Origin of the sequence: Serratia sp. CY55921 (assembly GCF_052167655.1) — a bacterium.
GTDB classification, from domain to species: Bacteria; Pseudomonadota; Gammaproteobacteria; order Enterobacterales; family Enterobacteriaceae; genus Serratia; species Serratia ureilytica.
Map to the genome: position 1 here is coordinate 2,535,426 of NZ_JBJNMU010000001.1, position 56,579 is coordinate 2,592,004.

The 56,579-nt window shown below is 60.4% G+C and carries 48 protein-coding genes, 1 tRNA gene and 3 pseudogenes (1 of these 52 only partly in view); 31 read left to right on the plus strand and 21 right to left on the minus strand.

The genetic code is table 11. The features are described 5' to 3' along the window. The 6 genes from ACJ8M3_RS12340 to ACJ8M3_RS12365 form a co-directional block, all read left to right on the plus strand. Positions 1–1,074: the 3' portion of a M20 peptidase aminoacylase family protein gene (locus ACJ8M3_RS12340; RefSeq protein ID WP_069100251.1), read on the plus strand. It extends 90 nt beyond the left edge of the window; only the last 1,074 of its 1,164 coding nucleotides appear in the window; its start codon lies off the left edge, out of view; its stop codon occupies positions 1,072–1,074. Positions 1,075–1,262: 188 nt separating this feature from the next. Further along, complete coding sequence (locus ACJ8M3_RS12345) at positions 1,263–2,588, plus strand: LLM class flavin-dependent oxidoreductase (protein ID WP_089196713.1); 1,326 nt, start codon at positions 1,263–1,265, stop codon at positions 2,586–2,588. A 26-nt stretch (positions 2,589–2,614) separates the two neighbouring features. Next, on the plus strand, positions 2,615–3,535 hold the full coding sequence (locus tag ACJ8M3_RS12350; protein ID WP_089196712.1) for an ABC transporter substrate-binding protein: 921 nt from the start codon (positions 2,615–2,617) through the stop codon (positions 3,533–3,535). 9 nt (positions 3,536–3,544) lie between these two features. Continuing rightward, positions 3,545–4,072 (plus strand): GNAT family N-acetyltransferase, encoded by a 528-nt coding sequence (locus tag ACJ8M3_RS12355; protein ID WP_033651141.1) that lies wholly within the window; start codon positions 3,545–3,547, stop codon positions 4,070–4,072. A gap of 30 nt (positions 4,073–4,102) precedes the next feature. After that, complete coding sequence (locus ACJ8M3_RS12360) at positions 4,103–4,990, plus strand: amino acid ABC transporter permease (RefSeq protein WP_004940038.1); 888 nt, start codon at positions 4,103–4,105, stop codon at positions 4,988–4,990. Positions 4,991–4,999: 9 nt separating this feature from the next. Then, positions 5,000–5,827, plus strand: coding sequence for an amino acid ABC transporter ATP-binding protein (locus ACJ8M3_RS12365; protein ID WP_015376924.1), 828 nt, complete (start codon positions 5,000–5,002; stop codon positions 5,825–5,827). A gap of 38 nt (positions 5,828–5,865) precedes the next feature. Here the strand turns inward: ACJ8M3_RS12365 and ACJ8M3_RS12370 are convergent, their stop codons facing one another. Continuing rightward, entirely contained in the window at positions 5,866–6,375 is a 510-nt protein-coding gene (locus ACJ8M3_RS12370; RefSeq protein ID WP_089196711.1) for a VOC family protein, read from the minus strand. A 167-nt stretch (positions 6,376–6,542) separates the two neighbouring features. On the opposite strand from ACJ8M3_RS12370, the gene ACJ8M3_RS12375 reads away from it, so the two are divergent. Together ACJ8M3_RS12375 and ACJ8M3_RS12380 are read left to right on the plus strand one after the other, a co-directional pair. Then, positions 6,543–7,022, plus strand: coding sequence for a cold-shock protein (locus ACJ8M3_RS12375; RefSeq protein ID WP_004940042.1), 480 nt, complete (start codon positions 6,543–6,545; stop codon positions 7,020–7,022). 81 nt (positions 7,023–7,103) lie between these two features. Continuing rightward, positions 7,104–7,265: a YnfU family zinc-binding protein gene (locus ACJ8M3_RS12380; RefSeq protein ID WP_015376921.1), complete on the plus strand. Its 162-nt coding sequence runs from the start codon at positions 7,104–7,106 to the stop codon at positions 7,263–7,265. 6 nt (positions 7,266–7,271) lie between these two features. Here ACJ8M3_RS12380 and ACJ8M3_RS12385 read toward each other — a convergent pair whose 3' ends face one another. From ACJ8M3_RS12385 to ACJ8M3_RS12415, 7 genes and pseudogenes are all read right to left on the minus strand, one after another. Then, positions 7,272–8,720: a GGDEF domain-containing protein gene (locus ACJ8M3_RS12385; protein ID WP_033644213.1), complete on the minus strand. Its 1,449-nt coding sequence runs from the start codon at positions 8,718–8,720 to the stop codon at positions 7,272–7,274. A gap of 603 nt (positions 8,721–9,323) precedes the next feature. Beyond that, a complete protein-coding gene (locus tag ACJ8M3_RS12390) occupies positions 9,324–9,875 on the minus strand; it encodes a flavodoxin family protein (protein WP_033642149.1) in 552 nt (183 codons plus the stop codon). Between the two features lie 326 nt (positions 9,876–10,201). Further along, on the minus strand, positions 10,202–11,734 hold the full coding sequence (locus tag ACJ8M3_RS12395; RefSeq protein WP_033642148.1) for a glycosyltransferase family 39 protein: 1,533 nt from the start codon (positions 11,732–11,734) through the stop codon (positions 10,202–10,204). Between the two features lie 125 nt (positions 11,735–11,859). After that, a complete protein-coding gene (locus tag ACJ8M3_RS12400; RefSeq protein ID WP_162837200.1) occupies positions 11,860–12,003 on the minus strand; it encodes a hypothetical protein in 144 nt (47 codons plus the stop codon). Between the two features lie 193 nt (positions 12,004–12,196). Continuing rightward, positions 12,197–13,051, minus strand: a pseudogene (puuE, locus tag ACJ8M3_RS12405) (allantoinase PuuE); the annotation flags it as partial. Next, a pseudogene (locus ACJ8M3_RS12410) lies at positions 13,020–13,887 on the minus strand (aspartate/glutamate racemase family protein); the annotation flags it as partial. The pseudogenes ACJ8M3_RS12410 and puuE, both read right to left, overlap by 32 nt. Further along, on the minus strand, positions 13,887–14,603 hold the full coding sequence (locus ACJ8M3_RS12415) for a GntR family transcriptional regulator (protein ID WP_033651130.1): 717 nt from the start codon (positions 14,601–14,603) through the stop codon (positions 13,887–13,889). The gene ACJ8M3_RS12415 and the pseudogene ACJ8M3_RS12410, both read right to left, overlap by 1 nt. A 133-nt stretch (positions 14,604–14,736) precedes the next feature. Between ACJ8M3_RS12415 and ACJ8M3_RS12420 the strand changes: the two genes are divergently transcribed. Beyond that, the gene (locus tag ACJ8M3_RS12420; RefSeq protein ID WP_033642144.1) at positions 14,737–16,233 is read left to right on the plus strand and encodes an NCS1 family nucleobase:cation symporter-1; all 1,497 of its coding nucleotides are present in this window, start codon (positions 14,737–14,739) and stop codon (positions 16,231–16,233) included. 177 nt (positions 16,234–16,410) lie between these two features. Here the strand turns inward: ACJ8M3_RS12420 and ACJ8M3_RS12425 are convergent, their stop codons facing one another. Beyond that, positions 16,411–17,658: an O-antigen ligase family protein gene (locus ACJ8M3_RS12425; RefSeq protein ID WP_442514687.1), complete on the minus strand. Its 1,248-nt coding sequence runs from the start codon at positions 17,656–17,658 to the stop codon at positions 16,411–16,413. A gap of 51 nt (positions 17,659–17,709) precedes the next feature. Then, positions 17,710–18,870 (minus strand): putative lipopolysaccharide heptosyltransferase III, encoded by a 1,161-nt coding sequence (gene rfaQ / locus ACJ8M3_RS12430; RefSeq protein WP_033651128.1) that lies wholly within the window; start codon positions 18,868–18,870, stop codon positions 17,710–17,712. A gap of 636 nt (positions 18,871–19,506) precedes the next feature. Between rfaQ and ACJ8M3_RS12435 the strand changes: the two are divergent. Next, positions 19,507–19,647: pseudogene (locus tag ACJ8M3_RS12435) on the plus strand (integrase); the annotation flags it as partial. A 24-nt stretch (positions 19,648–19,671) separates the two neighbouring features. Here ACJ8M3_RS12435 and ACJ8M3_RS12440 read toward each other — a convergent pair. Together ACJ8M3_RS12440 and ACJ8M3_RS12445 are read right to left on the minus strand one after the other, a co-directional pair. Further along, a tRNA-Arg gene (locus ACJ8M3_RS12440) sits at positions 19,672–19,748 on the minus strand. 401 nt (positions 19,749–20,149) lie between these two features. After that, positions 20,150–20,359, minus strand: coding sequence for a hypothetical protein (locus ACJ8M3_RS12445; RefSeq protein WP_033642142.1), 210 nt, complete (start codon positions 20,357–20,359; stop codon positions 20,150–20,152). 205 nt (positions 20,360–20,564) lie between these two features. Between ACJ8M3_RS12445 and folD the strand changes: the two genes are divergently transcribed. Both folD and ybcJ read left to right on the plus strand, forming a co-directional pair. Next, entirely contained in the window at positions 20,565–21,431 is an 867-nt protein-coding gene (folD, locus tag ACJ8M3_RS12450; protein ID WP_004940177.1) for a bifunctional methylenetetrahydrofolate dehydrogenase/methenyltetrahydrofolate cyclohydrolase FolD, read from the plus strand. A 10-nt stretch (positions 21,432–21,441) separates the two neighbouring features. After that, positions 21,442–21,654: a ribosome-associated protein YbcJ gene (ybcJ, locus tag ACJ8M3_RS12455; protein WP_033642141.1), complete on the plus strand. Its 213-nt coding sequence runs from the start codon at positions 21,442–21,444 to the stop codon at positions 21,652–21,654. Positions 21,655–21,712: 58 nt separating this feature from the next. Here ybcJ and cysS read toward each other — a convergent pair whose 3' ends face one another. Then, entirely contained in the window at positions 21,713–23,098 is a 1,386-nt protein-coding gene (gene cysS, locus ACJ8M3_RS12460; RefSeq protein ID WP_033642140.1) for a cysteine--tRNA ligase, read from the minus strand. A 309-nt stretch (positions 23,099–23,407) separates the two neighbouring features. On the opposite strand from cysS, the gene ppiB reads away from it, so the two are divergent. The 4 genes from ppiB to purK all read left to right on the plus strand — a co-directional run bounded on the left by ppiB (position 23,408) and on the right by purK (position 26,373). Continuing rightward, entirely contained in the window at positions 23,408–23,902 is a 495-nt protein-coding gene (gene ppiB / locus ACJ8M3_RS12465; protein WP_016928800.1) for a peptidylprolyl isomerase B, read from the plus strand. 10 nt (positions 23,903–23,912) lie between these two features. Continuing rightward, positions 23,913–24,635, plus strand: coding sequence for a UDP-2,3-diacylglucosamine diphosphatase (locus tag ACJ8M3_RS12470; RefSeq protein WP_033642139.1), 723 nt, complete (start codon positions 23,913–23,915; stop codon positions 24,633–24,635). A gap of 149 nt (positions 24,636–24,784) precedes the next feature. Next, positions 24,785–25,309: a 5-(carboxyamino)imidazole ribonucleotide mutase gene (gene purE / locus ACJ8M3_RS12475; protein WP_004940188.1), complete on the plus strand. Its 525-nt coding sequence runs from the start codon at positions 24,785–24,787 to the stop codon at positions 25,307–25,309. Further along, a complete protein-coding gene (gene purK, locus ACJ8M3_RS12480; RefSeq protein WP_069100256.1) occupies positions 25,306–26,373 on the plus strand; it encodes a 5-(carboxyamino)imidazole ribonucleotide synthase in 1,068 nt (355 codons plus the stop codon). The genes purE and purK overlap by 4 nt, the downstream gene beginning before the upstream one ends. Before the next feature lie 64 nt (positions 26,374–26,437). On the opposite strand, the gene ACJ8M3_RS12485 is transcribed toward purK, so the two are convergent. The 3 genes from ACJ8M3_RS12485 to ybbA form a co-directional block, all read right to left on the minus strand. After that, complete coding sequence (locus ACJ8M3_RS12485; RefSeq protein ID WP_033642138.1) at positions 26,438–27,844, minus strand: sugar porter family MFS transporter; 1,407 nt, start codon at positions 27,842–27,844, stop codon at positions 26,438–26,440. Between the two features lie 357 nt (positions 27,845–28,201). Continuing rightward, positions 28,202–30,634, minus strand: coding sequence for a putative ABC transporter permease subunit YbbP (gene ybbP, locus ACJ8M3_RS12490; protein WP_033642137.1), 2,433 nt, complete (start codon positions 30,632–30,634; stop codon positions 28,202–28,204). Beyond that, on the minus strand, positions 30,631–31,317 hold the full coding sequence (gene ybbA / locus ACJ8M3_RS12495; protein WP_004940192.1) for a putative ABC transporter ATP-binding protein YbbA: 687 nt from the start codon (positions 31,315–31,317) through the stop codon (positions 30,631–30,633). The genes ybbP and ybbA overlap by 4 nt, the downstream gene beginning before the upstream one ends. Here ybbA and tesA point away from each other — a divergent pair. The 3 genes from tesA (at position 31,288) to ACJ8M3_RS12510 (ending at position 33,661) form a co-directional block, all read left to right on the plus strand. Continuing rightward, positions 31,288–31,926: a multifunctional acyl-CoA thioesterase I/protease I/lysophospholipase L1 gene (gene tesA / locus ACJ8M3_RS12500; RefSeq protein ID WP_162472522.1), complete on the plus strand. Its 639-nt coding sequence runs from the start codon at positions 31,288–31,290 to the stop codon at positions 31,924–31,926. The genes ybbA and tesA overlap by 30 nt on opposite strands. A gap of 26 nt (positions 31,927–31,952) precedes the next feature. Next, positions 31,953–32,729 (plus strand): SDR family oxidoreductase, encoded by a 777-nt coding sequence (locus tag ACJ8M3_RS12505; RefSeq protein WP_004940195.1) that lies wholly within the window; start codon positions 31,953–31,955, stop codon positions 32,727–32,729. Positions 32,730–32,806: 77 nt separating this feature from the next. Further along, positions 32,807–33,661 (plus strand): co-chaperone YbbN, encoded by an 855-nt coding sequence (locus ACJ8M3_RS12510; protein ID WP_089196666.1) that lies wholly within the window; start codon positions 32,807–32,809, stop codon positions 33,659–33,661. Positions 33,662–33,786: 125 nt separating this feature from the next. Here the strand turns inward: ACJ8M3_RS12510 and cfa are convergent, their stop codons facing one another. After that, positions 33,787–34,938: a cyclopropane fatty acyl phospholipid synthase gene (cfa, locus tag ACJ8M3_RS12515; protein WP_033642134.1), complete on the minus strand. Its 1,152-nt coding sequence runs from the start codon at positions 34,936–34,938 to the stop codon at positions 33,787–33,789. Positions 34,939–35,257: 319 nt separating this feature from the next. On the opposite strand from cfa, the gene ACJ8M3_RS12520 reads away from it, so the two are divergent. Both ACJ8M3_RS12520 and ACJ8M3_RS12525 read left to right on the plus strand, forming a co-directional pair. Continuing rightward, entirely contained in the window at positions 35,258–36,163 is a 906-nt protein-coding gene (locus tag ACJ8M3_RS12520) for an SPFH domain-containing protein (RefSeq protein ID WP_004940203.1), read from the plus strand. A 2-nt stretch (positions 36,164–36,165) separates the two neighbouring features. Further along, on the plus strand, positions 36,166–36,627 hold the full coding sequence (locus tag ACJ8M3_RS12525; protein ID WP_033642133.1) for an NfeD family protein: 462 nt from the start codon (positions 36,166–36,168) through the stop codon (positions 36,625–36,627). Here ACJ8M3_RS12525 and cueR read toward each other — a convergent pair. After that, on the minus strand, positions 36,624–37,025 hold the full coding sequence (gene cueR / locus ACJ8M3_RS12530; protein WP_025301807.1) for a Cu(I)-responsive transcriptional regulator: 402 nt from the start codon (positions 37,023–37,025) through the stop codon (positions 36,624–36,626). The two genes, ACJ8M3_RS12525 and cueR, sit on opposite strands and share 4 nt — an antisense overlap. Positions 37,026–37,132: 107 nt before the next feature. Here cueR and copA point away from each other — a divergent pair, with 107 nt between their 5' ends. The 3 genes from copA (at position 37,133) to ybaK (ending at position 41,492) form a co-directional block, all read left to right on the plus strand. Beyond that, positions 37,133–39,844: a copper-exporting P-type ATPase CopA gene (gene copA / locus ACJ8M3_RS12535; RefSeq protein ID WP_089196665.1), complete on the plus strand. Its 2,712-nt coding sequence runs from the start codon at positions 37,133–37,135 to the stop codon at positions 39,842–39,844. Positions 39,845–39,977: 133 nt separating this feature from the next. Next, entirely contained in the window at positions 39,978–40,784 is an 807-nt protein-coding gene (locus ACJ8M3_RS12540) for a TraB/GumN family protein (RefSeq protein WP_442514688.1), read from the plus strand. Between the two features lie 228 nt (positions 40,785–41,012). Then, entirely contained in the window at positions 41,013–41,492 is a 480-nt protein-coding gene (gene ybaK / locus ACJ8M3_RS12545) for a Cys-tRNA(Pro)/Cys-tRNA(Cys) deacylase YbaK (RefSeq protein ID WP_004940240.1), read from the plus strand. 10 nt (positions 41,493–41,502) lie between these two features. Here the strand turns inward: ybaK and dacB are convergent, their stop codons facing one another. Beyond that, complete coding sequence (gene dacB, locus ACJ8M3_RS12550; RefSeq protein ID WP_089196664.1) at positions 41,503–42,969, minus strand: D-alanyl-D-alanine carboxypeptidase/D-alanyl-D-alanine endopeptidase; 1,467 nt, start codon at positions 42,967–42,969, stop codon at positions 41,503–41,505. A 354-nt stretch (positions 42,970–43,323) separates the two neighbouring features. On the opposite strand from dacB, the gene ACJ8M3_RS12555 reads away from it, so the two are divergent. The 6 genes from ACJ8M3_RS12555 to ACJ8M3_RS12580 all read left to right on the plus strand — a co-directional run bounded on the left by ACJ8M3_RS12555 (position 43,324) and on the right by ACJ8M3_RS12580 (position 52,698). After that, a complete protein-coding gene (locus ACJ8M3_RS12555; protein WP_071845084.1) occupies positions 43,324–43,608 on the plus strand; it encodes a 2Fe-2S iron-sulfur cluster-binding protein in 285 nt (94 codons plus the stop codon). 13 nt (positions 43,609–43,621) lie between these two features. Beyond that, on the plus strand, positions 43,622–44,557 hold the full coding sequence (locus ACJ8M3_RS12560) for a diiron oxygenase (protein WP_033651120.1): 936 nt from the start codon (positions 43,622–43,624) through the stop codon (positions 44,555–44,557). Positions 44,558–44,625: 68 nt separating this feature from the next. Next, positions 44,626–50,334 (plus strand): non-ribosomal peptide synthetase, encoded by a 5,709-nt coding sequence (locus tag ACJ8M3_RS12565; protein WP_089196663.1) that lies wholly within the window; start codon positions 44,626–44,628, stop codon positions 50,332–50,334. Beyond that, entirely contained in the window at positions 50,321–51,133 is an 813-nt protein-coding gene (locus tag ACJ8M3_RS12570) for a cyclase family protein (RefSeq protein ID WP_050594404.1), read from the plus strand. Before ACJ8M3_RS12565 ends, ACJ8M3_RS12570 begins: the two co-directional genes overlap by 14 nt. Next, entirely contained in the window at positions 51,130–51,867 is a 738-nt protein-coding gene (locus tag ACJ8M3_RS12575) for a tryptophan 2,3-dioxygenase family protein (protein ID WP_033642125.1), read from the plus strand. The genes ACJ8M3_RS12570 and ACJ8M3_RS12575 overlap by 4 nt, the downstream gene beginning before the upstream one ends. 63 nt (positions 51,868–51,930) lie before the next feature. Further along, positions 51,931–52,698 carry a thioesterase II family protein gene (locus tag ACJ8M3_RS12580; protein ID WP_033651117.1) on the plus strand — a complete coding sequence of 256 codons (768 nt, stop codon included), beginning with the start codon at positions 51,931–51,933 and terminating at the stop codon, positions 52,696–52,698. 3 nt (positions 52,699–52,701) lie between these two features. Here the strand turns inward: ACJ8M3_RS12580 and ACJ8M3_RS12585 are convergent, their stop codons facing one another. Further along, positions 52,702–53,865 carry a multidrug effflux MFS transporter gene (locus ACJ8M3_RS12585; RefSeq protein ID WP_089196662.1) on the minus strand — a complete coding sequence of 388 codons (1,164 nt, stop codon included), beginning with the start codon at positions 53,863–53,865 and terminating at the stop codon, positions 52,702–52,704. 99 nt (positions 53,866–53,964) lie between these two features. Here ACJ8M3_RS12585 and ACJ8M3_RS12590 point away from each other — a divergent pair, with 99 nt between their 5' ends. Then, positions 53,965–54,732 (plus strand): AraC family transcriptional regulator, encoded by a 768-nt coding sequence (locus ACJ8M3_RS12590; protein ID WP_047572418.1) that lies wholly within the window; start codon positions 53,965–53,967, stop codon positions 54,730–54,732. Positions 54,733–54,840: 108 nt separating this feature from the next. Here ACJ8M3_RS12590 and ushA read toward each other — a convergent pair whose 3' ends face one another. After that, positions 54,841–56,493, minus strand: coding sequence for a bifunctional UDP-sugar hydrolase/5'-nucleotidase UshA (gene ushA, locus ACJ8M3_RS12595; protein WP_033642120.1), 1,653 nt, complete (start codon positions 56,491–56,493; stop codon positions 54,841–54,843). Positions 56,494–56,579 lie beyond the last annotated feature (86 nt).

The following is a 56,579-nucleotide window of genomic DNA, read 5'->3' on the forward strand; positions in this document are numbered from 1 at the left end:
GCCCGCCTGACCCGCTGGCTGCAAGAGGCGGGCATTCGCCTTCTGCCGTTGGCGCTGAAAACCGGCGTCGTGGCGGAGATCGGCAGCGGCCAGGGGCCGATTATCGCGCTGCGCGGCGACATCGACGCCCTGCCGATCGACGAAATCGCCGACGTGCCCTTCAGTTCGCAAAACAGCGGCGTGATGCACGCCTGCGGGCACGACTTTCACACCTCGGTAATGCTCGGCGCCGCACACCTGCTCAAAGCGCGTGAAGCCGAACTGGCGGGTACGGTGCGCATCTTCTTCCAGCCGGCGGAAGAGACCTTCAACGGCGCCCGACACCTGATCGACGCCGGCGCGCTGGATAACGTCGCGGCGATATTTGGCCTGCACAATGCGCCGGAGCTGCCCACCGGCACCTTCGCCACCCGCGCCGGGCCGTTCTACGCCAACGTCGATCGCTTCCAGATCCGCATCACCGGCAAAGGCGCCCACGCCGCCAAACCGGAACAGGGTGTCGATACCATCGTCACCGCCAGCCAGATCGTCGGCGCGCTGCAAACGCTGCCCAGCCGCAGCTTCAGCTCGCTGGAATCGCTGGTGGTGAGCGTGACGCGCATCGAAGGCGGCAATACCTGGAACGTGCTGCCGCAAACCGTCGAGCTGGAAGGCACGGTGCGCACCCACAGCGATGCGGTGCGCCGCCAGGTGCCGGATAAAATTCGCCAGGTGATCGACGGCGTTGCCGCCGCGCTCGGCGCGCAGGCCGAACTCCACTGGCAGTCGGGGCCGCCGGCGGTGATCAACGACGCCCATTGGGCGGCGTTCAGCAAAACCGTCGCCGCCGAGGCCGGCTACCGGGTCGAAGAGGCGGAGCTGCAAATGGGCGGCGAGGATTTCGCGCTGTATCTGCATCACGTGCCGGGCGCGTTCGTCAGCATCGGCTCCGCCAGCGAATTCGGCCTGCACCATCCGCGTTTCAATCCCGATGAGCGCGCCCTCTTTCCTGCCGCCCACTATTTTTCGCTGCTGGCGGAGCGCACGCTGCAACAATTAACCCCCGCAGCGAAAAAAGCCCTCAGCAACGCCTGAATAACGTGAAATAGTATTTCCCCGACGCCGCTGATGCCGCGCCGGGGATTATTATTTTCGCTCGCCGTGATATTTGCAGTTTTCAACATTTGAATATGCTGTTTTGTTGTTTTACATCCCGCCAGCGCTCATCAATAGTGGACGCATCAGACACCGCGCGCCTTTCGGCGCATGACAGGATAATCACGATGAGCGACAACGCGAATAATCAACGGCAATTACGGCTGGGCGCCATTCTGCACGGCGCATCGGGAAATATGTCCGCCTGGCGCCACCCGGACGCCACCGCCGACGCCAGCATCAACCTCGAATTTAATATCGCCTCGGCGAAAAAAGCCGAACAAGGGAAATTCGATTTCGTCTTCGTCGCCGATGGCTTATATATCAACGAAAAGTCCATTCCGCATTTTCTTAACCGTTTCGAGCCGTTGACCTTATTGGCCGCGCTGTCCGCCGCCACCGACAAAATTGGCCTGGTGGGCACGCTCTCCACATCCTACAGCGATCCGTTCACCGTCGCCCGCCAGTTCGCCAGCCTCGATCACCTGAGCAACGGCCGCGCGGGCTGGAACGTGGTGACGTCGCCGCTGGAAGGTTCGGCCAAAAACTTCTCGCGCGCCGAACACCCGGAGCACAGCCTGCGTTACCGCATCGCCGGCGAGTTTCTCGACGTCGCCAAAGGACTGTGGGACTCCTGGGAGGACGATGCCTTCGTGCGCAATAAGGCCAGCGGCGAATTTTTCCGCGCCGGGAAACTGCACACCCTCAATCATCAGGGGGAGTTCTTCTCGGTGCAGGGGCCGTTGAACATCGGCCGCACGCCGCAGGGCCGCCCGATCCTGTTCCAGGCCGGCGCCTCCGAAGACGGCAAACGGCTGGCGGCCAAGCACGCCGATGCGATCTTCACCCATCACGACACGCTGGAGCAGGCGCAGGATTTCTACCAGGACGTGAAGCGGCAGCTGGTGGAACAGGGGCGCGAACCGGACGACCTGCGCATCTTCCAGGGCGTGAGCGTGATCGTCGGCGACGACGATGCGGACGTCGAGCGCCAGTACCAGGAGACCGCCCGTCTGGTCAGCATCGAGAACGCCCTCAACTACCTGGGCCGCTACTTCGAACATTACGACTTTTCCCGCCATCCGTTGGACGCGCCCTTCCCGAACATCGGCGATCTGGGGCAAAACAGCTTCCGCAGCACCACCGACGCCATCAAGCGCAACGCCCGCGAGCGTAACCTCACGCTGCGCCAGGTGGCGCTGGAGGCCGCCTCGCCGCGCCCGGTGTTCAGCGGCACGCCGGAAGCGGTGGCGGACGGCCTGCAACGCTGGTTCGACGGCGAAGCCGCCGACGGCTTCATCATCAGCGGCGGTACGCCCAACGCCTTCGGGCACTTCGTCGATCGGGTGGTGCCCGTCCTGCAACGGCGCGGCCTGTTCCGCCAGGCGTACCACGGCGATACGCTGCGCGAGCACCTGGGCCTGAAGCGTCCGTTGAACAGATTCACCCAATAATAAGATCGTTTTCAGGGATACCCGCTATGCAGAAAACCGTTACCGCCGCTCTCGTGGCGGCCTTGCTGAGCCTGACCGGCGCCGCGCAGGCGGGCACCGGCATCGATTTGCAGGCCAATGAAACCCCTATCCATGCGCCGAAAAACCCGCAGGCGATCGCCAAGCTGCCGGCCGATTTCCGCTTCGTGAAGCCGGGCCGGTTCACCGTCGCGATCGCCGCGCTCAACACGCCGCCGCTGGCGCTGTTCGCCGCCGACAACCGGCGGCTTATCGGCAGCGAAGTGGATATCGCGCAGTTGGTGGCCGACAGCCTGGGGCTGGAACTGAACGTAGTGCAAACCTCGTGGGAAGACTGGCCGCTGGGGGTGGTTTCCGGCAAGTATGACGCGGCCATCACCAACGTCACCGTCACCAAAGAGCGCAAAACCCGCTTCGACTTCGCTACCTATCGCATCGACTCGCTCGGCTTTTATGTCAAAACCGGCGGCAAGATAGCGACGATCAAACAGCCTGCCGATATCGCCGGATTAAAGATCATCGTCGGCTCCGGCACCAACCAGGAAGCCATCTTGCTGGCATGGGACAAGCAGAATCGGCAGCAGGGGCTCAAACCCTTCCAGCCGATCTACGTGACCGACGATGCGGCCGCCACGCTGGCGATCCAATCCGGCCGGGCCGACGCCTATTTCGGGCCCAACGTGCTGGGCGCCTATAAAGCGGCGCTGAATGGCCGTACCCGGCTGGCGGGCACGGTGCAAGGCGGGTGGCCCAAGGCGGCGCACATCGCCGTCACCACCCGTAAAGGCAACGGGCTGGTGCAGGCGGTGAATGAAGCGCTGAACGGCGCGATCCGCGGCGGGCAGTACGATCAGGTGCTCAACCGCTGGGGCGAGAGCGTCGAACGCCTTGCGCAGTCGGAAATCAACCCGCCCGGTCTGGGCGATTAGGAGCGCGCGATGACGCAAGACACTTTCATTCAAACGCTGCCGACCGATCCGCTGATCGCCCCGGTGATCGAGGGGCTGTTCGGCGAATATCGTCAGCGCTACGGCGACTATTTTGGTGACCAGGAACCGGAACCGCTGGACCTGTACGCGCCGCCGCAGGGCGCCTTCATCGTGCTGCTGCGCGCCGATACGCCGATCGCCATGGGCGCCTTCAAGCGCTATGACGGGCAAACCGCCGAGCTGAAGCGTATCTGGACGCGGGGCGATCTGCGCCGCCAGGGCCTGGCGCAACGGGTGTTGCAGCAGTTGGAAACGCTGGCGCTGGCGCAGGGTTATCGCCGGCTCTATCTGACCACCGGCTTTCGCCAGCCCGAAGCGGTGGGCCTGTACCTGAGCAACGGTTATCAGCCGCAGTTCGATCCCACCGTCGACAGCGAGGTTTACAGCCGCCCGCCCTACGATGGCCGCCTGCCGTTCCGCAAAAGCCTGATTGCAGAGGACGCCTGTTGTTGCGCGTCGGAAAGGAAAATCGCCTAAGGCCCCTTTATCTGTATCAGGAGACATGACATGTCCAAACAAGAAGTCTTGAAAGTAGTGCCCGCCCGCTATCCGCTGCGGCTGATCGGCGCGCTGTTTTCGCTGTTTATTCTGGCCGCCATCGTGCAATCGGTGGCGGGCAACGCGCGCTGGGAATGGGGCGTGTTCGCCGAGTGGTTCTTCGCCCCGGCGGTGCTGGCAGGGCTGGGACAGACCCTGCTGCTGACGCTGCTCGGTACGCTGTTCAGCATCCTGTTCGGCACCCTGCTGGCGCTGGCGCGGCTGTCGCGCTCTTACCTGCTGGCGTCGCTGGCCTGGGGATATATCTGGCTGTTTCGCTCGCTGCCGCTGATCCTGGTGCTGATCATCCTGTATAACTTTTCCTATCTGTACGACGCCATCTCGCTGGGCATTCCCTTTACCTCGGTGGTGTTCGCCAGCTACCCGACCATCGATATCCTCGGCCAGTTCGCCGTGGCGGTGCTGGGCCTGACGCTGGTGCAGTCCGCCTATACCGCCGAGATCATCCGCGGCGGCATCCTGGGCGTGGATTACGGCCAGCACGAAGCTGCGGCGGCGCTGGGCCTGCCGGGCTATCGCCGCACCTTCCGCATCATTCTGCCGCAGGCGCTGCGATCCATTATTCCGACCGGATTCAACGAGATCATCAGTCTGGCGAAAGGCACCTCAATCGTTTATGTGCTGGCGCTGCCGGAGCTGTTTTACACCATCCAGGTGATCTATAACCGCACCCAGCAGGTGATACCGCTGCTGATGGTGGCCACCGTCTGGTATCTGTTCATCACCACCGCCCTGTCGGTGATCCAATACTACATCGAACGCTATTTCGCCCGGGGCGCGGTGCGCGAACTGCCGCCGACGCCCTGGCAGAAACTGGCCGGCTGGCTAAAACGTTAGGAGACCCGCATGTCTGAAGCCATTGATTATTACGCCTTGCCCGAACAGCCGGCACGCAATCTCACCCCGGTGCCGGCGCGCGGCCTGATCGAAATCAGCAACGTCAGCAAGTTCTTCGGCAAACACAAGGCGTTGGACGACGTCAGCCTGACGCTGCAGCCGGGCACCGTGACCGTGATCCTCGGGCCTTCCGGCTCCGGAAAATCGACGCTGCTGCGGGCGATCAACCATCTGGAGCGCGTCGACGAGGGCTTTATCCGCATTGACGGCGACTACGTCGGCTACCGCCGCAAGGGCAACCGGCTGTACGAGCTGAAGGAAAAGGCCATCCTCCGGCAGCGCATCAACGTCGGCTACGTGTTCCAAAACTTCAACCTGTTCCCGCATCTGACGGTGCTGGAAAACATCATCGAAGCGCCGGTGGTGCACAAGATCCACTCCCGCGAACGGGCGAAAGCGGTAGCCTATGAGCTGCTGGATACGGTCGGGCTGCGCCACAAGGCGGACGCCTACCCGCGCCACCTCTCCGGCGGCCAACAGCAGCGCATCGCCATCGCGCGCGCGCTGGCGCTGAACCCAAAGGTGATCCTGTTCGATGAGCCGACCTCCGCGCTCGATCCCGAGCTGGTCGGCGAAGTGCTGGACGTGATTAAAGGGTTGGCGGATCTGGGCGTCACGCTGGTAGTGGTGACGCATGAAATCGGCTTTGCGCGCGAAGCGGCGGATCGGGTGGTGTTTATGGTCGACGGGCAGATCGTCGAGCAGGGCGATGCCAGACAGGTGCTGGCTCAGCCGCAGCACCCGCGCACCGTCAACTTCCTCAACAAAGTGCTGTGAGCGTCGCGGGGCGCCGATGCGCCCCGCGCAGGAGCAGGTTAGAGGCCGGCGAAACGCCGCTTTTCGGCGGCGAAATCCAGCGGGCGGATCCCCTGCTGGTTTTTGTCCTCTTCGGTCAGCAACGCCGGGGGAATAAACCAGGTCACCTCGAACAGCAGCCCGTCCGGATCGTGACCATAAATGCTTTTGTGCACGCCGTGATCCTCTTCCAACCCGAGAATGCCGCGTTCGACCAGCTGATGGCGAATGCGCTCCAGCTCTTCCAGGCTGTCCACTTCCCAGGCCAGATGGTACAGCCCGGCCGGCGGCTCATGCTCCGCCGACGGCTCGCCGTTGGCGCGAAACACCCCGGCGCGCTGCTGGCCCAGGTTCTTGCTGAACAACGCCAAATCGTGATCGTTGTCCGAGTCGGCGGCCTGGGTAAATACCGCCCGATCGGGGCTGTCGGACGGCTTCAGCTTGAAGCCCAATACCTGATGATAAAAGTCGGCGCTCTGCCGCACGTCGCTGACGTACAGCACGGCGTGATTGAGACGTTTGATGCCCATCGCTATTCCTTTTTGCGCATTGAATAAAGTCAGCATGAACATAGCATGTCGCCGGGAAGCCGCTAAATGCCGTTATCGCATGACTAAATGCCGCCCGCGCAATCTGTCGCTGCAAGGCATTCCGCGCTATCATAAGCGCTGTATTGAACCTTTTTGTGAGAATAGCGATGAACGGCAAGATAACGACTTTTTTTGAAGACAAAGGCTTCGGCTTTATTACCGACGAGAACGGAGAAAATCGTTATTTTCACGTGATTAAAGTGCAAAACCCGGAGCTGATTAAGAAAAACGCGGCGGTGACCTTCGAACCGACCAACAACACCAAAGGCCCGTCGGCTTATGCGGTCAAAGTGTTGGCGCCCAGCAAATACATCATCATCGCCAATGAAAGAATCAAGATCACCAGCATCAAGTCTTTCAATACCTTCACCAAGGAAGTGCCGGTCAAAGCCGACGTGGATAAAGAGAACACCGTGCTGTCGGTCGGCCTGCTGATGAACCGCATTCGCCCGCAGTCTGAAGACCAGGCGCAGGCCATGCAAACGCTGCGCATGCTGACCATCACCACCTTCCAGAACACCACCCATACCTTCTCCGAGCACGAGATCGACATGGATGAGACCATCAAGGCGCTGAAAAGCCTGTAAGCCTCTGCGTACAGAAAATAACCAACGAAATTTGTCGTCGCCTGTGTTAGCGTGAGTTTTCACCTGACACAGGCTATTGATATGTCCGATTCCAGCAGCGTCAAAGGTTTTATCAACCGCTCCACCCAAATCGTCTGCCCTAAATGCGGCTATGTTACCCGGCAAAAATGCGCGGCAATGCTGCAAGACGTGATATTGATTTGCCCTAATTGCGAAACCCGTTTCGAGCCCAGGCAAGGCTGAAAACGGTTAGCGGAACAGGATATGCTCGACGCTGTTGCCGTTCACCACGTTGAACGACTCCACCCGATTACGCCCCTGCGATTTGGCACGATACAGCGCGATATCCGCCATGTTCATCAACTGCTCCAGCGATTTCACCTCGTTCATCGCCAAACTGGCGACGCCGACGCTGATGGTGATTTTCAACGTCTGCTTGCCTTCCGCCTGCAGCTCCGTCTGCTCCACCAACCGGCGCAGATGCTCCCCCAGCGCCACGCCCTGCGCCGCCAACGCGCGCGGCAGCATGATGGCGAACTCTTCCCCGCCCAAGCGGCCGAACAGCTGATCGTGCCGCAGCTCGCGCCGCACGATGTGCGCGAACGACGCCAGCACCTGATCGCCGGCGCTGTGGCCGTGCGTATCGTTGATCTGCTTGAAATGATCGATATCGATCAGCAGTAACGACACCGCTTCTTTGGAACGGTGCTTGTGCTCCAACAGCTCGCCCGCTTTGCGCGTCATCGCGCTGCGCGCCAGCACGCCGGTCAGGAAATCGTGGTTGGCGCTGTGCTCCAGACGCCGCATAAGCTTACGGTTGGCCGCGATGGAACTGGCGAGGATCAGCGGCCCCATCACCAGCATGGCGATACCCAATCGGGCGGACATCAGCGTGTCGAGGAAGGCATTATGGTTGTTCGGCGTTTCATACAGCACCAGGTTGGCGGAGATGCTGCTGATCTCAGACATACCGGTCAACAGCGTCAGCAACGTCACCGGGAACAGCTGGTAGCGCACCGCGCACCACAGCAGCGCCGGGATCGGGAAGGCGATCGCGCCCGGCCCGCCGATATAGACGCTGAACGCCAGTGACAGCAGCAGCGCCAGCAGCGGCAGGCAGCCTTTCAAGCGCCAACGCACCTGCATGCGCAACAGCTGTTTCAACCGCGGCGCCGCCATCAGCACCGGCAACAGCAGCAGGGTCGTCGAAAACTGTTCGCTGAACCAGGCCAGCCAGGCGACCACCACCGTGTTGTTGTACAGGCTATCGTTACGCAGCACGGACAGCGTCGACGCCACCGCCGCACCGGCCAGGCTGGCGCTGAACATATAGAGTATCGCCTGGGGTTTACCCATGCGCCGTTGAGATTGCGGCAGCATCAGCATGATGCCGTAACCGACGACGATCAGCGACATGTTGCAGGCGTTCAGCCACAGCGCCAAAGACCAGCCCTCGCCGGTGCTGAGATCGGCAGCAACCATGCCCAGATAGGTCGTGAGCCAGCCGAGCGGCGTGGCGTAAGCGGGTTTGCGCAGCAGCAGGCCGAGCAGAATCGCATTCACCGGCCAAAATAAAGAAAGCGAGCCAATCGGCCGGCTAAGAATGCCCACCAGGGAAAGTAAAAAGGCCAGCATGAAAAGATTGATGAGCTGAACCGTAAGCGGCAGGCCATGCCTGGCGTTTATTCTGGCGTTCATCGCCTCGCCCATATTTTGCTAATAACCAGAATAATAATGTGCATACTCTCTCGCCCGGCCAGTGAGGGATAATCAACCCGGATTTCAACCAAAAAAGCCAGACAAATCAATAATAAAAAGCATTAACAATTAATTAACAGACTTTTCTTAACCTAATGTGGCGGCGGCGGACTCCCCCGCATACCGTCGGAAAATAATGCTCAGCTCTGCTGACAGCATAGCGCAAAGCGTAATAGGCCGCCGACCGACGTTAATTACATTAATAAGATTGTGGTTATTGCTCGTTGAATGATATTTGAATAACTACGCGATTATTTTCCTGCAACTGGGCCGCCCGTGCAATAACAACCCAAAAAAAGCCCGCCTAAAGCGGGCTTGCTTGAACAACAGCAAATCGACAGTTACGACACAGCCATTCATTGCATGCCTGTGCTGCCATGCAGTGTAGCGGCGAAAGCTTAAGCAGACCTTAGCAACAAAAAACCCGGCCTAGGAACCGGGAATATTTGTACGAAATGCAGCGTTAGCCCAAGCAGGCTAATAACATTTCGCAGCTTACACGCCAAATGTGCAGAGAAAATGAACGCTGCACGCGGCAAGGCCTTACGCCAGTTTGGCGGCAAAGCCCGCCACGCGTTGGCCATAGAGCTTGGCGGTCGCCAAATCGCCCGACAGCATCTCGTCCACGCCGGCATCCGACGGCGTCTGCACCAACAGCCCCACCGAACCGCCCAGGTTGTTGACATCGGTACGCTGCGCCGATTTGGTGTTGGCCGGCAGCAGCCCCAAGCTGACCCACAGGCCGCCATGTTGAGAAGCCAGCGTTTGCAGCGCAATCAGCGTAACCTGCTTGTCGCCGTTCAGGCTGGCGCTGTTGGTAAAGCCGCCGAACACTTTGTCCTGCCACTTGCGGCCGAACCAGGCTTTGGAGCTGGCGTCGGCGAATTTCTTGAACTGCCAGGACGGGCCGCCCATATAGGTCGGTGAGCCAAAGATGATGGCGTCCGCCTCATCCAGCTTCTGCCACGCTTCATCGCTGATATCGCCTTCCTGATCGATAGCGATCAGTTCGGCCCCTGCGCCTTCCGCCACCACTTTCGCCAAACGCTCGGTATGGCCGTAGCCGGAATGAAACACCACTACTGTCTTCGCCATAGAAATTCTCCACTCATTGCACAGAGGCGCCGACGACGCCCATCTCGCGTTCAATCTAATCAAGCGCGCAACGGCTGAATACTGAATAAAACTGACGGTGTTATTCAAAAAAATCGCGCTACGCGCCGCCGGGTATGCGCAGATAAAAAAAATCCCGCACAAGGCGGGATAAACTTAACAGGGATGGGGTAATACACTACAGGGAATGGATAACACACAACATCATCGGGTAGAGCTACAGTACCAATCCCAATGTATAGAACTGTCATCCCCGCGTAAGTTTGCTCGGCCAGATGTAACGCCGAATGGGAAATATGACATTCCGCTCAAGGCACCACGAACAGCCTCGACTCGAAACCGCCGCTTTTGAAGGTGCCGGTGTTGACCCACCCCGGCGGCGAACGGCCGAAGTCCTGATTGAAATCCCCGCCGCTGACCAGCCAGACCCGGCGATGGCCTTTCGCTAACGCGCTGAGGTTATCGACGTAGGTCTGCGCCGCCCGATCGTGGAAAAAGGTGCCGAAACCATAGGCATTGGGCTTGCCCGAAATGCCGTTGGGCCTGGCGGGGGTATACAGCAAGGCGCGATAGCCCTTCTTGTTGTAATACACATAGCTCAGGTAGTTGAACATGTTGCTGACCACCACCGCATCGTTGGGCTGATAGTTACTGTTGATGTAGTTCACCATCACCTTGAACTCATCTTTCTCGACCGGATAGTCGTTGCGCACGCCGCAGCCGAACAGCAGGCTGAAGAACAGCAGCAAAGAGATCCCGCGCACCCGGCTTTTCGTACCGGCGATCAGCACGCCCAATACCAGCGGAATGCCGAGCGCGGCGGAATAAAGGTAGCGATCGACAAACAGCGGCGAACGCCAGGAAATGGCGAATACCAACGTCACCGGGATCAGCATGCCGCCAAGCAGCAGCAGCGCATATTTTCTCGGCATCTGGCGCCGCCACAGCAGCAGTGAACATAAGGCGACAAACATCGCCGGCAGCAGCCAGAGAATGATCGTGGGATAGTTGCTGCCATCATGCCCGGTGAGAAAACGCCAATACATCGCCGGCAGATCGCTCCAGGCAACCTGAGGGATCCAACCGACGTCGCCGCCGACCCGCAGTTCGGCAATATGCGCCAGCAGATTGAGCAGCACCAGCAGCCAGGGAATATAGGCCACGCCAATCGCCGCATTGGCCCCCCACCACGCCGGCAGCCTGATGTAACACTCGCCTTCGCGGCGGCACGACAGCGCCAACACCACCAGCCAGTGCGCGATCAGCGTGAAAATCGTGAAGTAGTGAGTATAAAAGCTCAGCGTCATCAACAGCGCATACAGCGCCAGATAGCGGCGGTTATCCGGCGTTTTCAGCCACTTCGCCAGCGCCATGGCGGCGGCGATCGCCAACAGCCCCATCAGCGCATACATGCGCGCCTCCTGGCTGTAACGCACCGCCATCGGCATGATCGCCATCAGCCATCCCGCGGTCAGCGCCGCCCGCTCGTTGGCCAACCAACGGGTAAAACGCATCGCCAGCGCCACCGTAATCACGCCGAACACCAGGCTCAGCGCGCGGGCCGCCATAATGCCGTCGCCAAACAGCACCATCCAGCCATGCAGCAGCAGGTAATAAAGCGGCGGGTGAACATCGAAGGAAGCATGGTACAGCAAAGCGCCCACATCATAGCGGCTGGTCAGCACGCTGGAGGCCTCGTCGCACCAAAAATACCGATCCGTTAAGGAAATAAACCGCACGATCGCCGAAAACGCCACGATCGCCAACGCGTAATGTTTGTAACCGATGCCTTTTAAGCCGTTATTGCTCAAAGAAACATTCGATACCTGTTGCAGTGACATAACCGCATTCCGCCCAAGAGAACCACACAGTGTGGAGACGCAGCGTCATCATTGCCGACGGCGGGTAAATGGCGGGTAAATCAGTGCGAAAAAATCGGCGCAATCACCGCGGCGGCGCACGGCCCTCAGCGGATTTCAACGGTGATGTCCGGGTAGGCCTTCTCCCCGTCGCTGAGGTAATGCCCCAACGCCCGGTAAGCCATGACGTACAGCACAGCGGCGCCGCACAGGCACAGCAAGGTCACGAGAAAGAATCTGGATTTGCGCACGATAGGCTCCATGGGGAAATTTTCACCTATTGTAACGCGGCAAAATAAACGAAGGTTCAATTGGCGGCGGGTCGTTTGCCCTACGGCCGCTCTGTCGATCCATCAAAGCACTGGAACGAGCTGAGCGGCAGCGTTATTGGCCATATGAAAACACGCTGCGCAGTGGAACCGACACAGCGCCGCCAGGCATGCGTCATGTTCCCGGGTACGGATGGGTCTCGCGCCAGTGGTCCGCTATCTGCTGCCGCGTACAGACCCACACCCGTTCGTGTTGCTGGATATAATCGAGAAAACGCTGCAGCGCGCGAAAACGCCCCGGCCTGCCCAGCAGACGACAGTGCATCCCCACCGACATCATCTTCGGCGCCTCCTCGCCCTCAGCGTACAGCACGTCGAAGCTGTCTTTCAGATAGGTGTAAAATTGCTCGGCGGTATTAAACCCCTGAGCGGTGGCGAAACGCATGTCGTTGGCGTCCAGCGTGTAAGGAACGATCAGGTGCGGCCGACGGCTGCCGTCGCCGCACGCCACTTCGCTCCAGAACGGCAAATCATCGCCGTAATAATCGCTGTCATAATCAAAACCGCCCTGCTCCACGACCAGTTGCCGAGTGTTGGGGCTATCGCGCCCGGTATACCAGCCGGTAGGCGCTTTGCCGAACAGGTCGGCCAGCACTTGCACCGCTTTTTGCATATGCTCACGCTCCTCAGCGATATCCATATGTTGATAATGGATCCAGCGCCAACCATGGCTGACCACATCGTATTTCGCCGCTTTGATCGCCGCGACAATCTCCGGCTGGCGCGCCAGCGCCATCGCCACGCCGAAGACCGTCAACGGCAGGCCACGCCGGCTGAACTCGCGGTGGATCCGCCAAAAGCCCGCCCGGCTGCCGTATTCGTACAGCGAATCCATCGACATATGACGCGCCGGATAGCTGGCGGCGCCGATAATATCGGAGAGAAACTGTTCCGATCCCGCATCGCCATGCAGCACATGATTCTCCGCACCCTCCTCGTAATTGAGCACGAACTGCACGGCAATCCGCGCGTTGCCCGGCCAGCGCGCATGCGGCGGATCTCCGGCGTAGCCTCGCAGGTCACGGGGGTAATTCTCATCGACAATGACCATTCTTCATCCCTTTAAAATAGATTTAACGACTGAAATTGACCGCTTAACGCTTTGGTTTCGGGATAGGCCAAGTCCCCTTGTTTGCTGGTCGATAACCCCAACGCCACCAGCGACTCCACCATTTTTACCGCCGCGCTGACGCCATCAATCACCGGCGCCCGCAGCTCGCGGGTCAGTTCCTGCGCCAGCGTCGCCATTCCGCCGCAGCCGAGCACAATCGCCCCGCAGCCATCCTCTTTCAGAGCACGGATGCAGCGCTCGCGCACTTTCTCCTGCGCCAGCCCGCTGCCGTCCTCCAGCGCCAGCACCGGCAAGTCAATGGCGTGCAGCGCCGCGCAATGCTGATGAAAACCGTACTGATGCAGCAGGTGGCGGGCGATAATCAGCGTGCGCGGTAACGTGGTGACGATCGAAAAACGGGTCGCCACCATCGACGCCATATGCATCGCCGCTTCCGCAATGCCGATCACCGGCCCCTGCGCCAGCTCGCGCGCGGCCAGCAATCCCGGATCGCCGAAACAGGCGATCACATGACCGTCAACGCCCTGCCGTCGCCCCGCCCTCACCTGTTCCAGCACGCCGATCGCCGCGATGGCTTCGTCAAAGTGCCCTTCAATGGACGGCACCCCGTCGCGCGGACACACCGCCAGGATCTCGGTGCCCGGCGCGGCGGCGGTGCGCGCGGCAGCGGCGATGGTGTCGGTCATCGCCTGACTGGTGTTGGGGTTGATAACCTGTATGCAAACAGAAGACATCACGGCTCCTTGTAACCGGCGAACAGCCGGGAAAAATCGGGCAGGCTGACGCCATCGCGCTCAAAGCGCAGGCTGGCGACAATATGATCAAAATGGCGCATCAGGGCGTCGCTCAGAGGCTGCAGCGCTTTATCCCGCAACAAACCGACCAACTGCTGATGATCGTCGCAACGGCACCCCTGCCGCCACGGCGCGCCCCAGGTGGCGATGACCAGGGAAGAACGCTGGCAAAGACGCGTCACCATGTCGGTGATAACCGAATTGCCCGAGATCGCCTGCAGCTGAATATGAAAATCGGCGGAATAGCGAATCGCCGCCGGGCCGTCGTAAGCCTCATGCACCTGCTGTTCCAGCTGAATAATGCGCTCCAGTGCCGCCAGATGGGGCGCCCGACAGCGGGCGATAATATCGGGAAGGTTGGCGACCTCCAGCAGCGCGCGCGTGCGGAAGATAGCCTGCGCCTCTTCCACCGTCGGGCTGGCGACATATGCACCACGTTTGGGCTTCAGGCTAACCATTTGCACAGCGGCGAGTCGTTGCAGCACCTTACGGATGCCGGTGCGGCTCACGGCAAACACGTCGGACAACGCCTCCTCCGGCAATTTGCTGCCCGGTGGCAGCTGATGCTCGACAATCGCCGTCATCAACGCCTGATAAATGGTTTCATCTTTGTCCTGCAGCGCTGGCGCGGCCTGGAGACAATGTTCAGTATTCATTCACCCACTCCGGTTTCACCTATCGATAGCAAAATCGTATACATAACGCTCGGTTTCTGTATGCAAAATCAGCCATTGTGGCCTGGATCCTGCAATAGCCTCAGCAATCCACATAACAAGAGGAGCAGGTTTCATGCCACATTCAACACACATGCATCAGGTTTCGGCCAAAGACGCGACCGCCGGCTACAGCCCGCGACTATGTAATGAAGATCTCGCGCCGACGCGCGACCAAAACTGGAGCTGGTACAACATTTTTTCATTCTGGATGTCGGACGTGCACAGCATGGGGGGCTATGTGGTCGCGGCGAGCTTTTTCACGCTCGGGTTGGCCAGTTGGCAGGTGCTGCTCTGCCTGCTGATCGGCATTTGCATCGTACAGCTGTGCGCCAACCTGGTGGCGAAGCCAAGCCAAATGGCCGGCGTGCCCTATGCAGTCATCTGCCGCCAGGCGTTTGGCGTCTTTGGCGCCAATATCCCGGCGGTGATCCGCGGGCTTATCGCTTTCGCCTGGTATGGGATCCAGACCTACCTTGCGGCCAACGCCCTGATGCTGGTGCTGCTCAAGTTCTGGCCGTCGCTGTCCACGCTCACCGGAAGCGGCTTCCTCGGCCTGTCGCTCCTGGGCTGGCTATGCTTCGCCACCATGTGGCTGCTGCAGGCGATGGTCTTTTGGCACGGCATGAACGCCATTAAGCGCTTCATCGATATCGCCGGGCCGGCAGTCTATGTGGTGATGCTGGCGCTGGCGGGCTGGATTGTATACAAGACCGGTTTTGACGGGATTTCCTTTACCCTGGCCAGCAAATCGCTGACCGCCGGGGAGCAGACCTGGCAAATGATCACCGCCACCGCGCTGGTGGTCTCCTACTTCTCCGGGCCGCTGCTCAACTTCGGCGATTTCTCCCGCTACGGCAAAAACATGGGCGAGATCCGCCGCGGCAACCGCTGGGGCCTGCCGTTCAACTTCCTGCTGTTCTCCATCGTCACCGTAGTGATTGTTTCCGGTACACAATCGCTGTTTGGCCACATGATCACCGACCCGATTGAAACCGTCAGCCGCATTGGAAACGATCTGGCGGTCGCCATTGGCCTGCTGACGATGATCACCGCCACCATTGGCATCAATATCGTGGCCAATTTCGTCTCGCCGGCCTTTGACTTTTCGAACTGTTCGCCGCAGAAAATCAGCTTCCGCACCGGCGGGATGATTGCCGCCGTTGGGTCGATTCTGCTGACGCCGTGGAATTTGTTTAACTCGCCGGAGCTTATCCACTACACCCTCGACGTGCTGGGCGCCTTTATTGGCCCGCTGTTCGGCATCCTGATCGCCGATTTTTATCTGATCAAACGCGGCCAGGTATCCGTGGACGATCTGTTTGATGACACCCCGAAAGGCAAATACTGGTACCGCAACGGTTTTAACCCGAAAGCCATTGCCGCGCTGCTGCCGTCGGTGGCCATTGGCCTGATCATCAGCTTTATTCCGGCCCTGCACCAAGTGGCCAACTTCAGCTGGTTTATCGGCGTCTTCCTCGGCGCGACCGCCTACCGCTGGCTGGCCCGCGATGAGCGCACCGCCGTGGCCGGTCCGGCGTTCCGGGCGAAGGTGATGGCGCAAAAAGAGTAATTCCGCCCACAGCAAACTGCGTCGGAAGGGAAAAAAGCCATCCGCAACCGTGCCGCCCCGGCGTTAACGCCGGGGCGGCCGTTGTGAGTGAACCAGGCGGCTGCTGGCTTTTCACCGATGCGCGGAGGAGCGCTGAGCGCCGCGTTCAAGCGCGTATTTTCGAAGCACTTCAACCCCCTATCGCATCTGGGGTTGAGGCAAGTCTGCATGAAGAGACGGCGGAGTGGTGAGGGAAAGCCCGGCCAGCAAGGCGGCGATAATGACAAACAGGTGCCCTTCGGACGAGTCCAGCAGGAATGAATTGAACAGATGGCAGGCCATGTAGCTGCTGAGCACCGCAACGAACAGATTTCGGCGCGCCGGCGGCAAGCGCCAGGCGACGCGGTAGCAACTCCACATCCAGGTGAGGAACACCATCAATCCCAGCAAACCGCTCTGCATCGTTTCCAACAGGTATTCATTGTGCGGATTATGCACGCCATAGCCGGTGGATGGATTGCCGTACCAAAAGCTGCCGGCGCCGTTGCCCAGCAGCGGGGATTGCTTTATCAGTCGCAGGGCTTCGCGGGCGAAGGCGGTGCGTTGCCCCATGGAGTTGTCGCAGGCCGCATAAGCCGTTTGGGCCGGGGCGAAAACGCACCCCTGAATTTGCTGGACGCCCAGCGTCAGGCGCTCCATGGCGCGATTGGGGGTCATGACCAGCATCACGACAGCCAGTATGCCGCAGGCGAGCACGGCCACTTGCTGCTTGCGCCGGAGGGTAAGCAATAACCAGATACCCATGCCAACGGCCAATGCCACATACCCGGTACGCCCCTGCACCATCAGCAGAACATTAACCGTCGCCAACAACACCAGTCCCGCATACCCCCAGCGCCGTTTTCCGCTACAGGCAAAAGCACGCGACAACCAGACCAGCGCCGCCAGCGCCATAAACACGTTTTGGGTGATTTGCAGCTTAAACACCGTAGGGTTGTCGGGGTTCAGCCCGCCCAATGTGACATGGCCAAGCCCGCTCATGAAGCTGATGGCCAATATCGCGGCATTGGCCCACAAAAAGCCGCGGACAAATTGCGTCATCAGCCGCGAGTCGGCCAGAAAGAACAGCGCCAGCGGCAGGACATACAGCAATTTTTGGTATTTGCCGACCATTTTGGGGCCGTAGGCGTGAGCATGCGTCAGCAATGACAACGCCAGCAGCGCAAACATCAGCGCTGGCAACCAGACCAGGGGATGACAAGCCAGTGCAGCCCACTGCCGGATATCGCGCAGCCAGAGCAGACAGACGACAACCAGCCCCAGTGAGATATTCATCAGGGGATTGGAGGTCGGGAGGGAGGCTCCCAGCAAAAAGGCGGTAAACGCAAACAACCGTTGCTGAAGGGGCGTCTGTATCGACGAGGAAACTGCTGAGTTGAATAGCATCGTGGCGTACTCATTGATAAGAGAAAAAACACGGTGGAAGGCCGCGCAGGGTTAACGCTGCGCAGACCCGACGAGGGATGCCAGTTGCCTGTTAACCGCCTGTATCACATCGCCGGCCGGGATGGCCGCGAGGTAACGCTCGCGGGTATTGGTGTCAACGGCGTCCGGGGCGGGCAGCGGACGATAGTCTCCGGCCCACAGCAACGTGTGGGGCGCCTGCCACGGGGACCATCGCGCGAGGTCGCTGGGCCCGAACAGCACCACCGAGGGCGTATTCAGCGCGGCGGCCATGTGCATCGGCACCGAATCGACCCCGATAAACAGCCGCGCCCGGTCAATCAACACCGCGAGCTCCGGCAGCTCCAGACGCCCGGCCAGATTAATCACCCGCCGCGGTAACAGGCAGCAGGCCATAATGGCGCTTATCATGGCGGCTTCATCTTGCGTGCGTCCGCCGGTGAGCACCACCGTTCTGCCCTGGGCGGTCAGGTGGTTAATCACGGCGCTGAATCCGTCCACCGTCCAGGTCTTGAAAGCCCAGCGTGCGGTCGGCTGTATCAGCACAAAATCGGTCAGGTGATGGCGTCGACTGAGCCGGTCAACGTCATCCACATCAGATTGCCGCCAGGCCTGTGTCACCTGCGTGATTGTCGTGGGCAAGGCCAGTGGCGCCAGAATGCTGAGATTATTCAGCACGGTGTGCTGCGCCGGGCCGGCAACGTCGACCAGTAGCGAATGGCAGGCCCGCCAGAGTCGATTGTCGCGTTTGGGGTAGCGAAACCCCAGACTGAAGGTCGGTTTGAGAAAACGGCAGTACAACGCTGCCCGCCACTGATCGGAGAGGTTGATCACCAGATCGTAATGGCCGGTCCGCAGGCTGTTCCATAACGCATATTCGCCGCGGTATTGCGCTTTCAGCCCTTGGCGCTTGAGCTCTCGATCCACGGTAAAGGCCAGATAAACATCCTGATTGCCGGCCAGCATCGCCTCGGTGCCGTCATAGACCAGCACATCGATCAGCGCATTGGGGTAGTTGACGCGCAATGTGCTGAGCACCGGCGTCATCAACAGGACGTCGCCAAAGTGGCGCAGCTTGATGACGAGAATGCGTTGCACGCTATCCCGGTGCAAAAGCGCATTGGGCACCCGGCGATCGGGGAGTGTGGCCAGCGGGGATGCGGGGCGTTTGCCGGTGGTGCGATGGGCATTCATGGTTCGTCGCCTCAGAAAAATACAAAAGGCCGCTGCAGGGCCGAAAGAGTCCGTGAGGATAAAAATAGCGCTGCGCCACGGTTCGAAAACCCGAGAAGGCTGCAGGGAGAAAACGCCGTTCTCTCTGCCGTGCTCCCTGAACCGTCAATCTCGTTATCGCGGGAAAGCGGGCGATTAGCAGACGTTCTCGTCATGGCTGAGTACGGGGGTTTTATCCTGATAAATTGTCGAGCGCTACGTGGTATTCACCGGATGAATAAAGAGTTACCGCCGAATAATATCCTGCCCGATCTTAACGGCGACCGTGCAGCAAAGATAATTGGTTGTGCAGATCAATAAGATCCTACCGATCGTTGAAAACGATCAATCCTTTACAAATTGCAGGGTTACCGAGAAAACTCCTAACCCATTGAGGTTATTAATGTCTTTTATTGCTGCACCGTGCGGCGCGTGCTGAACTCACTCCCCGACCGGAGAGCCCGGTGCGGGAAGTGAACCATCGTTAGCGAATAAACGTGGGAGGGAGAAATAGGAGTTTTCACCGGTGGAACAGCGGCGCCGCGACCGGATACCTAATCACTCGCCAAGCGCAGAAATTGCACGACCGTCGAAAAGCTGAGCTTTGGAGAATAGACCGGCTGGGTGAGCATAGAAATGGTACAGCGATACGCTCACCTTACACCGAACCATCTCACTGAGCATGCGAGGCAAATTGATGCGATTTTCGGAGGTTTAGCCCCAAATCTGTCCCATGATGAAATTGGAAAGACGGGATGAAAGGCGTAACTCATTGATACTTAATGGCACGCCCTATAGGATTCGAACCTATGACCTACGGCTTAGAAGGCCGTTGCTCTATCCAACTGAGCTAAGGGCGCATTGAGATGCGGCAACCTGTGGTTGCGGGTTGCGATTATACGGTCAGAGGTTAGCGAGTCAATGCCTTTTCATGACGTTACGGCGGCGACGGTGCTTTATGGCGTTTTTTCCGCCAGCGCCCGTGCGGCGGCCCGCGCTATGCTGCGTTGCGCCACGCCGACAGCGGTATCGCCTGGCGTGCGTCCGGCCCCTTGCCGCCCATCGCCCCGCCGCAGGCAAAGGCGCACGGACTGAACGACCGCCGTAATGTCGCCCCAATCGGCATGCTCAACCACCTGCATGTTGCAGGTCGCCTCCCCTCTTTTCCCCGGAGCGGAGTCAGGGCGTGCGCTGTTTAAAGAAGCCTGGCTCCACGGCGCCCAAGCCAGCAATAGCGCGCACCCTACCCATGCGCTGCCGTTCATGCGCACAGCTTCCGCCACAGGGCGCTCAGGCGCGCCCGCCACGACGGCGTCGCCTGGTGCTGACAAAGCTGATGCAGCGCGTTGAGTTGCTCACTGTCCGCCGGATGCAGCGAAGAATCGAACACCGTCTCGCCAACGTGCTTAGGCTGCGCCGGTTGCCGATCAGGCTGATGATGCAACGGATAAAGCCGGGTTATCGCTCTCATGATCCTGCCCTCTTTCGCCCTGTGTATGGCCCCAGCGTATGCAAATGCCGGTAAAAATGGCGTAGAGGTTCCTGAAGCCGGCATAAAAAAAGCGTAAATCGGTCTCGCCAACGGCGGCGAGGGTGATTCTGCGCCTGACAGCGCGCTCAGCTTCTGCCAGAATAGCGGCATCCCCGCTTTTCTTAATTGATGGATTTCCACACTGATGTCAGCAAAGATTATTGATGGTAAAACGATTGCGCAGCAGGTTAGAAACGAAGTGGCTGAGCAAGTGAAACAACGTCTGGCGGCCGGCAAGCGCGCGCCAGGGCTGGCGGTTGTGCTGGTCGGCGAGAATCCGGCTTCGCAAATTTACGTCGCCAGCAAGCGCCGCGCCTGCGATGAAGTCGGCTTCCTCTCCCGCTCCTACGACCTGCCCGCTGCCACCAGTGAAGCCGAGCTGCTGGCGTTGATCGACCAGCTGAACGCCGATGAGGAAATCGACGGTATTCTGGTGCAGCTGCCGTTGCCGGCCGGCATCGATAACGTCAAGGTGCTGGAACGCATCCATCCGGACAAAGACGTCGACGGCTTCCACCCGTACAACGTCGGCCGCCTGTGCCAGCGCGCGCCCAAGCTGCGCCCATGCACGCCGCGCGGCATCGTCACCCTGCTGGAGCGTTATAACATCGATACCTACGGCCTGAACGCCGTGGTGGTCGGCGCGTCCAACATCGTCGGCCGCCCGATGAGCATGGAGCTGCTGCTGGCCGGCTGCACCACCACCGTCACCCACCGCTTCACCAAAAACCTGCGCCACCACGTCGAGAATGCCGATCTGCTGGTGGTGGCGGTCGGCAAACCGGGCTTCATTCCGGGCGACTGGATCAAACCGGGCGCCATCGTAGTGGACGTCGGCATCAACCGCCTGGAAAGCGGTAAAGTGGTGGGCGATGTCGATTTCGACGCCGCCAGCGAGCGCGCCGCTTACATCACCCCGGTGCCGGGTGGCGTTGGCCCGATGACCGTGGCTACACTGATCCAAAATACCTTGCAGGCCTGCGAGGAATATCACGACGTTCAACCTAAATAAGTAAGACAGTATGGAAATTTTCAATCTGGACAATCATCCCCATGTCGAACTGTGCGATCTGCTGAAGTTCCAGGGCTGGTGTGAAAGCGGCGGCGCCGCCAAAGAAGTCATCGCCGAAGGGCAGGTGAAAGTCGACGGTAAGGTCGAAACCCGCAAGCGCTGCAAGATCGTCGCCGATCAGGTGGTGGAGTTCGGCGGCGGCAAGGTCATGGTTAAACCCTAACCCGCAGCCATAGAAAAAGGCGCTGAATTCAGCGCCTTTTTTATTTCCTTCTGCCGGATTACTTACGGCGCCAGGTGGTGCCCTGCGGGCCGTCTTCCAGCACGATGTTCATCTCGTTCAAGCGATCACGCGCGGCATCCGCCAGCGCCCAGTCCTTGGCGGCGCGCGCTTCGTTACGCTGTTTGATCAGCGCTTCGATCTCCGCCACTTCACCGTCGTCAACCTGTGCGCCTCCTTGCAGGAACTGCTCCGGCTCCTGCTGCAGCAGGCCAAGCACGTTCGCCAGCTTGCGCAGTTCCGCCGCCATGCCGCTGGCCGCCGCCATGTCTTCCCCCTTCAGGCGGTTAACCTCGCGCGCCAGATCGAACAGCGCCGAGTAGGCTTCCGGGGTGTTGAAGTCGTCGTCCATCGCTTCGCGGAAGCGAGCTTCGAACGCTTCGCCGCCGGCCGGCGCGGCATTGGCGTCGGTGCCACGCAGCGCGGTATAGAGGCGCTCCAGCGCGGTGCGCGCCTGCTTGAGATTCTCTTCACTGTAGTTCAGCTGGCTGCGATAGTGGCCGGACATCAGGAAGTAACGCACCGTCTCCGCATCGTAATGGCCGAGCACGTCGCGAATGGTGAAGAAGTTATCCAGCGATTTGGACATCTTCTCTTTGTCGATCATCACCATGCCGGAGTGCATCCAATAATTGACGTACGGGCCGTCGTGGGCGCAGCTCGACTGCGCGATCTCGTTCTCGTGGTGCGGGAACATCAGATCGGAACCGCCGCCGTGGATGTCGAAGTGGGTACCCAGCTGTTTGCAGTTCATGGCGGAGCATTCGATGTGCCAGCCCGGACGGCCCGGCCCCCACGGCGACTGCCAGCTCGGCTCGCCCGGCTTGGACATTTTCCACAGCACAAAGTCCATCGGGTTGCGCTTAACGTCGTCGATCTCTACGCGCGCGCCGGCCTGCAGCTGCTCCAGATCCTGGCGCGACAGCAGCCCGTACTGCGGATCGCTGTCGATGGAGAACATCACGTCGCCGTTGCTGGCCACATAGGCGTGATCGCGATCGATCAGGCGCTGGGTGATCTCAATGATCTCGGCGATGTGTTGGGTCGCGCGCGGTTCGCTGTCCGGGCGATCGATCAGCAACGCGTCGAAGTCGGCATGCATTTCCGCCAGCATGCGTTCGGTCAGCTGGTCGCAGGTCTCATGATTTTCCGCCGCGCGGCGGATGATTTTGTCGTCCACGTCGGTGACGTTGCGCACGTAGTTCAGCGAATAGCCGAGATAGCGCAGGTAACGCGCCACCACGTCGAAAGCGACAAAGGTACGACCGTGGCCGATGTGACACAGGTCATAGATGGTTACCCCGCACACGTACATGCCCACTTTCCCGGCATGAATGGGTTTGAATTCCTCTTTTTGACGACTCAGGGTATTAAAAATCTTTAGCATCGGGAGATTCCGTGGTGTGCGTGATAACAAAAAAGATAACCGGGCTTCAGATTTAACGCCCGGTAGCGTATTGAAACCTGAAGCCTGATCTATTGCAAGGTTAAGGCCATGCTTTGCTGACTTCACGCGAAGAAAAAGCGCAAAATTCGCCGGCCGGCGCAATTGTTATAATATAACACAAATACAATTACCACAGACAGTGCGCGGTTGAGCCGCTGCTGACTCGCTGGGGCGGATATGTTATAAGGGCGGTCTGAATGTTCACTCGCTTTACGTGACGTCTCACTTCACCTTGTTAGGATTAAAACTATGGTTACTTTCCACACCAATCACGGCGATATCGTTATCAAGACCTTTGCTGACAAAGCGCCGGTTACCGTTGAAAACTTCCTGAACTACTGCCGCGCCGGTTTCTACGACAACACCATCTTCCACCGTGTGATCAACGGCTTCATGATCCAGGGCGGCGGTTTCGAGCCGGGCATGAACCAGAAAGCGACCAACGCGGCCATCAAGAACGAAGCCAACAACGGTTTGAAAAACACCATCGGCACCCTGGCAATGGCGCGCACCAACGATCCGCACTCCGCCACCGCACAGTTCTTCATCAACGTGGCTGACAACGACTTCCTGAACTTCCGCGGCGAAAACGTGCAGGGCTGGGGCTACTGCGTGTTTGCTGAAGTGGTTGAAGGCATGGACGTGGTCAACAAGATCAAAGGCGTGAAAACCGGCCGCAGCGGCATGCACCAGGACGTACCGGTAGAAGACGTGGTGATCAACAGCGTGACCGTCAGCGAGTAATCGCGGCTGCATGAGTACGCTGTTCATCGCAGATCTGCACTTGTGCGCACAGGAACCGGCAATCACTGCCGGTTTTCTGCGTTTTTTACGGCGCGAAGCGGTGCACGCCGACGCGCTGTACATCCTCGGCGACCTGTTTGAAGCCTGGATCGGCGACGACGATCCCGAGCCGCTGCACGCGGAGATCGCCGCGGCGCTGAAAGCGCTGCAACAGGCCGGCGTGCCCTGCTATTTCATCCACGGCAACCGCGATTTTCTGCTCGGCAAGCGCTTCGCCCGCGCCAGCGGCATGCAGCTGCTGCCGGAAGAAAAAGTGCTGGAGCTGTACGGCCGCAGGATCCTGATCCTGCACGGCGACACCCTGTGCACCGACGATCAAGCCTATCAGCAATTCCGCCGTAAAGTGCACAACCCGCTGATTCAAAAACTGTTCCTCGCGCTGCCGCTGCGCTGGCGACTGAAGATCGCCGCCAAGATGCGCGCCCGCAGCCAGCAATCCAACCAGTACAAGTCGGACGCCATCATGGACGTCAACCCGCAGGCGGTCGAGCAAACGATGCTGCGCCACGATGTGCACTGGATGATCCACGGCCATACCCATCGCCCGGCGGTGCATCGGCTGGCGTTGAGCAACGGCGAAGCCCATCGCGCGGTGCTGGGCGCCTGGCACGTCGAAGGATCGATGATCAAAGTCAGCGCCGACGCCGTCGAGCTGATCCAATTCCCGTTCTGAGTTCCGCACTGGCGCGCGGGTGAAAATTCGCGCTTTCGCCGGTGAAAACCGGCGACGCAACCGTTTTCCTCGCCGTGCGCTCATGGTATGCTCTACGCCCTCATTCGGCCCTCAGCCGACGCCAGACAAATCACAGGAGCCTTACACCCATGGGAGCCAACGCCGCTTCAGCCGCCAATGCCGGGGCTAAAATCGCAATTGTAATGGGATCGAAAAGTGACTGGGCCACCATGCAGTTCGCCGCCGAAGTCCTGACCCAGCTCGATGTCCCCTTCCATGTCGAAGTCGTTTCCGCTCACCGCACGCCGGACAAGCTGTTCAGCTTCGCCGAGCAGGCTGCCGCCAACGGCTTTGACGTGATCATCGCCGGCGCCGGCGGTGCCGCGCATCTGCCGGGCATGCTGGCGGCGAAAACGCTGGTGCCGGTGCTGGGTGTGCCGGTGCAAAGCGCCGCGCTGAGCGGCGTGGACAGCCTCTACTCCATCGTGCAGATGCCGCGCGGCATTCCGGTGGGGACGCTGGCGATCGGCAAAGCCGGCGCCGCCAACGCCGGGCTGCTGGCGATGCAGATCCTGGCGCTGCACGACGCCGCCCTGGCGCAGCGTTTGGCGGACTGGCGTCAGGCGCAGACTGAAGACGTTTTGAACCACCCCGATCCGCGGGAGGACGCATGAAGCCGGTTTGCGTATTGGGCAACGGTCAGCTGGGGCGCATGCTGCGCCAGGCCGGCGAACCGCTGGGCATCGCCGTCTACCCTGTCGGCATCGATGCCGAACCTGAGGCGGTGCCGTATCAGAACAGCGTCATTACCGCCGAGATTGAACGCTGGCCGGAAACCGCGCTGACGCGCGAACTGGCGACTCACAGCGCCTTCGTCAACCGTGACATCTTCCCGCGTTTGGCGGATCGCCTGACGCAAAAGCAGCTGCTCGATCAGCTCGGCCTGGCGACCGCGCCGTGGCAGCTGCTGGCGAGCGCCGCCGAATGGCCGCAGGTGTTCGCTGCGCTGGGCGAGCTGGCGATCGTCAAACGCCGGGTCGGCGGCTATGACGGCCGCGGCCAGTGGCGCTTGCGTCCGGGGCAGGAAGCCGAACTGCCGGCCGATGCCTATGGCGAGTGCATCGTCGAGCAAGGCATCAATTTCTCCGGCGAAGTGTCGCTGGTGGGCGCGCGCGGCCACGACGGCCGTTCGGTCTTCTACCCGCTGACCCACAACCTGCATGAAGACGGCATCCTGCGCGCCAGCGTGGCGCTGCCGCAGCCCAATCCGGCGCTGCAGCAACAGGCCGAGCAGATGCTGGCGGCGATCCTGAACGAGCTGAACTACGTCGGCGTGATGGCGATGGAGTGCTTTATCGTCGGCGATCGGCTGTTGATCAACGAACTGGCGCCGCGCGTGCACAACAGCGGCCACTGGACGCAAAACGGCGCATCCATCAGCCAGTTCGAGCTGCACCTGCGCGCCATCCTCGGCCTGCCGCTGCCGCAGCCGGTGGTGAGCACACCGTCGGTGATGGTCAACCTGATCGGCACCGCCGTCAACGAACAGTGGCTGTCGCTGCCGCTGGTGCATCTGCACTGGTATGAGAAAGAGGTGCGCCCGGGCCGCAAGGTCGGCCACCTCAATCTGAACGACCCGAGCGCCGCCGATCTGCATCAGGCGCTGCAGGCGCTGGCGCCGCTGCTGCCGGGCGAATACCAAAGCGGGCTGGCCTGGGCACAGCAGAAGCTGGCTTAACGGTTTACACCGCCGAAAAGAAGAAGGTTCAGCCCAGGCTGAGCCTTTTTTATTGCCGCAAAGATCAACGCGAGCCGATATTACGCAACGGTTTGCCGGCCATCAGATTGCGCTCAATGTGTTCCAGTGAAATATTTTTGGTTTCCGGGATCAGCGCCAGCGTGATGAAAACAAACAGCACGTTAAGCCCCGCGTAAACCCAAAAGGTGTGAGCGCTGCCCAACGAATTCAGCATGGTCAGGAACGTCGCCCCCACGATCATATTGGCTATCCAGTTAGTGGCGGTGGAACAGGTGATGCCGAAATCGCGGCCTTTCAATGGCTGGATCTCTGAGCACAGCACCCAAATCAGCGGGCCGGCGCTCATGGCAAAGCCGACGATAAACATCAGCAGCATGACGATGGCGAAATATTGCTCCGCCGCCGAGTTCATGCCGATGTTCATCATGGTGCCCAGCGCCCCCATGCCGACGGCCATCACGATAAACCCAAGGATCAAAGTGGGCTTGCGGCCCCAGCGGTCAACCAGCCCAATAGCGATAAAGGTGGCCAGCACGTTGACCAGACCGACGATCACCGTGCCCCACATCTGCTGTTCCGTACTGGCGAAGCCCGCCAGACCGAAAATCTTCGGCGCGTAATACATGGTGACGTTCATCCCGGTAAACTGCTGCATCACCTGAAGAAGAATGCCAAGGAAAACCGCGCGGCGGAAATTTTTATTGCCTTTGAACAACGCCCAACCGCTTTGCTTCAGTTTGAGGCTTTCACGAATTTCATTCAGCTCATACTGCGCCTGGGCACTGCTGTCGCGCAGCTTCTCCAACACCTGACGCGCTTGCTCATGGCGATTACGCGAGGCCAACCACCGCGGGCTGTCAGGCAAAAAGAACACGCCGACCAACAACAGCCCGGCCGGGATGGTGATGACGCCCAACATCCAGCGCCAGGCGCCGGTATAGCTGAATGCCGTATCAGACAGGTAAGCGGCCAGAATGCCGATGGTGATCATCAATTGATACATCGAGATCATGCTGCCGCGGATTTTCTCCGGCGCGATTTCAGAAAGATAAATCGGCGCGGTATAAGAAGCGATCCCCACCGCCAATCCCAGCAGAATACGTGAAACGATCAACACCTCCACGTTGGGAGCGAACGCAGAACACAGCGATCCCGCCACGAAGAGGATTGCGCCGATCATCAAACTGTATTTGCGCCCCAGCCGGAAGTTCATCCAGCCGCTGCCGATGGCGCCGACGGCGGCGCCAAACATCATTGAGCTGACCACCCACTCCTGCTGAGAGCTGGTGATCTGAAAAGTGTCGGTAATAAACGGCAGGGCGCCGGCGATCACGCCGATATCAAGACCGAACAGCAGGCCGGCCAAGGCGGCTAAAAAACAGACGAAAAAAGTCATGCCGACATGAGTCGGGCTTTTCTCCGCCGGTGTCACTTTGACGGTATCGCTCATACAGCCTCCAGGAGAAAACGGTCATCAGTGTGCGACATGATAGGAGGCAATGCGTCGGAGATAAGTGAGTGCGATCACATTAGTGAAAACGGTTACATTCAATTTAATCTTTTTAGGCCGTTTTTTATGACGGATGAATTAACTTAATCCATGCGTAACCCTCTAAATAAATGCGTAAAATAGGCGAAGTCGGCCAACTATCCGCTACACCGATGACCAATGGCAAACGTATCGATATGACATAAATGTAATCGATTTCACAATGAATGGGCATGAAGAGGAATTGCGCCAGTGACGCGCGAAAGAAAATCGGCAGGCCCGGCCACGCTTGGCGGCAACGGGCCTGCGATCGCCAGATCAGCCATCATAACTGCGGAACAGCGCCCGGCCGCGCAGCAAGCGCACGCCCAGCCAGCCGCCGCACAGCGACAGCAGCAGCGCGCTGGCCAGCGGCAGCGCCCACCACAGCACCGGCGTCGGCGTCCACGGGAAGTCGAACACCCTGCTTTGCAGCAGCCACAGCGCCGCCTCGGCCCCCACCGCCGCCGCGATGCCCGCCACCAGCCCCAGCAGGGCAAACTCGCACCACAGCGTGCGACGCAGCAGCCGTTTACCGGCGCCCAGCGTGCGATAGACCACCAGCTCCTGCCGCCGCTGACGCATGCCGACCTGCACCTGCGCCAGCAGCAGCAGGCCGCCGCACAGCACCACCAGCACCACCATCACCTCCAGCGCGCGGCTGACCTGTTGCAGCACGCCGCCGACCTGTTTCAGGATCGCGCCGATGTCCAGCAGGCTGAGCGTTGGGAACTGGCGGTTGAGCTGGGTCAACATCCGGCCATCGCCGTCGTAGCGGAAGCTGGTGAGCCAGGTCTGCGGCTGGCCGTCCAGCGCGCCCGGCGGGAAGATAAAGTAAAAGTTCGGCTTCAGGCTTTCCCAATCCACCTGGCGCAGGCTGGTGACTTTGGCGCTGAACGCCTGGGTATCGCCGCTGAAGGTCAGCGTGTCGCCCAGCTTGATCTTCAGCCGCCCGGCGATGCCTTCATCCATCGAGACTTCGCCGCTTTTCGGCGGCCAATTGCCCGCCACCAACGGATTGTGATCCGGCAGCTCGGCCAGCCAGGTCAGGTTCAGCTCACGGTTCACCGCCTCGCCGCCCGGATCGTCCTCATGCACCCGTTCGGTCGCCACCTGCTGGTTTATCTCGGTCAGGCGCACCCGGACGATCGGGTAATAGGTTTCCGGTTTGATCTGGTGCTGCTGCAGGAAAGTTTTCACCTGCGGCACCTGCGCCTCGGTCATGTTGAGCAGGAAATAGTTCGGGCTGTCCGGCGGCAGCTGTTGCTGCCAGCGTTCGAGCAGATCGCCGCGCAGCACCAACAGCAGCGCCAACAGCATGAACGACAGCGAGAACGCCGCCAACTGGCTGATGGTCACCCACGGCTGATGCAGCAGGCGGTTGACCGCCAGCCGCAGCGCCAGACTCTTGAGCGTGATGCGGCGCAACAGCAGCAGGCTGCCCCACCCTATACCGCCCAGCAGCAGCGCCAGCACCGCCATGCCCGCCAGGATCGCCCACAGCAACGTGCTGGCTCCCATCAGCAACACCAACAACGCGACCACGATCGCCGCCGTCACCGGCAGGAAGTAGCGCAGCGGCCAGACGTTGGCCGCCACATCGCGACGCAGCACCCGCAGCGGCTGGGTGGCCAGCAACTGGCGATACGGCCGCAACCCGACCAGCAGCGAAATCAGCACCAGCGCACCGAGCGCCCACAGCCACGGCCAGACGCCGGCGGCGGGCAACGCGGCCGGCAACACCGGCTTCAGCAGGCGAATCAACAGCGCCTCGAACGCCAGCCCGATCGCCCCGCCGCACACCGCCGCCAGCGCCATCACCGCCAGCCACTGGCCGACGATCAATTTGCGCAGCGCGCCGCGCCCGGCGCCAAGGGTTTTCAGCACCGCGATCAGATCGTAGCGGCTGCGGCAATAGTGGCTCATCGCCACCGCCACGGCGGCGATCGACAACAGCAGCGTCAGCAGGGCCGACAACAGCAGGAACTGTTGGGAGCGCTGCAGCGACTTGCCGAGCGCGCTGCCGGACTCCTGCAGCCCGAACCAGCGCTGATCCGGCGTCAACTGCGGCGTCAGCCGTTCTTCGTAACGTTGAATATCCGGCTCGGCGCCGGCGAACATGTAGCGGTAGGTCAGGCGGCTGCCCGGCTGCACCGCGCCGGTCTTATCGACGTCCGCCAGGTTGATCATGATGCGCGGCGCGGTCTGGAATGGATTGAAACCGGCGTCCGGCTCCTGAATGATTTCACCGGCGATGCGCAGCGTGGTGTCGCCCACCTCCAGCGAATCCCCCACTTTCACGTTCAGCAGCGCCAGCAAACGCGGCGCCACCAGCACGCTGCCCGGTTCGGGCTGGATGTTGGCCGGGCGCGTTTCCAGCTTGCCGTACAGCGGATAGGCCAAATCGGTGGCTTTCACGTCCGCCAGCTGCGGCCGATCGCCGGCATAGGTCATGGTGGTGAACGACAGCTGACGGCTCACCTTCAGCCCTTGTTGCTGCGCGTCCAGCAGCCAGCCTTCCGGCACCGGATGCGCGCTGCGCAGCACCCGATCGCCGGCGATAAAATCGCGGCTCTGCTGGCTGAGCCCTTTGTCCATGCGATCGCTGATGCTGCCCAGCGCCAGCACGCAGGCGACGGAGAGCGTCAGCGCCAGCCACACGATCAGCAGCGACGGCGAGCGCCATTCGCGCCAGAACCAGCGCCAGATCATGCTTCCTCCCACAGCTTGCCTTCGCGCAGCCGCAGCCGCCGCTGGCAGCGCGCCGCCAGGGTTTCGTCATGGGTCACCAGGATCAGGGTGGTGTCAAAATCGCGGTTGAGGGAAAACAGCAGGTCGGCGATGCGATCGCCGGTCTGACGATCGAGGTTGCCGGTCGGTTCATCGGCGAACAGCACCCGCGGTCGGCCGCTGAAGGCGCGCGCCAGCGCCACGCGCTGCTGCTCGCCGCCGGACAGCTGCGCCGGCAGGTGATCGAGCCGTTTCCCCAGCCCCAACTGCTCGAGCAGCTGCACCGCCTGCTCGCGGCTCTGTCTGTCGCTCTCGCCGCGCAACAGCGCCGGCAGTTGCACGTTCTCCAGCGCGTTCAGCGTCGGCACCAGCATGAACGACTGAAACACGAAGCCGACATTCCTGGCGCGCAGCGCGGCGCGCCCCTCTTCGTCCAGCGCGGTCAGCGACTCGCCGAGCAAGCGCACCTCGCCTTCGCTGCCGTCATCCAGCCCGGCCAAAATGCCCAGCAAGGTCGATTTCCCCGATCCGGATTCGCCGATCAGGGCGATCGTCTGCGCGGGTTTGACAAGCAGCTCGACTCCGGTAAGGATGGTGAGCTGATGCTCACCCTGACCAACGTGTTTACTAAGATGATGAACTTCAAGAACGTTTTCCGCTGGCATCTTCCCTTCCTTTTGCTGTTGGGATTATTCAGTTTACGCGCTGCCGCCGCCGATACCTTGTTGATTTTAGGCGACAGTTTAAGCGCCGGTTACCGCCTGCCGATCGAGCGGGCGTGGCCGACGCTGTTGGCCGAACAGTGGCAGAAAAAACCGGGTGCGCCGCAGCTGGTCAACGCCAGCATCAGCGGCGACACCGCCGCGCAGGGGCTGGCGCGTCTGCCCGCGCTGCTGAAACAGCATCAGCCGCGCTGGGTGCTGATCGAGCTGGGCGCCAACGACGGCCTGCGCGGCTTCCCGGCGCAGGACGTACAGCGCGATCTCGGCCAAATCATCACGTTGGTGCAGCAGGCCGGCGCGCAGCCGCTGCTGATGCAGATCCGCATCCCGCCGAACTACGGCCGCCGCTATACTGAAGCGTTCGGCGCCGTCTACCCGGCGCTGGCCAAGCAGTTCAACATTCCGCTGCTGCCGTTCTATATGGAACAGGTGGTGGTGAAGCCGGAATGGATGCAGGATGACGGATTGCACCCCAATGGGGACGCCCAGCCGTTTATCGCCACTTGGATGGCGGAGCGCCTGGAGCCTCTAGTAAAGCATGAGTCTCACTAAATTAGGGTCGTACACTAGGTAAAGTTATGCAAAAAGCGGTATTGATAACCGGCTGTTCCAGCGGGATTGGCTTGATTGCGGCGCAGGATCTGCGCAACCGCGGCTACCGGGTGCTGGCCGCCTGCCGCAAGCCGCAGGACGTGGAAAACATGCGCCAGCTCGGGCTGGAAGGCATCGAGCTGGATCTGGACGACAGCGCCAGCGTCGAGCGCGCCGCCGCCGAGGTGATCGCGCTGACCGACGGCCGACTGTACGGTCTGTTCAATAACGGCGGTTTCGGCGTTTACGGCCCGCTCAGTCGCATTTCGCGCAGCCAGCTGGAACGGCAGTTCGCCACCAACCTGTTCGGCACCCACCAACTGACCCAGCTGCTGTTGCCGGCGATGTTGCCGCACGGCGAAGGGCGGATCATTCAGACCAGTTCGGTGATGGGCCTGGTCTCCAGCGCCGGGCGCGGCGCCTACGCCGCCAGCAAGTTCGCGCTGGAAGCCTGGTCGGACGCGCTGCGCATGGAGCTGCACGGCAGCGGCATTCAGGTCAGCCTGATCGAACCGGGGCCGATCTCCACCCACTTTAGCCAGAACGTCAACCAGGCGCAGAGCGACAAACCGGTGCACAATCCCGGCATCGCCAAGCGCCTGACGCTGCCGCCGGAGGCCATTCTGCCCAAACTGCGCCACGCGCTGGAAAGCCCGCGCGCCAAACTGCGCTATCCGGTCACCCTGCTGGCGCACGCGATGAGCGTGCTGCGCCGCATTTTGCCGGGCCGCTGTCTGGATTGGCTGCTGCGCAGCAACGCTTAATTCGCCCGACGGGGTTGAAGAATGGCGGCGCGCCCCCATCTACACCCCATGGCTCCGCACGATCAGAGAGAAAAAAGATGCTAGCTCAAGCTGTTGTTGATATTAACGAAACTAACCTGCACCAGACGCTGGAACAATCGATGTCCACACCGGTGCTGTTCTACTTCTGGTCCGAGCGCAGCCAACACTGCCTGCAGCTCACGCCGGTGCTGGACAAGCTGGCGGCGGAATACGCCGGTCAGTTCATTCTGGCCAAGGTGGACTGCGACGCCGAACAGATGATCGCCTCGCAATTCGGGCTGCGTTCCATTCCGACGGTCTACCTGTTCAAAGACGGTCAGCCGGTCGACGGCTTCCAGGGCCCGCAGCCGGAAGAAGCGATCCGCGATTTGCTGCAGCGTTTCCTGCCGAAGGAAGAAGATCTGAAACTGGCACAGGCGCAGGAGCTGCTGGCCGCCGGCAACGCCGCCGAAGCGCTGCCGCTGCTGAAAGACGCCTGGCAGAGCAGCCAACAGCGCAGCGACATCGGCCTGACGCTGGCCGAAACTCAGATCGCGCTCAGCCGCAGCGAAGACGCTGAAGCGGTGCTGGCGACCATCCCGCTGCAGGATCGCGATACCCGCTATCAAGGTCTGGTGGCGCAGATTGAACTGTTGAAGCAGGCGGCGGACACGCCGGAAATCCAGCAGCTGCAACAACAGGTGCAACAGCAGCCGGACAACGTCGAACTGGCGGTGCAGCTGGCGCTGCAGCTGCATCAGGTCGGGCGTAACGAAGAAGCGCTGGAACTGCTGATGGGGCATCTGAAGAAAGATCTGGCCGCCGCCAACGGCAACGCGCGCAAGACCCTGATGGACATTCTGGCCGCACTCGGCACCGGCGACGCACTGGCCGCTAAATATCGCCGCCAGCTATACTCCCTGCTGTACTGATATCCGTCATACCTGAAGCTGCATCCAGGCGGCAAACGTGAGAAGCCCTGGGAGCTTAGATAACTAAGTGACCAGGGGTTCGAACGTGCAGCCAACAACGATGCGGCGGGAAAGACGAAGGGATATCAACGATAGACCCGCACCCCGCCCTCCACGCCCGCCGGGCTGAACAACACCTGCCACAGCTGAATGTTGCGCGAACGGAACGCGCCGGCGCAGGCGTTCAGGTAATAGGTGAACATGCGTTCGAAGCGCTCGGAATAACCGCCCATCAGATCCGGCCACGCCCGTTTGAAATTCTCCAGCCAGGCCATCAGCGTGCGATCGTAATCAGCGCCAAAGTTGTGCCAATCCTCCATCACGAAACGCCCTTCGCTGGCCTCGGCGATATGCCGCACCGAAGGCAGGCAGCCGTTGGGGAAGATGTATTTGTCTATCCAGGCGTCAACGTTGAGATCGGTCTGATTGGAACCGATGGTGTGCAGCAGGAACAGACCGTCGGGCTTCAGGTTGCGCGCCGCGACGCTAAAATAGGTCTCATAGTTTTTCGGCCCGACGTGCTCGAACATGCCGACCGACACGATGCGATCGAACTGGCGATCCAGATCGCGGTAATCCTGCAGCAAGATCTCGACGTCCAGCCCAGCGCAGCGTTCCTGCGCCAGCTTCTGCTGCTCGGCGGAAATGGTCACACCGTGCACCGAGACGCCGTAGTTTTGCGCCGCAAACTGCGCCAATCCGCCCCAGCCGCAGCCGATATCCAGCAGCGTCATGCCCGGTTTCAACTGCAGTTTTTCGCAGATCATCCTGAGCTTGGCCTGCTGCGCCTGCTCCAGCGTCTGCGCCTCTTTCCAGTAGCCGCAGGAGTATTGCATATAAGGATCGAGCATCGCCCGAAACAGGTCGTTGCCGATGTCGTAGTGCTCTTTGCCCACCTGCCAGGCACGCTTGCGCGATTGGCGATTGAACAGCCGGGCATAGGCGATGCGCGCGATGTCGCTCAGGCTTTTCGGCAGCCGTTCATCGACGCCGGCCTGCAGAATGCGGGTGAACAGCATGTCCAGCCGTTCGCACTCCCACCAGCCGTCCATATAGCTTTCGCCGAAGCCGAGCGAGCCTTCCTGCAAAATGCGTTTGAACAGCGCCGGGTTATGCACCCGGATATCCCAGGCGCGCGGGCCGTTGATGGCGACGCCGGCTTCCGCCAACATCTCCTCCACAATGCGATACCAGCGATCGTTCTTCTGGGCGAGTTCATCAACACTGAGCGAATCCATAACAATCCTTGGCCGAAATGTCATTTCAAAAAGCATAGTCGCAAATGAAAATGACAAATTTTTGACGGTAAACACGGGGGTGTTTTTACTCTAGCCAAGGCGAGCAACATCATGAAATGAATAAAAATTATTGAAATCATGCCATTTAGGCATACTTATTTTTCAGCTGTGCCACACTTGTCGTGACAACACTCTGTTCCAGACGCGGGATCCGCTGATCGCGGGTTTGGTCGGTGCCCTGGATTAAGTCGCGGTATCAGTAGGCATTTTTCCGGCGCTGTCGTAATATCTGTTTACATATGTCTGACAGGAGGTTTGCATGCTTACTTTTATTCCCATCGTGATCGTCGTCGCGCTGATTGTGGTGTTCGCCGGCGTCAAAATTGTGCCGCAGGGGTTCCAATGGACGGTAGAACGCTTCGGCCGCTACACCAAAACGCTGATGCCGGGCCTGAACCTGGTGGTGCCGTTCATGGACCGCATCGGCCGCAAAATCAACATGATGGAGCAGGTGCTGGACATCCCTTCCCAAGAGGTGATTTCCCGCGATAACGCCAACGTCGCCATCGACGCGGTGTGCTTTATCCAGGTGGTCGATCCGGCGCGCGCCGCCTACGAGGTCAGCAACCTCGAACAGGCGATCGTCAACCTGACCATGACCAACTTCCGCACCGTGCTCGGCTCGATGGAGCTGGACGAAATGCTGTCGCAGCGCGACAGCATCAACAGCCGCCTGTTGCACATCGTCGATGAAGCGACCAACCCTTGGGGGGTGAAAATCACCCGTATCGAGATCCGCGACGTGCGGCCGCCGGCGGAACTGATCGCCTCGATGAACGCCCAGATGAAGGCCGAGCGCACCAAGCGCGCCGACATCCTGGAGGCGGAGGGGGTGCGTCAGGCGGCCATTCTGCGCGCCGAAGGGGAGAAGCAATCGCAGATCCTGAAGGCCGAGGGCGAACGCCAGTCGGCGTTCCTGCAGGCGGAAGCGCGTGAACGCGCCGCCGAGGCCGAGGCGCGCGCCACCCAGTTGGTGTCCGACGCCATCGCCAGCGGCAACATTCAGGCGGTGAACTACTTCGTGGCGCAGAAATACACCGATGCGCTGCAGAAGATCGGTTCCTCCAACAACAGCAAGGTGGTGATGATGCCGCTGGACGCCAGCAGCCTGCTCGGCTCGATCGGCGGCATTACCGAACTGCTGAAAGAAAGCAAAGGCAAATAATCATGCTCGAACTGATCGCGGCGAATCCGCTGTGGTTCTGGCTCTCCCTCGGGGGCGTGCTGCTGGCGGCGGAAATGCTCGGCGCCGGCGGCTACCTGCTGTGGAGCGGCGTGGCGGCGCTGTTGGTCGGCGCCTTGATCTGGCTGCTGCCACCGCTTTCCTGGGAATGGCAAGGCGTGATCTTCGCCGTCCTGACCGTCGTCGTCGCCTATCTGTGGTGGTACTGGCTGCGTCGCCGCCCGGCGGCCGCATCCGGCGGTTCGCCGGTGCTCAACCAGCGCAACCGTCAGTTGATCGGCACCCGCGCCACGCTGACGGAGCCGATGCACAACGGCATGGGGCGCATTAATATCGGTGACAGCAGCTGGCGCGCGCAGGCGGCGGAAGATCTGCCCGCCGGCACCGAAGTGGAAGTGGTGGCGGTGGAAGGGGTCACGCTGGTGATCCGCGCCATCAGCCGTTAATTAGAACGACAACACCCCGCCAGGTTATTGATGATGGGGCACTCCGCCCCCTCGTCGCCCGGGCATTGTTCCGCCAGCGTCAACAGGCGCTGGCGCATGTTCCCCAGCTCGCTGATGTGCTTTTCGATCTCCGCCACCTTCTGCAGCGTGCGCGCCTTCACGTCGGCGCTGTGGCGGGCCGGATCGTTGAACAACGCTACCAGTTCGCGGCACTCGTCCAGGTTGAAGCCCACCTGCCGCGCCTGACGCAGCAGCGTCAGCTCTTCGACATGCTTGGCGGAATAGTGGCGGTAACCGTTGTCGCTGCGAATCGGGGCGGTAATCAACGCTTTCTCTTCGTAAAAACGAATCGTCTTGCTGGTTAACCCGGTTTTTTTCGCTACGTCGCTAATATTCATTTTCCCTCCTTGACCTTACCCTTGCTGGAAGGTTTAAGCTCCATTCTTAGTGAAAACAGGTCAGGCGGTCAACCTTTAAACACCGCCTCTACGCAAGGAGTTCAATCATGTCACACACCACTATGCTGGCATTGCAGGGGTTGTCCTGCATGAACTGCGCGCAGCGGGTGAAAAAAGCCCTGGAAAGCCGCAGCGATGTCGAACAGGCGGAGGTTAACGTCCATTACGCCAAAGTGACCGGCGAAGCGCCGGACAGCGCATTGATCGACAGCGTGATCGCCGCCGGCTATCAGGCAGAAGTCGCGCCGCGCGCCGACACCGAACTGCAGCTGAGCGGCCTGAGCTGCATGCACTGCGTCGGCAGCACCCGCAAGGCGCTGGAAGCGGTGCCGGGCGTGTTCGCCGCCGACGTCGAGATCGACAACGCGAAAGTGTACGGCGATGCCGATCCGCAGGCGCTGATCGCCGCGGTGGAACATGCCGGTTATCACGCCAGCGTGGCGGGCGCCGTCGTCCCAAAAACTGAGCCGTTGACTGACGCAACACCTTCGTTGCCGGACGTTCAGCCAGCGGCGCAGCCTTCTCTTCCGGCAACCGACAGCGCGGACGACAGCGTACAGCTGCTGCTCAGCGGCATGACCTGCGCCAGCTGCGTCAATAAGGTGCAGCAGGCGCTGCAAAGCGTTCCCGGCGTGGAGCATGCGCGCGTCAACCTGGCGGAGCGCAGCGCGCTGGTGACCGGCGCCGCCGATGCGCAGGCGCTGGTGGCGGCGGTGGAAAAAGCCGGCTACGGCGCCGAGATGATTCAGGACGAAACCGAACGCCGCGAACGTCAGCAACAGACCGCACGCGCCAACATGAAGCGCTTTAGCTGGCAGGCGGCGCTGGGGCTGGCGTTGGGTATCCCACTGATGGCCTGGGGGCTGTTCGGCGGCAGCATGACGCTGACGCCGGAAACCCAGCGCCCCTGGCTGCTGGTCGGCGTCATTACCCTGGCGGTGATGGTGTTCGCCGGCGGGCACTTCTACCGCAACGCCTGGCGCGCATTGATGAACGGCAGCGCCACCATGGATACCCTGGTGGCGCTCGGCACCGGCGCCGCCTGGCTCTATTCGATCGCCGTCAACATTTGGCCCGATTTCTTCCCGATGGAGGCGCGTCACCTCTATTACGAGGCCAGCGCGATGATCATCGGTTTGATCAACCTCGGCCATGCGTTGGAACAGCGCGCCCGCCAGCGTTCTTCGCAGGCGCTGGAGCGGCTGCTCGATCTGACGCCGCCCACCGCGCGGCTGGTGACTGACGACGGCGAGAGCGATATTCCGCTGGCGGAGGTGCAGCTCGGCATGACGCTGCGGCTGACCACCGGCGATCGCGTGCCGGTCGACGGTGAAATCGTGCAGGGCGAAGTCTGGCTCGATGAAGCGATGCTGACCGGCGAAGCGGTGCCGCAGCAAAAAGGCCCCGGCGACACGGTGCATGCCGGGACGGTAGTCGACGACGGCAGCGTGCTGTTCCGCGCCGCCGCCATCGGCAGCCAAACCACGCTGGCGCGCATCATCAAACTGGTGCGTCAAGCGCAGAGCAGTAAGCCGGCGATTGGCCAGTTGGCCGACCGCGTCTCGGCGGTGTTCGTGCCGGCGGTGGTGGCGATCGCCCTGTTCAGCGCAGCGGTGTGGTACTTCTTTGGTCCGCAGCCGCAGCTGGTCTATACGCTGGTGATCGCCACCACGGTGCTGATCATCGCCTGCCCATGTGCGTTAGGATTGGCGACGCCGATGTCGATCATCTCCGGCGTGGGCCGCGCGGCGGAATTCGGCGTGCTGGTGCGCGACGCCGACGCCCTGCAGCAGGCCAGCCAGTTGGATACCCTGGTGTTCGATAAAACCGGCACCCTGACGGAAGGGAAACCGCAGGTGGTGGAGATCCTGACCTTCAATCAGGTCAGCGAACAGCAGGCGCTCGGCTGGGCCGCCGCGCTGGAACAAGGCTCCAATCACCCGCTGGCGCGCGCCATCATGGAACGCGCCGCCGGGCAAACGCTGCCGCAGGTGGCGCAGTTCCGCACCCTGCGCGGCGCCGGCGTCAGCGGGGAGATCGACGGCGTGCAGGTGCTGCTGGGCAACGCCGCGCTGCTGAAACAACATCAGGTCGCGGCCGACGAACTGGAGGCGCCGATGCGCGCCCAGGCCGAACGCGGCGTGACGCCGGTGCTGCTGGCCGTTGACGGTAAACCGGCTGCGCTGTTCGCCATTCGCGATCCGCTGCGCGAGGACAGCGTAGCGGCGCTGCAGCGCCTGCACCAGCAGGGATATCAGCTGGTGATGCTGACCGGCGACAACCCGGTGACCGCCAACGCCATCGCCAAAGAGGCCGGTATCGATCGGGTGATTGCCGGCGTGCTGCCGGACGGCAAAGCGGCGGCGATCAAACAGCTGCAGGCGCAGGGCCAACGCGTGGCAATGGTCGGCGACGGCATCAACGACGCCCCGGCGCTGGCGCAGGCCGACGTGGGCATCGCGATGGGCGGCGGCAGCGACATCGCCATCGAGACCGCCGCCATCACCCTGATGCGTCACAGCCTGCACGGGGTGGCGGATGCGGTGGAACTGTCGAAGGCCACGCTGCGCAACATGAAGCAGAACCTGTTCGGCGCCTTTATCTACAATACGCTGGGCATTCCGATCGCCGCCGGCGTGCTCTATCCGCTGACCGGCACGCTGCTCAGCCCGGTGGTGGCGGGCGCGGCGATGGCGCTGTCGTCCATTACCGTGGTCAGCAACGCCAACCGGCTGCTGCGTTTTAAACCCAGGAAGTAAGCTCCGGGGCGTCGTCAAGGCGCCCCGCTGTTTTCCGGGCTTCCCTGCGCGGCGGATAGCGTTTAGCATGAATGACGATTTTCCCTCGCCTTGCACGCGAAAACGCGCACCCGTTATTCAGGAGCCACGCCGTATGGGTCAACTGTTACGCCGCCTCGCCGCCTTTCTCGGCCTGATCTCGCCCAAAAGTTACGCTTATCCGGCGCTGGACATCACTCTGCCGGGCGAGCGTCGGCTCCATCTGGTGGGCAGCATCCATATGGGCACCGTCGATATGTCGCCGCTGCCGCCCCGGCTGGCCGCCCGGCTGCAACAGGCCGACGCGCTGATCGTCGAAGCCGATATCACCGATTCCGCCTCGCCTTTCGACCACGCCGAGCTGCAGCCGGCGCTGGAACAGCGCCTGTCCGCCGAAGAATATCAACAGCTGCTGGCGCTGTGCCACGAATTGGGCGCCGATCCGCACGCCTTCGCCACCCTGCCCGGCTGGCAGGTGGCGCTGATGATGCAGGCGCGGCAGGCTCAGCGTCTGGGGCTGCGCGCAGAGTACGGCGTAGATTATCAGCTGCTGCAGGCCGCCAGAGCGCAGGACAAACCGGTGATCGAACTCGAGGGGGCGCAGCAGCAGTTGGCGCTGCTGGAACAGCTGCCGGAAGGCGGCATCGCGCTGCTGCGCGATACGCTGGAGCACTGGCATACCAACGCGCGGCTGCTGCAAACCATGGTGAGCTGGTGGCTGGACGCCAAACCGCGCGGCACGCTGGACACGCTGCCGGCCACCTTCAGCGCCGGGCTTTACGACGTGCTGATGCATCAACGCAATCGCGACTGGCGGCGTCAGCTGGAGACGCTGCCGGCCGGAGACTATGTGGTGGCGGTTGGCGCATTGCACCTGTATGGCGAGGATAACCTGCCGGCGATGCTGCAGCCGCAGGGGTAAAAAAGTGGCCAATATCGCTATTGGCCAGTCAAAGAGGAATTTCTTGTATTCTAGTTATACGCATAGCAACCGTGTTAACGGTTACAGTAAACAGGGTAGCAACCCGGTGAATATCTTGGCAACCCGCTTTATGTAACAGCCGCTCAGGTTGCCGGGCTGGTTGGATTTTTGTATTTTTAAGGCTGGTTATCACCCTTTCCCCACCGGGGACATTTTGGACAACACATCATGACGCCCGCAGTCGTTCTGCTTGAGAAACAAAAGGTCGCCTTCACCCTCCATCCTTATCACCACGACAGCGACGAAACCAACTTCGGCGATGAGGCGGTGAGAAAGCTGGGGCTGGATGCCGATCGGGTTTACAAAACCTTGCTGGTGGCGCTGAACGGCGACGCCAAACACCTGGCGGTGGCGGTCACGCCGGTCGCAACCCAGTTGGATCTGAAAAAGGTTGCCCGCGCCCTCGGCGCCAAAAAGGCCGAGATGGCCGATCCGCAGCTGGCGCAGCGCGTCACCGGGTATCTGGTGGGCGGCATCAGCCCGCTGGGGCAGAAAAAACGGCTGCCGACGGTGATCGACAGCCCGGCGCAAGCGTTCGCCACCATTTACGTTTCCGGCGGCAAACGCGGGCTGGATATTGAGCTGGCCGCCGCCGATCTGTGCCGCCTGCTGGCCGGCAGCTTCGCCGACATCGCCAAACGCGACTGACGCCGCGTACTCAGCGGCACACCACCGTGTCGTCACAGGCCGCCAGCGTTTCCACCAAGCGGTCCTCCAGCGCCTTCACCTGCGCGCCGGGCACCAGATAGTTATTGCTGATGATGGCGAACGCCAGCGGCCGCCCGGTCGCCGAATCAACATAGCCGCTGAGCGACGATACGCCGGTCATGGAACCGCTCTTGGCGTGAGCGCGCCCCGCCGCCGCGCTTTTCACCATGCGGTTACGCAGCGTGCCGCCTACCAGCAACCCCGGCTCGCCCGCGACGGGCAAGGCGCGATACCAGTCGGCGAACCACGGCTGTTTTCTGGCCGCCAGCAGCAGCGTCGTCAGCTGTTGCGGCGTGATCTGGTTCATGCGCGACAGCCCTGAACCGTCCACCTGGCGATACGCGTCGGCCGCGATGCCCTGGCTTTGCACAAATCCGTTTATCGCCTGAAGGCCGGCGGCCCAATCCCCTTTGCCCTGCGTCTTGAGGCCCATCGCCTTAGTCAATATCTCGCCGTAGCCGTTATTGGACACTTTCAGGAAGGTGACGACCAGGCGGGAGAGCGGCGGCGAGGTTTTTTGCGCCAGCAGCTGTGCGCCGGCCGGCGTCACGCCCTCTTCAGCGTTGCCGCGCAGGGTGATGCCGTGCGCGCGCAGAGCATGTTGCAATAAAGCGCCGACGACGAGGGCCGGTTGATCGACGGTAATCAATCGCGAGCTGGCCTCCGCCTGTGCGGCGATGGTGCCGCTGACCACGATCCGGTTGCTGCCCGGCCGGCGCTCGTACGTCAGCGCGGTGTCACTGCCGGTGGTGGTGCGATTGACCAGCGTCACCGCGTCATTGGCGGGATAGAAGCTCGCCCGTCCCGGCGCGCCGGCGCGAGCGCCCGGCCGCACATCCACCTGCACCACGTTGATATCGCCGCCGGGGGTAAAGGCATAGTTCAGCGCCGAGATCGGCGCAGCGAAGGCGAAGGGTTCATCGTCCCAGCTCCAGCCGGCGCCGAATGGCGTTTGATCGAAGGCGCCGGCGTCCAGCAACAACCGCCCCTGTATATGACGGATGCCGCGCTGCGCCAGCGCCGCGGCGAAGGTATCGAGATCGTCCGGATGCAGCGTCGGATCGCCGCTGCCCTGCAGATAGAGATCTCCCCGCAACGTGTCGCCGCGCTGCTCGCCGGCGGTCAGCAGCCGGGTTTCAAACCGGTAATCCGCCCCCAGCACGCCGAACGCCGCCAAAGAAGTGAATATCTTCATGTTGGAAGCCGGCGCCAAACGCTGCTCCGCGTGCGCCTGATACAGCACCTTGCCGCTGTCGGCATCGCGCACCATCACGCCGTTCGACGCCCCGGCCAACGCCTTGTCCTGGCCGAGGGCCGCCAGCGCCTGGCTGAGGGTTTGTCCATGACGTTCGCCGGATGACGAACACCCCGCCAGCGCCACGATGGCGGGCAGCAGCCAGCCTGCGGTTTTCAACATGTCATCTTCCTGTTTGCGTTATCAAAACCAAATTGTCGCTCAGGCTATCATTGGAAGGCGGCGACGTCCTGTTTTCCATTCACTGAACAACGATTTTTGCCTATTGATATTATAAAACAAGCAATAATAAGAATTGCTAAACAATCCAGGCAATAAAGTTTGAATATGAACTATATTATGTGAAACAACCTTTAATATAATGTTAATGTTTTTAATGTGTCGTGTTGACAATAAACAAAGCCAAAGCTATCGTTACTCCCCATTAAAACTCACAACCTATTATTAATAACAATTTACTTATATGAATTTTAAAATGTGATCTCACTCACTGACTTCCATAGGGAATAACACGCCATGTCTGCAAATACAGGGCCCGATGGCCATCAAGTTATTTTTGATGGCGCGGGCATCGGTGACTTTTGTCCTGAAACGTCGCTGCTTGAAAACTTTGAAAGATTAAATATCGACATTCCCAACCTATGCCGAAAGGGGAGGTGCGGCTGTTGCAAATTACTTCTAATCAGCGGAAATATACGCCATGAAAAACAGAGTGCCTTATGCGAAGAGGAGTTAGAAGAGAATATTATTCTGGCCTGCTGCGCCTATTCACAATCGGATATTGAAATAGAACTCTATTAATAAGGATTAACCGATGAGCCTCATTGAAACCACGTTGAAAAAATGGGATCGCGCCGCGATTGTCCGCTCCCGCCCGCGTCGCCTTCTCAACGAACAGGACAGCCAATCAACCCTTTTCTTCCCCCTCGAACGTCTGCCGCTGTGCCTCCATCCGCGCGTTGCCGCGCTCGGTGAACAAGCATTGCGCTATATTCAGGTACAAACCCTCTACCATTACCTGAATGGCATCGCCAACATCGAGTTGGATATCATCAATGATTCCAGTTACAAGCTCTACAAAAACGCAGTCGGCGTAGACTTTCCGCTTGAAATGCGCTTAGACGCGCTGACCGTGGTCGTGGATGAGTCCTATCACGCCCTGGTGGCGCTGGATCTGATCAATCAGGTAGAGCAGATGACATCCATTGCGCCGCTGCCGATGCCAAAAGACACCGAGGCCTCCTATGCCCTGGCGCAATCGTTGGCAATGGGGGACGAACGGCTGCGCGAACTGCTGCGACTGGTTTGCGTGTCCCTGTCGGAGCAGGCGCTGACGACCGATCTGATCGATGTGATCAACAACGAAGATATTTTCCCGACCTTCTATCTGGTGATGAAAGATCACGTTGCGGATGAAGGCCGCCATGCTCGCTTCTCACAGCAGGTGCTGAGCCATATCTGGCGCCACAGCGACGCGGCCACCAAGCAAGCGTTGCAACAACCGATTTTGGCTTTCCTGGAAGGCTACGCAACCGACGCTATCGCCAAAGATTTCAGCGCCTGCATGTTGCGCCAACTCGGACTGACAGAAGCGGAAATTATCGACATCATCGCAGATACTTATCCAGCAACGCATGTTAAACCGTGGGAAACCAATAATATCGTCACGGAGCAAATGTTGGTGGCGCTGAATAAATCGGGCATTCTGGCTGATCTGCCTATCGCCGATGCGCTGCATGCAAAAATCTAATTGACCGATATAAAAACTCAGCATCTTTGATATTCCGCAAGGGAAACCATTATTCTCAGGAAGCAAAAATGGAATTACTTAATATTGGCTATTTCGGCGACAGCGCCTGCGGTAAATTATTAACCGACGAAATCCAGGAATACGGCCATCAGGTTAGCTTTATCAGTCTCGAACGCCGTCCAACCGAAAAGCTCGACCTTATTATCACCACTGAAAATAACGCTGAAACAATACGACGGCTGCAACAGCAGGGGAAAAACCTGCTGACGCTGGTAACCAATAAAAAAAATATTAACGACATTGACACCCTGCAAAACCAAGAACACTTTTCTCTGTACTTTAGCTCCGCCGGCCAAGCCGCTTATCTGTGCGACGCGCTGTCCGATCTGGCCGCTGACGCCCAGCTTCCCCTGCTGCAGGAAAGGCTTGTCGACATTGTAGTCGAGCTGTCGCGTGGCGGTATACCGCCGATACAAGAACTTCCCTACCGCTTGGCGCGTAAATACTATGCCGAATCACCGACGCGCATGCGCGAATTGACCGCATTGCTGATGGAACGCCTTGGCGATCAGATGCAGGGACGTTGCGGCAGCGATCTCTGCCATCTCACCTGGCAACCCGGCGCCGACTTCCATACGGTACCGGTGGCGGACATCACGACCCCCGCACAGTTGCAACATTTCTTCTTTAATGAAACCGGCGCGCTCAAACAGGGACGCTATGCCCAGCCACGAGCGATGGTCGACGTCGCGGCTTGCGGTGACGGCACTCAGCTCACCCTGTATGGCGACGACATGCGTTTCAACGCGTTCACCGACTATCTTGACGCGCTATTGGCAGATCCGGCCGATCCCGCCGCCGCGCCCATTGTTACTCAACCTCAAACGTTGCATCGTCTGAGCCAATTCAACGCAACCGACGATGCCGAGCTCCTGGCGCACGACGTCATCGCGTTGTTCCGTCATGCCGCCACCGCTCATCCGCAACAGGCCGCGCTGCATGCCGATGGCCAGACATACAGCTATGGCGAAATCGATCGCGCCTCGGATCAGTTTGCCTGTTGGCTGCTTGAACACAGCAGCGCCGCCAGTGCGGTCGTCGCCGTCTCGATGGACAAGTCAGCGACGCTGCTGATCGTGCTGTTGGGGATACTGAAAAGCAATAAAACCTATGTACTGCTCGACCCGCAGGCGCCAGCGGCGCGCAATCAAAGCATTCTTGACGACGTGCAGCCTGCGCTGATTTTGGCCGACTCGCCGTTGCACTCCGGCGACGTGCCGTGCATTGCGCCATCAAGCATTGATTACCGTTCGCTGAACATCCATGCGGAGCAACTCCCTCAATCGCGAGACGCACTGGCCTACGTCTGCTATACCTCCGGGACGACAGGCAAGCCCAAAGGCGTCATGATCGGGCGTGAAGGCCTGAGCAACGTGGCGCAAAACCACCGCAATTTCATTGGACTGGCGCAAGGCAGCCGCGTGCTGGCCATTGCCTCGCTGGGTTTCGACGCCTTCGGCTGGGACGTCTATGGCGCGTTGGTCAGCGGCGCGACGCTTTATCTGGCGCCTTCGGAGCTGCATACCGATGTCGGCGCGCTGCACGACTATCTGACTCAACACGATATCGGCCATATCACTATTACACCGGCAATTCTGGAATTGTTGCCCCGCGAAATGTGGCCGGGGCTGCGGACGATGATTGTCATGGGAGACGCCCCGCCTGCGGACGTCGTTGCCTGGTGGGCCGAACGCACCCGATTGTGCAACGGTTACGGGCCGACCGAGGCTTCCATTGCCACTTCGCTGTGCGAGTATCGTCCCGGCGTTCCCTGGAACTGCATTGGCAAACCGCTGAAAAACTACCGTTGCCACATCCTTGATCCCCACCATAATCCACTGCCGGTCGGTTTTGAGGGCGAACTGTGCATCGCCGGCAGCGGCCTGGCGCACGGTTACCTGCATCAAGAGGCGCTGAGCGCAGAGAAGTTCATTACCTGTCGGCTACCGTATATGGCGGCCGAAGAGCGTCTTTATCGAACCGGCGACATCGCCAAATGGGACGAACAGGGCAACATTATTTTCGTCGGCCGCCGCGATCACCAGGTGAAGATACGCGGAGTGCGCATCGAGATGGGAGAAGTGGAAAGCGCCGTCCGCAGTCACCCACTGGTTGAAAGCGCCTGCGTGGTCGCTCGCAGCCAGCCCTCGGGCAAAATTCTCGCCGCCTTCGTGCAACCCGTTTCGCCTGAGCTGACGATCGACGCGCTGCGTCACGCGTTGGTCACACAGCTCCACCCCGCCGCGATCCCCAGCGTTTTTATTTTCTTGCCGGCGCTGCCGCTGACCATCAATGGCAAGATCGCCCGTCAACAGTTGGAAAACTGGCCGTTGGATGAGCGCAATGAGCGCTTGACGCCGCCGGAAACCGAAACGGAGGCTATTCTCGAGCGCATCGTGGCCAACGCCATCGGCTGTCCGCAAGCCGACGTCACACAGGAGTTCATCAACCTGGGTGCGCACTCGCTGACTATGAGCAAAATCGTCGCGCTCGTCGCACGCGATCTTTGCTGCCACCTGAGCATCGCCGATCTGTTCCGCCACAATACGGTGCGCAAATTGGCCGAATATATCGAGAATAAGGCCGTTGCCGCGGAGCGCGCCATCGCGATCTGCGACGAACGCCGCGCGCCGCTCAGCCCGCAGCAGAACCTGCTCTGGTACCTGAGCGCATTGAATCCTGACGACTGCAGTTACAACCTGCCGCTGGCGGTAGACATCCAGGGCCCGCTCGATCTGGCGCGCTTTGAGCAGGCGATCAATTTTATTTATGAAAAACATGAAAGCCTGCGCACTCGTTTCGCCGAAACCGACGGTGTCGCCTATCAGTTGGCAGAACCGCATGCTCCGATTCGCCTTGCCGACCACTGGGTGGACGGCCAAACGCAGTCGGCAGAAAAGTGGGTGCGCCAACTGTGTGCTACGCCTTTCGACATCACCGCTCGGCCGCCACTGGCGCTTCGGCTGGTACAGTATCATCAGCAGCACCATGTTTTGATTTGGGTAAAACACAACATTATTACCGATGCCTGGAGCGAACAACTGATCCTTAACGATCTGTGGCAGCGCTATAACGAGCTCGACAATCACAACGGCTTCGACGCACCGCAACCGCAGATTCAAACTATCGACATCGTCAATAGCGGCATCGCGTCACCCGCGCCGGCGGATGTTGCTTATTGGCAACAGCAACTGCAAGACTGCCGCGAACTGGACTTCCCGCTGGATAAACCGCGCCCGCTAATGCCGACGCACGCCGGAGAGCGCATCCATTATCAGCTGCAGCCCGACGTCGCCGATCTGCTGGCGTCACGGGGCAAAGCGCTGGGCGCCACGCCTTTCGCCTTGCTCTGCACGGCATTAAGTTTGCTGCTCAGCCGTTATACTCAGCAGCAGGATATCGTCATCGGCACCGCCATCGCAGCGCGGGACAACCTGGATCAGGCGCAAGTCAGCGGCTTCCATGTCAATACCGTTCCGCTGCGTATCCAACTGGGCGAACAGGACACCCTCGCCGGGCTGATCGGTAACATGATGGAAACCTGCATCGGCGCCTATCAGCATCAGCAGCTCTCGTTCGACCGGATCTTGCACCAGATCGAATACGAGCGGATGTCGAACAAAAATCCGTTATTCCAAATCATGGCGATCCTGCAGAACGCCGGCGACGTATGCCAACAAAACCTGCGCGATTGCACGCTGCATCGCTTGCCGCTTTCATCGGGCTTCTCGATGTTCGATATGACCTGGAACTTCAGTGTGGAACAAGGCGCCGTCGCCATCGAACTCGATTACGCCAGCGAACTGTTTTATCCCGCCAGCATGCAGATGCTGTTGGACAACTATCAGCAAACGCTGCAACAACTGCTCACCCTGCCGGCCAATACGGCGCAGCATGCCCTTAACCCGCTATGCGAACGGGAACAAGATTGGCTGCAACAGTTGGCCGTCAACGCGGACGCAGGCTCACGTGACTCGCTGCTGGTGCAAATTGGCCGGTTGGCACATACCCAGCCTGACAGCCTCGCCGTCAGCTGCGAACGGCATCAGTACAGCTACCGTCAGCTGTGGGCGCAGTCTGAACGCGTCGCGCATGCCTTGCTGCGCATCGACAGCCGGCCTTTCTCGGTCGGCGTCATGATGGAGAAAAGTTGCCACGTCGCCGTGCTCCTGCTCGGCGTGCTGAGAGCCGGCAAACACTACGTGCCGATTGACGTACACTACCCGGCCGACCGCGTGAGCTACATGATCGAGAACGCGCAAGCCCGGTTGCTGGTGACCGATGGTGAGCCAGAGCAAGGTTGGGCCAGTCCCGCCGTCGGTTTCGACTCGCTGGTTTCTCATCCTGCAGCGGCCGACGCGTTGCCGATCCCAGCCGACGATACGCTGGCCTATATCATGTACACCTCAGGCTCAACCGGTAACCCCAAAGGGGTGATGATCACGCATGGCAACCTGAACAATTTCACCAACGACTTCGTCGGGCGGCTGGCGCTGAGCGCGCGCGATAAGGTGCTCAGCCTGACCAGCATCAGTTTCGATATTTTTGGGTTGGAACTGTTCTGCTCGCTGGCCGGCGGCGCGCACGTCACGCTGTGTCCACGAGAAACCGCCATGGATCCGGTCAAGCTGTATCACTTTATCGAGCAACAGCAGCCCAGCGTGATTCAAGCGACACCTACCGTCTGGAGTACCATCGTCCACCACCTGCCGGCGGCGAGCCAACGCCCCCTGACCGTGCTATGCGGCGGCGAGAAAATGCCGGCGGCCCTGTTGACGCAATTGCGACGCATCGCGACACGGGTGCTGCAGGTGTATGGCCCGACGGAAACCACCATCTGGTCGACCTGCGCCGATCTGACTCACGAAGGCGCAAGCGACTGTATCGGCACGCCGATCCAGGCGACTGAGGTTCTGGTCATGGATCAGGCCGGCAACCCGCTGCCAAGCGGCGCATTTGGTGAGCTGTGGCTGGGCGGCGCAGGGGTATCGCCGGGGTATTGGCGCAACCCGACGCTGAGCGATAAGGTCTTTCTACGGCGTCAGGCGTTCGGCGCCGAGCGCTATATGTACCGCACCGGCGACATTGTGCGTTTTAATCGACAGGGGCAGCTGGAGTATCTCGGCCGGAACGATCACCAGGTCAAAATTCGCGGTCACCGCATCGAGTTGAGCGAAATCGATCTCAGTTTATCGTCTCTCGACAATATCGAGCGATCGCTCAGTTTAATTGTCGGTGAAGACCAGCAAGCCCGCATCGTCAGCTACCTGCAGTTAACGCCGGGAGCAGAGCTGAATGAAAAAGCGGTGCGCGCGGCGCTGAAAGCCCGTTTGCCGAATATCATGATCCCGTCCGGTTTTGTGGTGCTGTCGGCCTTCCCGCTCACCAACAACAACAAAATCGACATTCGTCGGTTACCGGCACCGGAAATCCGCTATTCGGCTTCGGAAGCGGACTACACGCCTGCGGCCAACGAGGCGGAAAGCGCCATGCAGCATATCTGGCAACAAGTCTTGTCACAGACGCAGATCAGCGTCTGCGACAGCTTCTTCAGCCTGGGTGGAAATTCACTGCAGATCCCGCAGCTGCTGCACGCCATTCGTCAACAGATGGGCGTCTCGCTGACTATCCGCGAATTCATCATGCACAGTCAGATCCGCGAACTCACCGCGCTGGCCTTGAGCAAAACTGCCGAGGCCGCCGATGAAACGCATTGAGGTGTACCACCAAGGGCGTTGTCATCACCTTGACCACCGAGAGCCGCTGCGGCTCTCGGCCAGGCTGGACTTCGCCGATAACCCAACCAACCTTTATGGCGTGGCTCCCGCCGACTCGGCGCCGCTGAGTTACGGCGATACCGTCGCCAGCGTGCGTCATGGCGGGGTCTGCAACGCCGAGCGCATCAGCCTGGTGCCGCACTGCCACGGCACACACACCGAATGCATCGGCCATATTCTTCCTGAAACGCACAACGTGGCGGATTTGCCGCTTGAACCGTTCATCGCCGCCACCCTGATTCGCGTCAGGCCGCAGCGAGCGGACGCAACTGCAGAGAGCTATAACGCCAGCGCTGCCTCTGAAGATTGGCTGATTACCCGGGCGGCACTCGATGACGCGTTGGCGCCGTTGTCGGGCGACTACCTGCAGGCTTTGGTGATAGCAACCGAGGCGCCGAGCGATTTCCGCGCCGCGGCCTGCGCCCCCTACTTCAGCCATCAAGCCCTGGCGCGCATCGTCGAACTCGGTGTCCAGCATCTGTTGGTGGATATTCCATCAATCGACCGGCTATACGACGGCGGACGCATGGACAATCATCGCCGTTTTTGGGGGCTTGAGGCCCCCGACAGGCCGCAAGAAGGGCGCAAATACGCCTCCGTGACCGAGCTGATTCAGGTTCCCGCGCAGGCCACGGCGGGACACTATTTTCTGACCCTTCAACTGCCGGATCTGAGCGGGGATGCCCTTCCCAGCCGGCCCATCTTATTTTCGTTTTCTACAGGGAAAGTGACATCATGAATTACGCCAGCTATCTGCAGCTAAACCAGTTGCTGTCGCTGCAACAGCCAGCCTCGCCGTCTGCGGAACACCGCAATGAAAACTTGTTTATCATCACTCATCAAACCTACGAGCTCTGGTTCAAGCAGTTGATCGATGAGCTTCATCTGGCGATCGCGCAGATCGAAGAAGGAGATATACCGGCGGCGATCGAAACGATGACGCGCGTCAATGCCATTACCCAAACCGTGGTGAATCAGATCGCCGTGATTTGCACGCTGAAGTTTCACGAATTCCAGCGTTTTCGCAGCTATCTCGGCACCGCCAGCGGTTTTCAATCCTACCAGTTCGCCGGCATAGAAGCGCTGCTCGGCAAGGAAAATCCGAAAAAACTACAGCAGTATCAGGGTGATGAAGAGGCACAGCGCCGATTGGCGGCTATCATCCAACCGGTTTCACTATGGCAGGCAATACGCGGCCATCTGATGCGTCTCAATGACCAGCCCAATCAGACGGCGCGGGGCTTCGACGACATCATCAGGCAATCGCTGACGCGTTCGAGCTGCGAGTCGCTGCTGCTCAATCAACTGCTGGATTTGGATTCACTGCTGCAGGAGTGGCGTTATCGCCATGTGAAACTGGTGGAACGTACTATCGGGCAGCGGAAAGGTACTGGCGGTTCATCGGGTTCAGACTATCTGAAATCTACGCTGTTCACGCCGATCTTCGATGAATTGTGGAACGCCATCAACTGAATGCGTTCCTTAACGCCAAGGAAGCTCAGGCTTCCTTGGTCTCCTGAAAATACGGATTTCGCCATGCATTGCACCCACTTCCCCAACGCCCCACGCAGCTTGAAACCGCTGACGCCAGGGCGCCAGGGCAGCCTGCGGCTGATCGCTTTTCCCCACGCCGGCGCCGGCGCCACTGCCTTTCAGGAGTGGAGCCCCTCGTTGCATCAGGACATCGAACTCTATGCCGTGCAATACCCCGGTCGAGAGGAGCGGGCAAACGAAGCGCCGCTCTGTCACCCCCAATCACTCATCAATCAACTGATGCCGGCACTGCAGCCACTGCAGGACAAACCGCTGATCTTTTTCGGCCACAGTCTTGGCGGACGGGTTGCGCTGGCGTTAGCGATGGCGCTGCCTCAGCCGCCGCTGCAGTTGATCATTTCCGCCAGTTCATCGCCCTTCCTGGCGCGCCACAGTTCGTTGCTGAGAATGCCGCGTGCCGCTTTGTTGAACGCGCTATGTGCCGGCGAGGGTCTGGATGCGTCGCTCATCGACGACAGCGCGCTGCTCGATTACTATCTGCCGCTGATCCGTGCCGATCTGATGCTGTCCAGCCAATTGCTTTTCCCTGCGCAACCGGGTTACCCCGCCCCGCTGGCGATGTTCTATGGTGAAAACGACGAGCTGATCGATCGGCAGGATTTGCTCGACTGGCGCCGGATCGCGCAAGGCGACTTTCAGCAGCGCACTTTTGCCGGCGGGCATATGTATATCACCACGCAGCGCGACGCCGTGATAGCCGGCATTCACCAGTTGCTGGCAGGCCACCTGAGTGAACCGGCCAGCATATAGCCGTCAGGCGTTTTCACTCTCAAGCATCGCCAAACGACGCTCGTTGTGCACCACCCGCCACGCCAACAGCAGCACGCAGAGGCTGCAGAGCGACAGCACGGCGCCCAGGTGCTGCGACAGCCCCGCCAACACCAAGCCACCGCCGAGCATCAGGTAATACATCAGGCCAAGGATGGCGCCGGCGGTGCCCATGCAGTCTTTATAATGGCGCAGCGCGCGCGCCAGAATATTGGGAATGGCGATGCCGTACGCCATCACCACCAGCATCATCGGCAGAACGAACCACAAGGTCCCTTCCAGCAGCAATACCAGCAGGCCGCCGGCCAGCGACAGCGTGCAGGCCAGCATCAACAGCGCGGGGAACAGCCAGTGCTTGCCGATCAAAAACTTGTTGATCGCCGCGCCGATACCCACCCCGGCCGCCAACACCAAACCGGTATAACCGAACCACTGTGCCGGCAGCGCCAACGCCGAGAAGTGGAATGGCGCCAGCTGGTAATAGCTGAACATGCAAATATTGAACAACGCCACCAACAGCGCGCTGAGCCAAATATCCCCGTCCTTGACCATCCGTCCCAGCGTGCCGAAAAATGAATTCTTCACCACCTGTTGCGGACGCGTCTCCGGCAGTTGCCAACCGGCATAGCCCAGCAACAGCGCCGCCAACAGCGCCAAACCGCCGAACACCCCCTGATAGCCCCAATAGTGAGTCAGCACTGCGCCGCTCAACACGCCAACCGCCGGGCTGATCGCCATGGCGATCCCCATCACCGAGAACACCCGCGCCAATTCATAACCGTCGAAGCGATCGCGAATCGCCGTTTGCGTCCCGACCGAACCGACCGCCGCGCCAAAGGCGGCCAGCACCCGCGCGGCCAGCAGTACGCTGAAGCTGCCGCTGAACAGCGCAACGAGAGAAGCCAGCAGATAGAGCGTCAGCCCGGCCAAAATGGTGGGACGGCGTCCGATGACGTCGCACATCCGTCCCCATACCACCACGCCCAGCGCAAAGGCGAAAAAGTAACAAGAGAGCGTTTGCGCCGCCATTTCCGCACTGACCCGGAAACCGTGCGCAATATGCGTCAATGCAGGGCTGTAGATGGTCTCCACCACCTGGGGAAACATCATCATCGACGTCGCCAACGTCAGCGTCAGTTTACGTTGCATAACAGATCCTGTAGCCAAGAATAGGCTGCACAAGGTAGCATCTGGTCCCAGCGCCGATTACAATATAAAAGACAATAAATTTACAAAATCGGACAGACTATGGCGTGGCTGCAGGCGCAGGACAGTTTTAATCCGGATACGCTCGACAACGGGGTGCTCGGGATCGCCGCCGAACTGGCGCAGCACGACTCGGGCACGCATTGGCATGACAGGGGGCAGTTGCTGTTCTGTCAGCAAGGCAGCATGCGCATCACGCTCAACCAAAGCATCTGCATGCTGCCGCCGGGCAGAGTCGCCTGGATCCCGCCGCAGGTGGCTCACCGCGTTCAGGTCAACGGCGTCGTCGGTTACCGTTCGCTTTATCTCGACGCCGATCGCTATGCCTGTCTGCCTGCGCAGCTTGCCGTACTGACAGCCTCGCCGCTGCTGCGCGAGGTGTTGGAACGCATCGCGTTCGCCGCCTTCGACACCGACTGGCAGTATGGGCCTTACGCCAATATTCTGGCGGTCTGCCTGGACGAGATCGCCGCCGCGCCGCGCGAACTGACGCTGCTGCCGCTGCCCAGCGACCGCCGCCTGCGCCATCTGGCCAATCTGGACATGCTTCCGCCGCTGCACGAGCTATCGCGCTATAGCGGCGCTTCCGAGAAAACCATCAGCCGGATTTTCCGCCGTGAAACCGGGCTCGGTTATCAACAATGGCGTCAGCAATGGCGCCTGATCAAAGCGATAGAGATGCTGGCCGCAGGGATGAGCCAATCCGACGTCGCCGGTCGGCTGGCGTTTTCCAGCGACAGCGCCTTCGCCACTTTTTTCAAGAATATGGCGGGCTGCCCGCCGAGGGCGTATATGGAGAGAAGGAAGTAAGACGCCGTTTAAAACGGCAACGCTGACAAAAGGCGTTGATGCAGAGGAGAAAAGCGAGGGGGGGAACGGCGCCCCCGCGACAAGCGAGAGCGCCGTTCCGCGGCGCCTCTAGCGATAGACGATTTCGCCCTTCGGCTCGTAGGCCGCCGCATCCAGCGGCGAGTGTTTCTCGATGTACTGCTTCAGCACTTCGGCATCGATAAAGCCGGTGTTGACGTAGCTCGGCAGCCCGTCCAGCTTCGGATAGCCGTCGCCGCCCAGCGCGTTGAAGTTCAGCGTCGCCATGCGGTAAGTTTTATCCGCCTGCAGCGGCTGGCCGTTGATCTTCACCTCGCTGACGCCCTTGCCGTCCGCCACCAGACTGACATTGGCGAACTGGGCATAGGCGCCGGAATCCGGCTTCATGTTGGCCACCACCGCCAGATACTGTTCAACCTCGCGGCCTTTCATATCGACATGCACCAACGTGTTGCCGAACGGCTGCACCTTGAGCACGTTCTTGTAGGTGATATCGCCGCTTTCAATCGAATCGCGCACCCCGCCGCCGCTCATCACGGCGAAGTCGGCGTCGGCGCGCTCCCTCTGCGCCGCCAGCATCACCCGCGCCAGGTTGGTCTGCACGAAGCGCACCTTGCTGCGATCGCCTTCAAGCTTGCCGTTGACGCTGCCGATCTTCACGCCCAGCTGCGCCTTGCCCTTATCCTGGAACGGCGTCAGCAGCTTCATCATGGTCGGATCTTCCGCAATCTGCTGGGTGTAGTACACGCGCTCGCTGGTGCCGTCGGCTTTCTCCACCTTCTTCTTCAGGTTCACCGGGATCAGCTGATAATGCACCAGCTTCAGCTCGCCGTTGCGGAATTCGAAATCGGCGCGCCCGACGTATTTGCCCCACTCGTGCGCCTGCACGATCCAGGTGCCGTTCTGACGATCCGGCGAGCATGGCGTGCCCGGTACGTAATCCGCCTGTTTGCGGTTGTCACCGGCCATGCACACCGGATCCTGCGAGTGGCCGCCGACGATCATGTCGAGATATCCCGCCGGCAGGCTGCGCGCCATCTCCACGTCGCCCGGCGCGTTAGAGCCATGCTCGCCGTTGTCGTAGTGCCCCATATGGGTGGCGGCGATGATCACGTCCGGCTTCTCGTCCTTGCGCAGTTGCTCCACCACCTGCTTCGCTTCCTGCGCCGGCACGCGGAACTCCATGTCGGTGAAGTACTCCGGATTGCCTATCTTGGCGGTGTCGTCGGTCGTCAGGCCGATCACGGCAATCTTGATACCCTGCTTGTCGAACAAGGCGTAAGGCTTGAACAGGCGCTGGCCTGTGCTTTTCTGGTAGATGTTGGCGGACAAGAGCGGGAAGGTCGCCCACTTCTCCTGCTGGCGCAGCACGCTCAGTGGGTTGTCGAATTCGTGGTTGCCGATCGCCATCGCGTCGTAACCCACCAGGTTCATGCCGCGGAAGTCCGGCTCGGCGTCCTGCAGATCCGATTCCGGCACGCCGGTGTTGATGTCGCCGCCGGACAGCAACAGCAGGCTGCCGCCCTGCGCCGCCACTTCGCGGCGAATGCCGTCCACCAGGGTTTTCTGCGCGCCCAGACCGTATTCACCGTGATCGTTCTGCCAGAAGTGACCGTGATGATCGTTGGTATGCAGAATGGTGATGGCGTAGGTCTTATCCTTTTCCCAGGCACTGGCGGCCCCCGACAGCAGCGTCAGGGATACGGCCAACGCGCATGCGGTGGTTTTCAGCGAAAAACGCATGGCGGATCTCCGTGTATTAAATGGCTTTTATGATGAGGGCGAAATTGTAGCGCGAATTAATGACAGCTGATTTCAATTTTTTGCGA

What these genes read in the sequence shown, in the direction of transcription:
- ACJ8M3_RS12345 (WP_089196713.1), top strand. Translation starts at nt 1,263, where the DNA reads ATGAGCGACAACGCGAATAATCAACGGCAATTACGGCTGGGCGCCATT.
- ACJ8M3_RS12350 (WP_089196712.1), top strand. Translation starts at nt 2,615, where the DNA reads ATGCAGAAAACCGTTACCGCCGCTCTCGTGGCGGCCTTGCTGAGCCTG.
- ACJ8M3_RS12355 (WP_033651141.1), top strand. Translation starts at nt 3,545, where the DNA reads ATGACGCAAGACACTTTCATTCAAACGCTGCCGACCGATCCGCTGATC.
- ACJ8M3_RS12360 (WP_004940038.1), top strand. Translation starts at nt 4,103, where the DNA reads ATGTCCAAACAAGAAGTCTTGAAAGTAGTGCCCGCCCGCTATCCGCTG.
- ACJ8M3_RS12365 (WP_015376924.1), top strand. Translation starts at nt 5,000, where the DNA reads ATGTCTGAAGCCATTGATTATTACGCCTTGCCCGAACAGCCGGCACGC.
- ACJ8M3_RS12370 (WP_089196711.1), bottom strand. Translation starts at nt 6,375, where the DNA reads ATGGGCATCAAACGTCTCAATCACGCCGTGCTGTACGTCAGCGACGTG.
- ACJ8M3_RS12375 (WP_004940042.1), top strand. Translation starts at nt 6,543, where the DNA reads ATGAACGGCAAGATAACGACTTTTTTTGAAGACAAAGGCTTCGGCTTT.
- ACJ8M3_RS12380 (WP_015376921.1), top strand. Translation starts at nt 7,104, where the DNA reads ATGTCCGATTCCAGCAGCGTCAAAGGTTTTATCAACCGCTCCACCCAA.
- ACJ8M3_RS12385 (WP_033644213.1), bottom strand. Translation starts at nt 8,720, where the DNA reads ATGAACGCCAGAATAAACGCCAGGCATGGCCTGCCGCTTACGGTTCAG.
- ACJ8M3_RS12390 (WP_033642149.1), bottom strand. Translation starts at nt 9,875, where the DNA reads ATGGCGAAGACAGTAGTGGTGTTTCATTCCGGCTACGGCCATACCGAG.
- ACJ8M3_RS12395 (WP_033642148.1), bottom strand. Translation starts at nt 11,734, where the DNA reads ATGTCACTGCAACAGGTATCGAATGTTTCTTTGAGCAATAACGGCTTA.
- ACJ8M3_RS12415 (WP_033651130.1), bottom strand. Translation starts at nt 14,603, where the DNA reads ATGAATACTGAACATTGTCTCCAGGCCGCGCCAGCGCTGCAGGACAAA.
- ACJ8M3_RS12420 (WP_033642144.1), top strand. Translation starts at nt 14,737, where the DNA reads ATGCCACATTCAACACACATGCATCAGGTTTCGGCCAAAGACGCGACC.
- ACJ8M3_RS12425 (WP_442514687.1), bottom strand. Translation starts at nt 17,658, where the DNA reads ATGCTATTCAACTCAGCAGTTTCCTCGTCGATACAGACGCCCCTTCAG.
- rfaQ (WP_033651128.1), bottom strand. Translation starts at nt 18,870, where the DNA reads ATGAATGCCCATCGCACCACCGGCAAACGCCCCGCATCCCCGCTGGCC.
- ACJ8M3_RS12445 (WP_033642142.1), bottom strand. Translation starts at nt 20,359, where the DNA reads ATGAGAGCGATAACCCGGCTTTATCCGTTGCATCATCAGCCTGATCGG.
- folD (WP_004940177.1), top strand. Translation starts at nt 20,565, where the DNA reads ATGTCAGCAAAGATTATTGATGGTAAAACGATTGCGCAGCAGGTTAGA.
- ybcJ (WP_033642141.1), top strand. Translation starts at nt 21,442, where the DNA reads ATGGAAATTTTCAATCTGGACAATCATCCCCATGTCGAACTGTGCGAT.
- cysS (WP_033642140.1), bottom strand. Translation starts at nt 23,098, where the DNA reads ATGCTAAAGATTTTTAATACCCTGAGTCGTCAAAAAGAGGAATTCAAA.
- ppiB (WP_016928800.1), top strand. Translation starts at nt 23,408, where the DNA reads ATGGTTACTTTCCACACCAATCACGGCGATATCGTTATCAAGACCTTT.
- ACJ8M3_RS12470 (WP_033642139.1), top strand. Translation starts at nt 23,913, where the DNA reads ATGAGTACGCTGTTCATCGCAGATCTGCACTTGTGCGCACAGGAACCG.
- purE (WP_004940188.1), top strand. Translation starts at nt 24,785, where the DNA reads ATGGGAGCCAACGCCGCTTCAGCCGCCAATGCCGGGGCTAAAATCGCA.
- purK (WP_069100256.1), top strand. Translation starts at nt 25,306, where the DNA reads ATGAAGCCGGTTTGCGTATTGGGCAACGGTCAGCTGGGGCGCATGCTG.
- ACJ8M3_RS12485 (WP_033642138.1), bottom strand. Translation starts at nt 27,844, where the DNA reads ATGAGCGATACCGTCAAAGTGACACCGGCGGAGAAAAGCCCGACTCAT.
- ybbP (WP_033642137.1), bottom strand. Translation starts at nt 30,634, where the DNA reads ATGATCTGGCGCTGGTTCTGGCGCGAATGGCGCTCGCCGTCGCTGCTG.
- tesA (WP_162472522.1), top strand. Translation starts at nt 31,288, where the DNA reads ATGAACTTCAAGAACGTTTTCCGCTGGCATCTTCCCTTCCTTTTGCTG.
- ybbA (WP_004940192.1), bottom strand. Translation starts at nt 31,317, where the DNA reads ATGCCAGCGGAAAACGTTCTTGAAGTTCATCATCTTAGTAAACACGTT.
- ACJ8M3_RS12505 (WP_004940195.1), top strand. Translation starts at nt 31,953, where the DNA reads ATGCAAAAAGCGGTATTGATAACCGGCTGTTCCAGCGGGATTGGCTTG.
- ACJ8M3_RS12510 (WP_089196666.1), top strand. Translation starts at nt 32,807, where the DNA reads ATGCTAGCTCAAGCTGTTGTTGATATTAACGAAACTAACCTGCACCAG.
- cfa (WP_033642134.1), bottom strand. Translation starts at nt 34,938, where the DNA reads ATGGATTCGCTCAGTGTTGATGAACTCGCCCAGAAGAACGATCGCTGG.
- ACJ8M3_RS12520 (WP_004940203.1), top strand. Translation starts at nt 35,258, where the DNA reads ATGCTTACTTTTATTCCCATCGTGATCGTCGTCGCGCTGATTGTGGTG.
- ACJ8M3_RS12525 (WP_033642133.1), top strand. Translation starts at nt 36,166, where the DNA reads ATGCTCGAACTGATCGCGGCGAATCCGCTGTGGTTCTGGCTCTCCCTC.
- cueR (WP_025301807.1), bottom strand. Translation starts at nt 37,025, where the DNA reads ATGAATATTAGCGACGTAGCGAAAAAAACCGGGTTAACCAGCAAGACG.
- copA (WP_089196665.1), top strand. Translation starts at nt 37,133, where the DNA reads ATGTCACACACCACTATGCTGGCATTGCAGGGGTTGTCCTGCATGAAC.
- ACJ8M3_RS12540 (WP_442514688.1), top strand. Translation starts at nt 39,978, where the DNA reads ATGGGTCAACTGTTACGCCGCCTCGCCGCCTTTCTCGGCCTGATCTCG.
- ybaK (WP_004940240.1), top strand. Translation starts at nt 41,013, where the DNA reads ATGACGCCCGCAGTCGTTCTGCTTGAGAAACAAAAGGTCGCCTTCACC.
- dacB (WP_089196664.1), bottom strand. Translation starts at nt 42,969, where the DNA reads ATGTTGAAAACCGCAGGCTGGCTGCTGCCCGCCATCGTGGCGCTGGCG.
- ACJ8M3_RS12555 (WP_071845084.1), top strand. Translation starts at nt 43,324, where the DNA reads ATGTCTGCAAATACAGGGCCCGATGGCCATCAAGTTATTTTTGATGGC.
- ACJ8M3_RS12560 (WP_033651120.1), top strand. Translation starts at nt 43,622, where the DNA reads ATGAGCCTCATTGAAACCACGTTGAAAAAATGGGATCGCGCCGCGATT.
- ACJ8M3_RS12565 (WP_089196663.1), top strand. Translation starts at nt 44,626, where the DNA reads ATGGAATTACTTAATATTGGCTATTTCGGCGACAGCGCCTGCGGTAAA.
- ACJ8M3_RS12570 (WP_050594404.1), top strand. Translation starts at nt 50,321, where the DNA reads ATGAAACGCATTGAGGTGTACCACCAAGGGCGTTGTCATCACCTTGAC.
- ACJ8M3_RS12575 (WP_033642125.1), top strand. Translation starts at nt 51,130, where the DNA reads ATGAATTACGCCAGCTATCTGCAGCTAAACCAGTTGCTGTCGCTGCAA.
- ACJ8M3_RS12580 (WP_033651117.1), top strand. Translation starts at nt 51,931, where the DNA reads ATGCATTGCACCCACTTCCCCAACGCCCCACGCAGCTTGAAACCGCTG.
- ACJ8M3_RS12585 (WP_089196662.1), bottom strand. Translation starts at nt 53,865, where the DNA reads ATGCAACGTAAACTGACGCTGACGTTGGCGACGTCGATGATGATGTTT.
- ACJ8M3_RS12590 (WP_047572418.1), top strand. Translation starts at nt 53,965, where the DNA reads ATGGCGTGGCTGCAGGCGCAGGACAGTTTTAATCCGGATACGCTCGAC.
- ushA (WP_033642120.1), bottom strand. Translation starts at nt 56,493, where the DNA reads ATGCGTTTTTCGCTGAAAACCACCGCATGCGCGTTGGCCGTATCCCTG.